Below are 56272 nucleotides of genomic sequence, written 5' to 3' on the forward strand. Positions count from 1 at the left end.
GACGCGGCACGTCCCGTCAATGCCGTTACGTGCCGCGGCCGGGCATCTCCGGCCCGAACCCGACAGCTCACCTCGCCGGCGTAGGAGAGGAACTCCCCCATGCCCGCAAAGGGAAAGCACCGTATTGCCCGTATGAGCCGGCTCACCAGGATCTGCGTCGCGGCCGGCACCGGTGGCGCCGCTCTCGCGCTGCCGCTGGCCATGTCATCGAACGCGTTCGCCGCCGACACCCACGCCGCCGCGAACGTCGCCCCCGCCGCGACGCACGCCGCACAGCCGGTCGCCAAGGCCGCTCCGGCGAAGAGCGCCGACACCTCCTACAAGGTGGTCGGCGGCGACAGCCTCTCCAAGATCGCCGACGTCCAGCACGTCGACGGTGGCTGGCAGAAGCTGTACTCCGACAACAAGCAGACCATCGGCGGCGACCCGGACCTGATCTACCCCGGCCAGACGCTGGCCCTCGGCACCAAGGCCGCGCCGAAGCACTCCGCGCCGGCCGCCGAAGCGGCGCCGAAGTCGTCCTCGAAGTCCTCCACCACCGAGACGAAGAAGGCGCCGGCCAAGAAGGCCCCGGCCGAGAAGGCCGAGGCGAAGAGCGACTCGTCCACGAAGTCCTCGACGGCCTCCTTGGCGAACTCCTCCGGCTACACCCTCCCGGTCGACGGTTCCGGCATCGGCACCCCGTACCACCAGTCGGGCTCCAGCTGGTCCAGCGGCTACCACACCGGCGTGGACTTCGTCGTCTCGACCGGCACCACGGTGAAGGCGATAGCCGCCGGCACCGTCGTGTCCGCGGGCGACGGCGGCGCCTACGGCAACGAGGTCATCATCCAGCACAGCGACGGCAAGTACTCGCAGTACGCGCACCTGTCCTCGCTGTCCGTCTCGGCCGGCGAGACCGTCACCGAGGGCCAGCAGATCGGCCTGTCCGGCGCGACCGGCAACGTGACCGGCCCGCACCTGCACTTCGAGATCCGCACCGGCCCCGACTACGGCTCGGACATCGACCCGGTCGCGTACCTGAGCGAGCACGGCGTCAGCGTCTGATCCGTCGGACCCGACCGACGGAAGTGCCCGCCCCGACCTGAACTGACCAGGTCCGGGCGGGCACTTCCGTGCTTCCGCGCTTCCGTGCTGTCAGGGGTTCAGGGCGCCGGCGGCCCGAGCGGCCGGCCCGCGGGGTGGTTGTAGCCGAACACCCGCGCCCCCGTCTCGGAGCGCGGCTGGTGGCTGGAGCCCTGTTCGAGCAGGACGTAGGTGCCGGGGCCGTGCCGCCGGTCGCCCTCGATGACCTCGCCCTCGGCCACGTAGTAGCCCTCGCCGACGGTCTCGTGCACATCGACGCCGGGCCATTGCGAGCCGGGTGCGAAGTCCACCACCCAGAAGCTGAGCGGGGCCGGGCCCGGCAGTTCGCGCAACAGGATGCCGGGGCCGATCTCGGTGGTCGGCACATCATCGACACGGAGGGCCAGCACACGGCCCGGTGCCCGCAGGGCCTGATCAGGTGCGTTCATCCGTTCAGCATCTCCCGGCAGGCCCTTCTCCGGGGGCGATCACCCGAAAAGGACGGCGAGTTCGCCGCGCGAGGCGATCCCGAGCTTCGGGTACGCCTTGTACAGGTGGTAGCCGACGGTGCGCGGGCTGAGGAACAGCCGGGCCGCGATGTCCCGGTTGGACATGCCCTGCGCCGCGAACCGTGCGATCTGCAGCTCCTGCGGGGTGAGCCCGGCGAGCACCCCGGGCTCGCGGCTCTGCGGGGCCACCTCGCCGGTCGCCCCGAGTTCGCTGCGCGCCCGGTCCGCCCAGGGGCGGGAGCCCAGCCGCTCGAACACGTCGAGCGCCGCCCGCAGCTGGCCGCGCGCCTCGCTCTTGCGGCGCGCGCGGCGCAGCCACTCGCCGTACAGCAGCGCGGTACGGGCGTGCTCCAGCGGCCGGCGGTGCTCGTCGTGGAGCTTCAGCGCGGCCGTGAAGTACGCCTCCGCCTCGGAGTCGGCGGCGAGCAGCGCCCGGCAGCGCAGCACCAGCGCGTCGGACCAGGACTGGCGGGCGCGGGCGGCCCACCGTTCGAAACGGGCCAACGGCTCGGCGGCGCGCGCGCCGAGTCCGAGCCGGACGGCCGCCTCGCCGAGGTCGGGGGTGCTGCGGGTGGCGCAGAAGTGGTGCCGCAGCGGCGCGTGCGTGAGCCGCTCCAGCCCGTCGAGCGCCGACTGCGCCCGGCCGAGGCCCAGATCGAGCATGCCCTGCGCCCAGTACGACCAGGGCGCGCCGGGCGGCATCGCGGCCCCGGCGACGACGGCGAGCGCGTCGTCCGTGTACTTCCGGCAGCGCTCCTCGTCACCCTCGACGGCCGCCAGATACGCCAGCACGCTGCTGAACTGGCTGGTCCACTGCTGCTGCCCGGTGTCCCCGGCGATCCGCAGCGCCTCCTCGGCGGTGGCCAGCGCGTCCCGGTGCCGGCCCGCGAACACCTCGGCCTCGGCCATGAAGAAGAGCACCGTCGGCAGCCGGCCGATGGCGCCGAGGTCGCGGCTCTCGGCGGCGAGCGCGGCGGCCAGTTCGTGCGCCTCGTCGTCCTGCCCGACGGCCAGCCCGGCGCCGCACAGCAGCATCAGGTCGCGCGGGTCGCGCGGCCCGGCGGCCCGGGCCGCGGACTCGGCGGCGGTCAGGTCCGGCGGCCCGCCGCCGGTGGGCGGCCCGAGCGCGGCGGTGACGAAACGGGCCACCGGCGTCACGGGGCTCGTCGCGGGCAGTTCCAGGGCGTCCAGCCGGGCCACCGTGTCCGCGACGTCCTGTTCGCCGAGGTACCAGGCCGTGTGCGCGGCCTGCATGAGCATCCGCGCGGCGCGCTCGGGGTCGGCGGCGGCCGCGTGTCCGGCGCCGTCGGTCAGCAGCCGGTGCGCGGTGGGGAACGAGCCGCTGAGGAAGTCCGACAGGGCCCGGACGTGGTGGAGCCGGGCCGTCAGCGCGGGATCACCGGTCCGGCGCGCGGCCTGTTCGGCGAAGTCGCGGGCCCGGTCGAGCTCACCGGCCTCGGAGGCGGCCTCGGCCGCCAGGGCGAGCCGCCGGGTTCCGGCCCCGGGGTCGGTGCTGAGACGGGCGGCCCGTTCGAAGGCGACGGACGCGGCCGCGTAGCCGCTGCGTTCCCTGGCCCGTCCGGCGGTGTCCTCCAGCGCGGTGGCCGTCGCCTCGTCGGGGCCGGGCGCGGCGGCCGCGAGGTGCCAGGCCCTGCGGTCCGCGTCCTGCGGGGCGTCCAGGATCCCGGCCAGTGCCCGGTGCGCGGTGAGCCGGTCGGCCAGCGGAGCGCGCTGGTAGACCGCGGCGCGGACCAGCGGATGGCGGAAGCGCAGCCGGTCGTCGTCCAGCCGGATCAGGCCGCCCTCCTGCGCGGGCGGCAGGTCCGCCGCTCCGGCGCCCAGCGCCTCCGCCGCCCGCAGGACGGCCCGCAGATCGCCGGTGTGGTCGGCGGCGGCGACGAGCAGCAGCAGTTGGGTGGCGGCCGGCAGATGGCTGACGCGGCCGTGGAACGCCATGTGCAGGCGGCTGGTGAGCGGCAGCGCGCCCGGCCGGAAGCGGCCATCGGGGCGCTCCGCCTGGAAGGCGACCGGCAGTTCCAGCAGCGCCAGCGGGTTGCCCTGGGCCTCGGTGAGGACGCGGTGGCGGACGGTGGGGGAGAGCTCGGCGCCGTGCACCGCGAGCAGGGCCGCCGCCGACACCGGGGTCAGCCCGCGCAACCGCAGTTCGGGAAGGCCGGGCGCGGGGAACGTGCCCTCGCCGTCGCGGGCCGCGAAGACCAGGGCGATGCCCTCGGCGTCCAGCCGCCGGGCGGCGAACATCAGCGCGTCGGTGGACACCCGGTCCAGCCACTGCGCGTCGTCCACGACGCACAGCAGCGGCCCGTCGCCCGCATGGGCGGAGAGCAGGGACAGCACGGCGAGCCCGACGAACATCGGGTCGGGTGCCGCGGCGACGGTCATCCCGAACGCGGCCTCCAGCGCCAGGCGTTGGGGCTCGGGCAGCGCGCCCAGCGAACCCATCGCGGGGCGCAGCAGCAACTGCAGCCCGGCGAAAGGCAGTTCGGCCTCGAACTCGGTGCCGGAGCCACGTACGACGGTCATCGCGCCGGCTGTGTCCGCTGTGGCCGCTGCGTCCACAGTGTCGTCGAGCAGCGCCGTCTTCCCGATGCCCGCCTCACCGCGCAGCACCAGCACTCCGCTGCGGCCCGCCCTGGCGCCGGACAGCAGCTCCCCGATCGCCGACCGCTCCTCGGTACGCCCGTGCAACATGCCCCGAACGCTACCCAACGGACCGGCCGCCGCCCCCGCCGCGGGGGCCTTCCAGGCCCCGGCGGATCGCGGTCTCCACGGGGCAGTAGGCGCCGTCGGACCGCTCCAGTTCGTAGTGGACCGCCGGATACAGCGGGGGCTGCGCCATGAACCGGGGGCGGCTGCCGTGGTGCGGCTGGGCGGCGTGCACCAGGAAGGGATGGCACAGATAGACGTCCCCGGGGCTGCCGGTGGCGAGCGCCACCGGCCGGTGCGCACTCGCCTCGTCGATCCGGGCGGCGATCTCCAGGATCGACGCCCCCTCCTCGCCGAACGGCCGCAGGACCGGAGGCACGTCCAGGTGCGAGCCGACCCGGATCCGGGTCGGCGCGTCCGCGGGGCCGGTCTCGGTGAAGAGGAAGAGCATCAGCAGCGCCCGGCCCGCGGAGCGGAGGTTGGCGAACGGCCACTTCGCGCCCTCGGGAAAGTAGCTGCCCTCGATGTGCCAGCCGGCGTCGTCGGGTTCGTCCGGGTGCGGGAAGCGGAGCGGGAAGGAGCCCAGCGAGGGCCGCGGCACCCAGCGGCCGGGGCCGACGAGATGATCGAACGCGTCGTGCAGCACCGGGGTGTTGGCGGCCTCGACGAAGGGCGCGTCCGGCATGTCGGACACCCAGTGCACCGGTTCTGTCCACGAGTCCGGGTCGTCGGGGTCGGTGCCGGTCTCCGCCCAGAGCAGTTCCGCGCAGGCCCGCACGGTCTCCTCGGAGAAGGCCCGTTCGATCCTGATGAAGCCGTTGTCGAGGAACTGCTCGATCGTCGTAGGGTCCACCCGGCCATCCTCACCGCTACCCGGCGGCGGGGGCCAACGGGTTTCCGGTCGGAGTGATGAGCTCCTGCAGCGCGGGAGCACACCGCTCGACGAGGGCGGGAACCGTCATCGCGCGGACCGCCTCGCCGCGCGCGATCCCGTAGACGGCGCCGAGGCCGAGCAGCATGCCCACGGCGAGTTCGGCGCGCAGCCCGGCCTCGGGACCGGTCAGCCGGCGGGTGAGGCCGGCGATGACCTGTTCGCGGAAGTTGGCGCGCAGGAGGTCGCCCTGCCCCTCGGCGGAGTGCAGCGGTGCGAAGACGATCCGCAGGATGGGATCGATGCCGCGCTCGTTCTGGCTGGTGAGGACCTGGGTGACCATGTGCCGGCCGAGCTCGCCCAGCGGGGCGTCCAGCAGTGCTGCCGCGTCGGACTCGAAGGAGATGACGCGGGCGAAGAGCTTCTCCTTGTTGCCGAAGTACTTGACGATCAGCGGCGCGCTCACCCCGGCCCGTTCCGCGATGGCCTTGAGGGTGATGTCGCCGTAGGAGCGTCGGCCCAGCATGGTGCGGGCGGCGCGCAGGATCGCGGCCTTGGAGGCGTCGGCGTCACGGCGCCGGCTGTCGGGAGCGGCTGTCGTCATGGCACTCATGCTCCCTCCAGCGCGGGGTCCGCGGCCGTTTCAGCGCGCGGCGCGGGCCGCTCCGGTGTGCCGCGCCGGCCGCCGGGTATCGACACCGCCGCGAGGAAGGCGAGGATCGCGACCCCGCCCGCCAGGGTGAAGGCGATCAGATAGCCGTGCAGCGTGGGGATCTCCATGCCGCCGACCGGCGCGGTGTGGTGGATCAGGATCGCCGCGACCGCGGCGCTGCAGGTGGCCTGGCCGACGGTGCGCATGAGGACGTTCACCCCGCTGGCGGACGCGGTCTGCCCGGCCGGGACGGCCCGCAGGATCAGCGTCGGGAGGGCGGAGTAGGCCAGCGTGGTCCCCGACGCGACGACCGAGGCGCCGACGATGATCGCCCACAGTTGCCGGCTGTCCGCGATGCGCAGCACATAGCCGAGGGTCAGCAGCACGGCGCCCGCGGCGAGGGTGAACTTCGGGCCGCGGGCCGCCGATATCCGGGCCGAGACGGGGGACAGCAGCAGCATGATGATGCCGCTGGGCAGCAGGCACAGCCCGCTCGCCACGATGGACAGCCCCAGCCCGTAGCCGGTCTCCTCGGGCGCCTGCACCAGTTGCGCCGTGACCAGGGAGTTGGCGTAGAAGGCGAAGCCGGCGAGAAGCGCCGCCAGGTGCGGCAGCGCGACGCGCGGGCTGGCGGCCAGCCGCAGGTCCACCAGCGGGCTGGTGGCGCGCAGTTGCTGCCACCGCCACCCGGTGAGGATCACGACGGCGGCCGCGGCCAGGCTCAGCACGGCCGGGCTGGTCCATCCCCACTGGCCGCCCTGGGAGACCGCCAGCAGCAGGCAGACCAGTCCGGCCGCCAGTCCGGCGGCGCCGGTGAAGTCGAAGCGGCCGGGGGAGCGGACGGGCGACTCGCGCACGACCCACCAGGCCAGCCCGAGGCCGAGCGCGCCCAGGGCGGTGGTGGCCCAGAACATGACGTGCCAGTCGGCGTACTGCACGATCAGGGCGGCCAGCGGCAGCCCGAAGGCGGCGCCGATGCCGACGGTGGAGCTCATCATCGCCACGGCGGAGCCGGTCCTGGACGGGGGCAGTTCGTCGCGCAGGATGCTGATGGACAGCGGGACGACGGCGGCGGCCGCGCCCTGGAGGGCACGGGCGGCGATCAGCAGCCGGATGTCGGAGGTCAGGGAGCACAGCAGGGACCCGAAGGTCATCAGCCCGAGTGCGATCAGCAGCACGCGGCGTTTGCCGTACATGTCGCCGGCCCGGCCCAGCACGGGGGTGAGGACGGCTCCGGCCAGCAGGGTCGCGGTGACCATCCAGGAGACGCCGGCGGGCGAGGCTCCGGTCAGGCGCGGCAGATCGGGGAGGAGCGGCACCACGACGGTCTGCATGATCGCCATGAGGATTCCGCCGAATGCCAGGACGGGGACCATGAGCCGTTTCCGGATGTCCACGGAGTGTGCTCCAAAAGCCGTGAAGGGAGGTGAATAGTCGTTCACCAGATTAGGTGAATGATTATTCACTGCCAAGCGACTTTCGGTCGAGAACGGCCGGAGGCTCAGGCGCCGGGGACCGTGCGGTGGATCTGCTGGAGGAACGTGGCGTTGTCGGGCGACTGCCGCATCCGGTCGAGCAGGACTTCGAGGGTCTGCTGGGTGTCCCTGGACTGCAGGGCCCGGCGCAGGCCGCGCACGGCCGCCAGTTCGGCGGCGGGCAGCAGCAGCTCCTCGCGCCGGGTGCCGGATGGGGTCACGTCGATGGCCGGAAAGATGCGCTTCTCGGCGAGCGAGCGGTCCAGCCGCAGTTCCATGTTGCCGGTGCCCTTCAACTCCTCGAAGAAGTAGTCGTCGGCACGGGAACCGGTGTCGACGAGGGCGGTCGCGAGGATGGTCAGAGAACCGCCCTCCTCGGCGCAGCGCGCGGCGCCGAAGAGCCGCTTGGGCGCCTGCACCGCGGCGGAGTCGACGCCGCCGCTCAGGGTGCGGCCGTTGCCGGGCGCCACGTTGTTGTGGGCGCGGCACAGCCGGGTGATGGAGTCGAGGAGTATCACCACGTCCTGGCCGAGCTCGACGAGGCGCTTGGCGCGCTCGACGGCCAGTTCGGCGAGGGCGATGTGCTCCTTGGCCGGGCGGTCGAACGTCGAGGCGAGCACCTCGCCGCGCACCGAGCGGCGCATGTCGGTGACCTCCTCGGGGCGTTCGTCCAGGAGGACGACCATGAGGTGGACATCGGGGTGGTTGACGGCGACGGCGTTGGCCAGGCTCTGCAGGAGCAGGGTCTTGCCGGTCTTGGGCGGAGCCACGATGAGTCCGCGCTGGCCCTTGCCGACCGGCGCGACGAGGTCGACGAGCCGGGTGGTGAGGGCGCCGGGCGAGGTCTCCAGCCGCAGTCGTGCCCGCGGGTGGACGGGGGTGAGGTCACCGAAGTGCGGGCGGACGCCCGGAGCGCCGGCCTCGCGGCCGTTGATCCGCTCGACACCGCCGAGGGCACGCGGCCGCTCGGTGGTGCCTTCGACGAGGTCGCCCTTGCGCAGGCCGTACTTGCGGATCTGAGCCGCTGTCACCTGCGGGTCGTCGGGCTTCGGGTGGTAGCCGCCGGTGCGCAGGAAGCCCTGGCCGCCGACGATGTCGAGGACGCCGGTGACCGGCGTGGGGACGGTGGAGCGGGTGGTTCTGACAGGGGGGTGTTCGAGTGTGGTGGTCATGCTGGGTCCTTTCACGGACATACCAGATAAGGTCCCGGCGGGGGCTTGGAGCAAGGGGCGGACGTGTCACGCACCACTGGCTTGCCGACCCGCGAGGGGAGGAAGGGGATTCACTGCCGGGCGGCCGGTCCCGAAGGACGGAATTACGCCACGGTGAGAGGTGGAACAAGCACCGGCGCCGAAAGCGGCGTACTCAAGTGCTGTTCGCACTGTAGCACGCCGCTTCGTGTGGTCGGGGAAATCCGGTGGAAAGGCCGTCGGGGAGATCGGGGCTCACAGGCCTTCCGGACGTGGTGAGCTCGAGCGGAGGTTGCGGCGGCGGGCGAAGGCGATGCCGGCGGCCGTCGCCAGGACGCCCGCCGCGCCCGACCAGACCCAGTTGCCCCCCGAGGTGGAGTGCGCGGCGGTCGCCGCCGTCCCCAGTGCCTCCGGCGCGGAGTCCGGCTGCCGGCGCGGCGCCGAGGCGGGCACGGCGCGGTTGCCGGCGTTCAGCGTGCCGACGGAGCCGTTCACCCCGGCGGCCTCGAAACCCCACTCCAGCAGGGCGCCGGCCTCCTTGTACACGGCCATGGGGGCGCCGGACCGCGGGTTCATCACCGTGACGATCAGGGTGCGGTCGCCCTGCTGGGCGGCGGCGATCAGCGTGTTGCCCGCATTGGTGGTGTAGCCGTTCTTCACCCCGATGAGCCCCGGGTACCTCCCCACGCCGTCGGCCCCGGTCAGCAGGCGGTTGGTGTTCTGGATCTGGTACGGCGGCACCTCCCGGCCCTTGGAGTCCCTGCCGCCGGGGAACAGCGCGGTGGCGGTGGAGGTGAAGCCGGTGAAGTACGGGGTGGCGAGCCCGGCGCGGGCGAAGAGCGCCAGGTCGTAGGCGGACGAGACCTGGCCGGGCGCGTCGTACCCGTCGGGTGAGACCACCTGGGTGTCGTCGGCGCCGAGCATCTCCGCCTTCGCCTGCATCTGCGAGACCGTCTGCTCCACCGAACCGTTCATCCGGGCGAGCACATGGACCGCGTCGTTGCCCGAGCTGAGGAACACCCCGCGCCACAGGTCGGCCACCGTGTACGGCTGGCCCGCCTGCACGCCGACCTTGCTGCTGCCCGCCCCGACACCGGACAGCTCCTCCTCGGTCACGGTGTGGACGGTCTCCTGCGCGAAGCGGGGCAGGACGGTGACGGCGAAAAGCGTCTTGAGGGTGCTGGCCGGCGGCAGCGGGCGGTGCGCGTTCTTGGCCGCGAGCACCTGACCCGTACGCGCGTCGGCGACGAGCCAGGACAGCGCCGACAGGCCCGCGGGCAGATCGGGCGAGCCGGACTTCGGCAGGACGAGCACTCCCGGCCGCCCCAGCGCCGCGCCGCCGACGGCGGTGCGGCCGGGCGCGTTGGCCGCGTCCCCGTCGGCGAACGCCGTGGCGCCCGCGCAGCTCACGGTCAGGCAGACGGCGGTGAGCACCGCCGCACGGGACCAGGGGGACGGGGTGCGGCCCGGGCCGAAAACAGTCATGGGATCACGGTAGGAACCCTTCCGCCCGTTCTGCGCGGTGACCTGCTCCATACGGTGGAGCGGGACGCCGGACGGAGGACCCCGTGCGGGTTACGCGCCCTCAGAAACCTGTGCCGGCGGCGGATCCGACCGGGGGCCGGCGACCGAGCGCGCGCTGCGCCCCTTGGCCAGTTCGGCGTTGAAATGCGCGCCGATGAGCAGCGCGATGTGGGACACCCACAGCCAGACCAGGAAGACGACGGTCCCGGCCAGCGAGCCGTACAGCCGGTTGTAGGTCCCGAAGACGGAGACGTAGAGGGCGAACCCCACCGACGAGAGCAGCCACAGCACGACGGCCAGCGCGCCGCCCGCCGCCATCGCGCGCACGGGGCGGAACCTGGCCGGTCCCGAGCGGAACAGGATCAGGACCAGAACTGTCGCCAGGCACAGCAGCAGCGGCCACTTCAGCGCGTTCCAGCTGGTCACCGCCGCCTCGTCCATACCCAGCACCTGCCCGGCACGCCGGGCCAGCTGACCCGTCACCATCAAGGTGACCGCGCTGGACACGAGGAGGGTGAGCAGTACGAGTGCGGTGATGACGATGCGGGGCGCTGTCCGCCACGCGGGGCGGTGGTCGCTCACGCCGTACATCGAGTGCAGCGCCCGCCGGAAGACGGCGAGGTAGCTGGTGGCGGACCACATCGCCCCCACCGTGCCGCTGACGGCCAGGAACCAGGCCGCCGAGTGCTCCTGGGACATGTCCTTCATGGTGCTCGCGACGAGCTGTCGCGACTCGGCCGGTACCACGGCCGTGACCTGCGCGATCAGATCGGCGGTCGACGAGCTTCCGGCCAGGCCGATCACCGAGACGGTCACCAGCAGGGTGGGGAACAGGGCGAGCATGGAGTAGTACGTGAGGGCCGCGGCCCGCTCGGAGGCGTCCTGGTCCCACGCCGCGACGAGCGCGCCGCGCAGCGCTGTCAGGATCCGCCGCCGGCGCCCGGCCGTGGCGGCCTGCGCCGCGGGCTCGCGGCCGGTGGGCCCCAGGGCCAGTACGGCCTGCTCGTCGATCATTCCGGCTCCTCGGTGGAACGTGCGCGGTGGAACCGTGTCCGCCGGGACGGTGCCCGGCGAACGGTACGGAGTCGGCGAGGCGCCGATCTGTCGGTCTGATACCCGGGAATGGCCGGTCCAGCCGGACTTCGGATCCCACCGTGCGCGCCGGACCCCCCGGGATTCGGGCGGTTGAAGCGCGCAAGGCGGGCAAGACGCAGGGATGACCGAACAGTTGTAGCCATCGTTCGAACCGCCGGAGTGCTCCGGAGGTTCGGAAGAAGCTTGGGAAAGGAAGTCCGGATGCTCGCCATCGCCGCGGCTGTCGTCTTTGCGGTCGCCTTCATCATCAACGCGACCGAAACCTCGACCGACATCGTATTCGCACCCGGCAGCCTGCAGCTCGTGGGGCTCGTCCTGGTCGCCCTCCACCTGGCGGGACTCGGCTCCGGCTGGTCCGTCCCCGCCCGCCGCCGGGGCCGCCGCTGACCGCGGACAGAAGTTCGACGAACCGCTGAGGCGGTCCCGGCCGGCGCAGCGGGTATCAGACATCACACCGCGCGCCCGCCGGGACAGCGCGTCGACTGGAGGACCGGATGAGCGATACCACCTTGCTGTGGACCCTGGCCGCACTGGCCGTCGTGGTCATGCTGGTCATCGCCGTACGGCTGGCCGTGCGGCTGGTCCGGGTGCGGCGGCTGCTGGTGGCCGCCCATGTGCCGCTGACCGGGAAGGCGATGTTCTGGGGCGCGATCGCCTATCTCGTCTGCCCGGTGGACCTGTTGCCCGACCCGATTCTCGTCGACGACATCGGTGTGCTGTGGCTGGCCGTGCGCGCCCTGGAGAGCGCGGCCCGCCGGGCGGGCATCGGGGTCGGCGACGCGGAAGCGGACCGCCCGCAGACGCCCGGCACGCATGGAACACCGCCGCTGGGGCAGAGGGCGAAGTGAACGAGCAGTGACCGCCGAGGCAGAAGGGGCATACCCGACATGCTGGACGTCCTCACCACAGTGACGGAGCCTCTGCGGAAGTCGATCCGTTACTCGGGCAGAGGCGGCACCATCGCCGCCGCCCGCGACGCGGCCGCTCTGTTTCTCGACAACCTCACCGCGGACCGCGCCGCCCCCGTACCGGAGGAGCGCGCGCAGGAGGTCCTGCTGGTCGTGAGCGAGCTGGTGACCAACGCGGGACGCTACGCCCCGGGGCCCTACGAGCTGGAGCTGACCTACTGCGGCGGCGCCGTCGAGGTGACCGTCCGGGACTCCAGCGCCGAGTTGCCCCGGCGGTTCGAGCCCGACCCCGCGCGGATCGGCGGCCACGGGATGGAGATCGTGGACCGGCTGTGCCGGAAGGTCACCGCCGAGCGTGTCGACGGCGGCAAGCGCGTCACCGCCCTCCTGGACGTGGAACGGCGTGACGTGAAGTGACCCGGAGCGGCCGCCCACCTGACGCGGGCGGGCCCGGCCGGCGAGATGCCGACCGGGCCCGTCACGCGTTGTGGGAGGTCAGGAGGCGTACACCTCGAATTCGGAGAGCTGGCCCGCGGGCCACCCCGTGTTCGCCGTGAACGTCAGCCGCAGGTAGCGGGTGGTGGTTCCGGCGGGCAGCGTGATGGACGCGCTGTTGCCGCTCGCCGGGTTGAAGGTGTAGCCCGCGGAGCCCTTCAGGGTGCTCCACGAGGAGTTGTCGGCGCTGCCGAGCACGCTCAGGGTCTGCGTGCGGGTGGCCCAGGCCGACGGCGGCGGGAGCTTGAGCACGATCCGGCCGGCCGCGGTCGCCGCGCCCAGGTCGACGGTCACCGACTGCGGGAAGGCGCTGCTCGCACTCTCCCAGTAGCTGGCGGAGTTGCCGTCGTTGGCGTTGCGGGCCACATAGACGTCACTGGTGCTGGTCGCGCTGATGTTCTTGCCCGCGGCCAGGTTGGTGTTGGCCGGCGGGGTGGTCGGGGGAGTGGTGGGCGGGGTCGTCGGCGGCGTCGTACCGGTGTGGCGGACCTCCAGCTCGGAGAGCTGGGCGGCCGGCCAGCCGGTGTTGGCCGAGACGGTCACCCGGACGTAGCGCACGTTCGCGGCGGTGAAGCCCGCCGTGACGGTGTTCCCGGAGCCCTGGTCGAAGGCGTACGCCTTCGGTGCGGCCAGCTGGCTGAAGTCCGTTCCGTTGGCGGAGCCGAGTACCGCGATGCTCTGCGAGCGCGACTCCCAGCCCGGCGGCAGTTTGAACGTCACGCTGTCGACGCCGGTGGCCGCGCAGAGGTCGACGGTCAGCGACTGCGGGAAGGAGCTGTTGTTGCTCTCCCAGTAGCTGCCCGCGTTGCCGTCGACGGCGTTGCCCGCGCTGTAGCCGGCGTTGGCGCTGGTGGCGGTGACGGGCTTGCCCTGGGCGAGGTTGCCGGTGCCGGGGACACAGGCCGGCGGGGTGGTCGGGGGAGTGGTCGGCGGCGTCGTGGGCGGGGTGGTCGGCGGGTTCGAGGGGTCCGACGGGATGCCGCCGTTGGTCCAGATCGGTGCGGGCCAGTTGCCGGTGCAGGTGGAACCGGTGTTCCAGCCGGAGTTCCCGCCGCCGTCGACGATCACGAAGCTCGTGCCGACGCAGTTGTGGATGGGGGTGGCGGCCTGGGCGATGTGCTTGGCCGTGACGTTGGTGAACTTCATGTTGGCCTGCACCTGGGCCTGGATGGCGTAGGTGCCGGCTCCGTCGATGTTGACGTTGGTGAAGTTGACCCCGGTGACGCCGCCCTCGATCGTCTGGATGGCCTCGTAGGAGCTGTCCAGGATGTCGGTGTCGGTGATGTTGATGACCGCGCCGGTGATGGCCTCGTTCAGCCCGTCGAACCAGATCGCGCCGACTCCGAAGTTCCAGTTGAAGTCGCTGTTGCCGGTCCTGATCAGGGTGTTGCGGGCCGCGGTGATGGTGCCCGCGACGGCGGTGCCGTTGCCCGAGGTGACCCCGGGGTAGCGGTTGGCGATGTGCAGGCCGCCGCCGTTGGAGATGGTGTCCGCCATCACGTTGTCGGAGATCGTGAAGTTCTTGCCGCCGTACGTGACGATGTTGTTCGCCAGGATCGGCAGGATCACCGTGTTGTGGGTGAAGGAGTCGCCGACGTTCGCGACCCGCTCCGGCCAGGATGCCAGCCCGTCGTCACCGAGGTTGCGCAGGAAGGTGTTGGTGACGGTCGAGTTGGTCACCCCGGTGTGGAAGTTCACGCCGTCCGCGGTCTGGTCCAGGATGCGGCTGTTCTTGATGGTGAAGTTGTCCATCGGGCCGTCCATCCAGGCACCGACCTTGGTGTGCTGGATCCACAGGTTGTCGACCACGGAGTTGGACATCGCGCCGCCGAGGGCGTTGACCTGGTCGTCGTCCGAGCGCTCGCGGATGTCGCCGATGATGGCGAAGTCCTTGAGGGTGACGTTGCGGCTCGGCCCGTTGGCCTCGTGCGGCCGCACCCCGCCGGTGTAGCCGCCACCGGGGACGTACTTGCCGTAGATGCCCGCGGCGCGGTTGCGGTTCACCGGGTCGCGCCCGCCGAGCACGCTGTACCAGGGTCCCGCGCCGGCCAGGGTGACCCCGTCGACGACGACATGGTCGAAGAGGGTGAAGTTGCCCTGCGGGATGTAGACGGTCTTGCCCTGCGCCTGGCCGGCGTTGACCGCGGCCTGGAACTTGGCCGTGGAGTCGGCGGCGCCGGTCGGGTCCGCGCCGAAGTCGGCGACCACGTCGAGCGCGCCGGCCGGCTTGGCTATCGGGGCCGCGACCTGCTCGAAGTCGGCCAGGTCGATGGTGAAGGTGGGGGAGGCGGCGGTCGAGGCCACCTGTAGCCGGATCTTCGTCCCGGCCGGCAGCGTCGAGCCGAGCAGGGTCCGGGTCTCGTCGTAGAAGTGGTGCGGGTTGGTGTCGCCGGGGTTGTTGTTGAACGGGTAGCCGCCGTAATACCAGCTGTACTTGGAGGTCACCGGCACGCTCTTCAGCGTGGAGCCGTTGACCTGCAGGTCGATGGACGCGTCACGTCCGGTGCCGTTCGACGTGTCCGGCAGGCTGTAGCGGAACGACATGGCGTTCGCCGGGGCGGTCAGCGTGAACTCGACGTACTGCCCGGCCGCGTTCAGCGTGACGGCCTGCCGGCCCTGCGCCTCGGACGGCAGCTTGCCGTAGAGCCGGTCCGGCCCGATCACCGTGCCGTTGGTGGCCGCGTACTCCGCCTCCTGCTCCTTGAACGGCACGACCGCGCCGCGGTTCGGAACGTTCAGGGGGGACAGTGCGGGGACGCCCGCCGCGTGCGCGGCGGGCGCGGTGGCGAGGCCCACCCCGGTCAGCGCGGCGGCCGCGCTGACGACGAGGGAGACGATCGCGGTGGTACTGCGCCGGAGGCGGGGACTTGGGGGTGCATGCATCACAGAGGCACGTCCTTGCAGGTCGAAGGTGGGGGGCGAGCGGCGCACGTTGCGGTCGCGCTGCGGGCGTGTGTCGTGGGGGTTTCGGCCGGGCGTGGGAGAGACTACGAGCACCCCTGCAGCAAGTCCATAAGTCTGCGCAATATTGCGACGATCAGATGCAAAGACGAGCTTGAGTCAGGGCACAAAGGGGCGTTGATGCCTGAGGCAAGGGAGAAGAGGGGTAACGGCCGGCGCTGCTCTACCGCGTGACGAAGACTTCGATCCCGTCGAGCATGCGGCGCAGCCCGAACTCGAAGATCGTGTCGAGATCGATCTCCAGGTCGTGCCGTCCGGCGAGGGAGGAGTACATGGGGAACCTGCCGGACGCCACGATGGCGCTCAGCGCCTCCTCGTTGGCGTCCAGGTACTGCGTGCTGGTGATGCCGGTGGAGTGCTCGGCCTCCGCCTCGGCCTCCAGGTTCACCGCGGTGCCCCGGGCGTAGTTCACCATCGTGACCGCGACGTGGATCATGTCGGTCGGGTCGAGGTGGTCCAGTGTGCGCATGGACCATTCGACGATCGCCATCGCGTTGGGCACCAGCGGCGGCCTGGTCATCGACATCACCTGCGCCAGCCACGGGTGGCGGCGGTACATCTCCCACTGCAGCCGGGTGCCCTGCTCCAGCCGCTCCCGCCAGTCGGACGGCCCCGGCTCGGGCAGCTCCCCCCGGCCGGCGGCCTCGTCGGCCATCAGCACCACGAGTTCGTCCTTGCCCGGCACGTGGCGGTAGAGCGCCATCGCGGCCACGCCGAGTTCGGCGGCGACCCGGCGCATGGACACCGCCGACAGCCCCTCCCCGTCGGCGATCCCGAGTGCGGCGAGCACGATCCGCTCGCGGGTCAGTTCCGGTGCCGGCTCGCCGAGTGGCGGACGGGCCGGGCGTGCCTGCCGTGCGGGCCCGGCGGTCCTGCCGCCGGAACCGGTGCCGGTGCGGGGTTGCGCGACCACGGTGCCGATGCCGGGCAGTACCTGCACCAGGCCCTGCTGACGGAGGGCGGTGAGGGCCTTGGTGGCGGTCGCCATCGCGACGCCGAACTCCCGGGTGATCCCCCGGGTCGAGGGCACCCGGTCGCCCGCGGCCAGTTCGCCCGCCGCGATACGGCGCCGGATCTCGTTGACGATCCGGACGTAGGGCGGTTCCGCGGAGGCGGCGGACCGGGTCACGGATGTCTCCCTCGTCGTCGTGTACTAGTGCACCGGCGGATCCCGAGGCTAGCAGGGATGTTCACCGGGAGGTTCCGGAGACCGGCCGCCCTAGGGCAGTGAACTAGTGCGGACTCCTGCCGAATCCCTGCCGCATAGGGGTTGCTGTGCCGCGCAATTCGGCGTGTACGGTGTTCTCATTACAGTGTACGCATCGAACGGGGAGGCACATCCGATGCCAGAATCGCTGCCGGAGACGACCCTTTCCGACCCGGGCGGCGGACCCCGGGCCGGCCGCCGTGAATGGATCGGCTTCGGCGTCCTGATCCTGCCGCTGCTCCTGGTCTCGATGGACGTCTCGGCGCTGTACTTCGCCGTTCCGTTCATCAGCCGTGAGCTGCAGCCGTCCGGCACCCAACAACTGTGGATCTTCGACATCTACGGCTTCGTCCTGGCCGGGCTGCTCATCACGATGGGTTCGCTCGGCGACCGGATCGGCCGCCGCAAGCTGCTGCTCATGGGCGCCGGCGCGTTCGGCGCGGCGTCCCTGCTCGCCGCGTACGCGCCCAGCGCGGAGGCGCTCATCGCGGCCCGCGCCCTGCTCGGCATCGGCGGCGCGACCCTGATGCCCTCGACCCTGGCGCTCATCCGCAACCTGTTCCAGGACGCGAAGCAGCGCGCCATGGCCGTCGGCATCTGGTCCGGGGCCATGGCGGGCGGCATCGCCATCGGACCGGTGCTCAGCGGCATGCTGCTGGAGCACTTCTGGTGGGGCTCGGTCTTCCTGATCAACATCCCGGCGATGGTCCTGCTGCTGATCCTGGCGCCACTTCTGCTGCCGGAGTTCAAGCACCCGCGCCCCGGCCGCTTCGACCTGCTGAGCGCGGTGCTGTCGATGGGCACCCTGCTACCGGTGATCTACGGCATCAAGGAGCTGGCCAGGGACGGTTACGCGCTCGTGCCGGTGCTGGCCGTCGTGGCGGGCCTGCTGCTCGGCTACGTCTTCGTCCGCCGTCAGCGCCGCGGGCCCGATCCGCTGATCGACCTGACGCTCTTCCGCAAGCGCGCCTTCAGCGGTTCCCTCGCGGTGAACGTCCTCGCCATGTTCGCCACCGTGGGCTTCGCCATCTTCCTGACCAGCCACCTGCAGTCGGTGCTCGGCATGAGTCCGCTGCGGGCCGCCCTGTGGGCGCTGGTGCCGTCCTTCGTGGTCGGCGTCACCGCCCCGCTGGCACCCGGGCTCGCCGGGCGCGGCATCAACCGGGCCTCCATCATGTGCGGCGGGTTCCTGCTGGCCGCCGCCGGGTTCTGCGCCCTGACCCTGGTGGGGGCGGACTCCCCGCTGTGGTGGCTGCTGGTGGCGTCGAGCGGCTACGCCGCCGGGCTCGTCATGGTGATGGCACTGGTCACCGAGATGGTGATCGGGGTCGCGCCGCCCGAGCGGGCGGGCGCCGCCTCGGCACTGCTGGAGTCGGCCACCGAACTCGGCGGCGCGCTCGGCATGGCGGTGCTGGGCAGCATCGGCAACGCCGTCTACCGGCGGGACGTCACGGACGCCCTGCCCGCGGGGCTGTCGCCCGACGACCTGCACGCCGTCCGCGAGACCCTGGGCAGCGCCCAGGCGGTGGCCGCGCGCCTGCCCGGCCGGGCAGGCGACGCCGTGCTGCACGCGGCGCGCGACGCGTTCGTCGGCGGGCTGCACGCGGCCGCCGTCGGCGCCGCGGTGGTGTGCGCCGCGGCGGCCGCCCTCGCGCTGTACGCGCTGCGGGACGTGCCGGCGGCACCGCCCACCGGCGCGGCGGAACCGGCCCCGCCGGTGGGCGGGCAGCGTCAGCCGCGCGGGTACACCGATGACAGCACGGAGGGCAGCGCGTACCAGTCGGCGGTCACCAGACTGCCGTGACGCGCGGCGGCCTGCGCGGCCTTGGCCCGCGCCTCGGCCTCCGTCGGATGCGTGCCGTCGATGGCGGGCGCGACCTTGTTCACGTCCGTCATCACCACGATGTAGTGCCGGCTGTCGTACCAGGCGGTGTCGATCCCGCCGTCCACGTAGGCGGCCGCGTCACCGTCGAAGAACACGAACCACGGCCGGAGCGTCGCGTCCGGGTACCGGGAGGTCCGGGGGTCGGCCGCCGCCGCGCCGTGCACGGCGGGGAAGGCGGCCGCCTGCGGCAGCGTTCCGGCGGCGGCGAGGTTGCGCAGCCGGGTCGCGTACTCCTTGTCGGTCCACAGGCTGTCGAAGGGGTTGCTCTCCTCCACGGTGCCGGGGATCAGCTCGACGAGGAACTTGCCCGCCAGCGCCGCCCGCGTCGGCCAGGCGTTCGCGAGCGCCGCCGCGTCGAGGGTGCCGCGGCCGCCCACCAGGTCCGCCGGGCGGTACAGGGCGCTGCCGAGCTTGTTGCCCACCAGGGCGTCGAACTCGTCGGGGCCCAGGCCGCCCTTGTCGTTGAAGCCGTCCTTCATCTCCACCTTGAGCAGCACGGGGGCGTGCCCGGGGTGCGCGTCGCTCCACGCCTTGATGTCGGCGAGGCAGCCTTCGAAGGTCTGGTTGACCGGCTTGACGCGCAACTGGGAGGCGTCGGCGGCGTTCTCGCAGTTGTTGTTGTTGCCGAAGGGGTTGTCGTGCGCGACACGGAACTTCGAGCCGCCCAGCCCGTTGGTCCAGACGTCCAGTTCCAGCAGCGCGGCGCCGGAGTCCAGCGCGTCGGCGAAATAGGGGTACTTGGCCTTGTCGTACGCGTTGTGCACCCCCACGCCGGTGCTCCCGGAGTAGGGGAGGGCGTCGGTGCCCGCCGCCTGCGATCCGGTCGGGACGAGAAGGGTCAGTGCCGCCGCCGCGGCGAGCGCCGCCGCTGCCGATGTGCGTCCGAACATGCGCATGAGCCGCCTCCCAGAGAGAGCAAGTGGGAAGCAGGTTAAGGGTGTTGCACTACCGCAGGGTGATCGCGGGACGACGGGACGTGAACTACTTGGTGCCGTCGGACAACGCGGACGCCGCTAACCCGCGATGTCCACGATGAAGTTGTCAGAAATGTGCGCACCCGGCCGGCCCCCGGTCTCGGTGAGCGCCTTCCGCAGCACCGCCAACCGGTCGACGCCCAACTGCAGCGGCGGCTCGTCGGGCTGGTACGTGGTGCCGCGCGGGTACGCCTCGCCGGGGGTGGTGGTCATCTCGATGTGGCATCCCAGGACGTGGGTCACCGGGCGGGTGGCGCAGAAGTCGAGCAGCCGGTCGACGGTGGCGGTGAACGCGGCGGCGTCCCGGACGTAGAGCATGCCCGGGTAGAAGGAGTCGCCGGTCAGCAGCAGACCGGTGGCCCGGTCGTAGAGGACCACGGCCGCCTCCTGGTGGCCGGGGCCCGGGATCACGTCCAGGATCCGCCCGCCGCCGAGGTCCAGCTCGGCCCGGGTGTCCGGCCAGCCCGTCAGGCCGAAGAAGTCGATCACGTCCGTCAGGCCGGGACCCACCACGGTGGTGTCCGGGCGGCCGGCGAACTGGCCGTCGGCCGCGATGTGGTCGCCGTGCCCGTGGGTGTGGGCGACCAGCAGCTCGTAGCCCGGCCGGGGGCGGCGTACGAGCCGGTCCGCGATCGCCGCGTCGACCGTGCGGCGCAGCGGGAAGTACCGCTCGTCCGCGGTGGCTCCGGTGTCCAGCAGCAGGGCCCGGTCAGCGCCGAGGAAGAGGAACACGAACGGCGCCTCGAAGTGCACCGACATGTTCTGCCGGAGGATCAGCGTGTTCTCGTCGTACGCGTGCACCTGGATCTCCGGTGCGGGGTCGTGCTTCGCCGACGGCCACCCGGCGTGCCACCGGACGTCGAGGTCTCCCGGCCCGGTCGGCGGCCCGCTGAACTCGTTCATGGGGGCGACGCTACAGGGCGCCCGCCGGTGCGCCGATGCCCGCGGCGGCGGCCAGCCGGCTGAAGGAGTCGAGCAGTTCCGCCCGGTCGAAGGTGCTGGTGGTCACCATGACCTCGTCGGCGCCGGTACGGCCCACGAGGGCGCCGAGCGCCGCGGCCACCTCGTCCCCGGTGCCGTGGATCTGTCCCTCCAGCGCCGCGTCGAAGTAGGCGCGCTCCCGCCCCGACATCTCCAGCGACTCCACCTCCGCCGTCGGCAGGAGCGGCGGGAAGGCCCCGTGGGTGCGGGAGTACGCGCTCGACCAGGCCTCGGACAGCAGCAGCCGGCGCGCACCGCCCGGCGTCGCGGCGGCCGCGGCGCCGGCGGAGACCACGACGTACGGCTCCGCCGACCAGGCCGAGGCCCGGAAACCGTCGCGGTACCGCTCGATGGCGCGCAGCATCGGGTCCTCGCCGCGGACGGCTCCGATCACCAGCGGCAGCCCCAGCGCCGCCGCGTGGTCGGCCCCCGAGCCGGTGGCCAGCACGAACGCGGGCGGGCGCAGGCCCTCGGCGGGCCAGGCGTGCACCTCGGGGTGCGCCCGCTGGTCACCGGTGAACCAGCCGAGCAGCTCCGTCAGCTGCGCGCCGAAGTCCTCGGCCGCCTCCTTGTCACGGCCCAGCGCCCGCCGGATGCCGTCGGTGAACCCGACCGACCGGCCCAGACCCATGTCGACCCGGCCGGGGAAGAGCGCCTCCAGGACCCCGAACTGCTCCGCCACCACCAGCGGCCGGTGATTGGGCAGCATCACCCCGCCCGTGCCGACCCGGATCCGCGAGGTGGCGGCAGCGACGGCGGCCGCCAGCACGGTGGGCGCCGACCCGGCCACTCCGGGCACGCTGTGGTGCTCCGAGACCCAGAAGCGGCGGTAGCCGAGCGTCTCGGCCTGCCGGGCGAAGCGGACCGTGTCCCGCAGTGCCTGGGCGTGGCTCTGGCCCTGGCGGGTGCGCGACCGGTCCAGGATGGACAGCGGGATCCCTCGGAGTGCTGATGTCACCTTCGCTTCAACACTGTGGATCACTGGGGATTCCCGGCCCGATCGCGCCGTCCGGACACCCGGGTGGCGTTCCGCGGGTGTCCGAATGCGGGTTCCTCCGCGAAAATGGGGCAAACGATCAGGACAGCCGAGCCCCAGGAGGCATTGCCGTGCCGATCGCGACCGTGAACCCGGCGACGGGCGAGACGCTCAGGACGTTCGAGGCCCTCGATGCCGCCGGGATCGAGGAGAAGCTCGCCCGCGCCGACGCGACCTTCCGTGAGTACCGCACCACCCCCTTCAGCGAGCGCGCCGACCTGATGCGCCGGGCGGCCGCGCTCCTGGAGGAGGAGGGCGAGGACATCGCCCGCACCATGACCGCCGAGATGGGCAAGACTCTCGTCGCCGCCCGCGCGGAGGCCGCGAAGTGCGCCAAGGCCATGCGCTGGTACGCGGAGCGCGCCGAGGGCCTGCTGGCCGACGAGCACCCGGAGCAGGCCGACGTCGAGGACTCCGGGGGCGCCCGCGCCTTCGTGCGCTACCGGCCGCTGGGCGTGGTGCTGGCCGTCATGCCGTGGAACTTCCCGCTCTGGCAGGTGGTCCGGTTCGCCGCGCCCGCCCTGATGGCGGGCAACACCGGCCTGCTGAAGCATGCCTCGAACGTTCCGCAGACCGCGCTCTACCTGGGCGATCTGTTCCACCGCGCGGGATTCCCCGAAGGGTGCTTCCAGACGTTGCTGGTCGGCTCCGGCGCCATCGAGGACATCCTGCGCGACGACCGGATCGTGGCGGCGACGCTGACCGGCAGCGAGCCGGCAGGGCGCTCGGTCGCCGCGATCGCCGGCGACGTCGTCAAGCACACGGTTCTCGAACTCGGCGGCAGCGACCCGTACGTGGTCATGCCGTCCGCCGACATCGCGCGGGCGGCGAGGACCGCGGTCACCGCCCGGGTGCAGAACAACGGGCAGTCCTGCATCGCGGCCAAGCGCTTCATCGTGCACGCCGACGTGTACGACGAGTTCGCCGCGCTCTTCACCGAGGCGATGGCGGCCCTGCGGGTCGGCGACCCGATGGACGAGTCCACCGACGTCGGGCCGCTCGCCACCGAGCAGGGCAGGGCCGACCTGGAGGAACTCGTCACCGACGCCGAGAAGCTCGGCGCGACGGCGCTGTGCGGCGGACAGCGCCCCGCGTCGCGGCAGGCGGGCTGGTTCTACGAGCCGACGGTGCTGGCGGGCATCACCGGGCGGATGCGGATCCACCACGAGGAGGCGTTCGGGCCGGTGGCCACCCTCTACAAGGCCGCGGACCTCGACGAGGCGGTGCGGCTCGCCAACGACTCGCCCTTCGGCCTCAGCTCCAATGTCTGGACCCGGGACGAAGCCGAACAGGAGCGCTTCGTACGCGATGTGGAGGCGGGCGGCGTCTTCTTCAACGGCATGACCGCCTCCCACCCGGCCATGCCGTTCGGCGGGGTGAAGCGCTCCGGCTACGGGCGCGAGCTGTCCGGGCACGGCATCCGCGAGTTCTGCAACACCACCACGGTCTGGCACAGCGCCGCCTCCTGACCGTATGCCGGTCCGTCCGTGACCCCCGGTGCCACTGTGGCGCCGGGGGTCACCGCTGCGCGGGTGCGGTCAGGACACCAGGGGCGGTGTCGGGACGCGGGAGGGTCGGGTGTAGGGTCCGCGTCTCGTACATGCGCGGCTGAACGGGGCTGCCGCAAAGCGTTGTTCATGGAGGATTCATGCAGATGAAGCACCGCGGCCGGGTTCGTACCGGTGCAATAGCCGTTGCCGCTTTCGCGGCACTTGCCGGAACGGGCGTTCTCGCCACTCCGGCATCGGCGCACACGCCGGTCTGGACGGTCACCTGCGACAAGGTCACCGTTGACCTGACGCAGTACAACAGCCGGGTCGAGAACACCGTCACGATCACCGTGGACGACAAGGACCTGCTGGCCACCACCAGCTTCAAGGCCAAGTTCCACAAGGTGCTGGACCTGCCGAAGCACGGCAAGGACGTGAAGGTGCACCTCGTCGTCAAGGCGGGCGACACCAGCGGCAAGCACAACTTCGACAAGGACGAGACCAAGACGGTCGCGCCCTGCCCGGGTGACGAGGACAAGCCGCCCACCACGACGCCGACCACTCCGGCGACCACGACGCCGACCACGACTCCGGGTACGCCGACCACCCCGGCCACCACGCCTTCGGCCTCGCCGACGTCGAGCGCCCCGGTCGTCTCGCCGAGCCAGTCCACCCCGCCGGCCAACCTGGCCGAGACCGGTGGCTCCAGCTCCACGCCGATCATCGGCGGCATCGCCGCGGCCGTCGTGGCCGCCGGTGCGGGTCTGATCCTCATGAACCGCAAGCGCCGCTCGTCGCACAGCTGATCCACCGGATCGCACCGCAAACGGAATCCCCGTAGCGCGTCGGAGGGCCCGTATCCCTGGAACGTTCAGGGGTACGGGCCCTTCTCGTGAACCGCTGCCTCAGTCCTTCGGCCGGCCGGGCGCGCTCGGCGCGAAGTGCATGTACGACTTCTCCTGGACGCGTTCGGCGATCCGCCAGGCGCCCGAGACCCGGACGAAAACGTCGATGTACCACATACCGCAGTGCAGCACCCCGCCGTCCGCCGCGCCCTGTTCGCCGGGCAGGACCAGCGGGTTGTGGCACATGGTGCGGCCGGTCGCGGTGTCGCCGTCGAGCCGGATCGAGGCGTTGCCCAGAAGATGCTGGTAAGCGGGGAACCGTCCCATCACGGAGCCGAGGAACTCCTTGACCTCCGGGAGGGTGCCGCGCGGGCCGCCGGTCGCCGTGTAGTCGATGACGGCGCCCGCGGCGAACACCTCGTCGAGCAGGTCCCATTGCCGGGTGTCGACGGCGTGGCAGTAGTCGACCATCAGGTCCTGTATCTCCAGCCGGTCGGAGATTTCGGTGAGCGTCAGCATGCGGCTCCCGGTACTTCGCGGCCCCCGAGGGGCCGTTGGGCGGTCGGAACCGCCATGGATCGCACGGGCCGCGAGAGAAGTCAAGGGCGGTGGCCGTGCGATGCCCTCGGGCCCGCTGTCTGTGAATACGCGGGGAATCCGGCGGCCCGTTCGAGGACGGCCACCGGGGCGACCGTAGGATCGGTTCATGGATCTTCGACTGCCGCGGCGCAAGCGGTTGCTCACCGGCGCGGTGGTGCTCGCCCTGCTCGCCGGCGCCGGGACCTGGGCGGTGGCGTCGTCGGCCGCCTCGTCCGGCGCCGCCGCCGTGCACCAGCAGGAGGCGATGCTCCCCGGGCAGGGAGAGCGGCTCGACACGTCGTTCTTCACCGCCGGCGGGACGCAGCGCCGGCCCGCCGTGCTGCTCGGACACGGCTTCGGCGGCAGCAAGGACGACGTGCGCGAGCAGGCCGAGGACCTGGCGCGGCACGGCTACGCCGTGCTCACCTGGTCGGCCCGCGGCTTCGGGAAGTCCACCGGCACCATCGGCCTGAACGCCTCGGACGGCGAGGTCGCCGACGTCAGCCGGCTCGTCGACTGGCTCGCCCAACGGCCCGAGGTGCGGCTCGACGCGGCGGGCGACCCCCGCGTCGGAGTCTCCGGGGCGTCGTACGGCGGCGCGGTCTCGCTGCTCGCCGCCGGGTACGACCGGCGGATCGACGCCATCGCCCCGGAGATCACCTACTGGAACCTCGCCGACTCGCTCTTCCCGGGCGACGTCTACAAGAAGCTCTGGGCCGGGATCTTCTTCTCCAGCGGCGCGCGGACCGGCGACGCGGCCTGCGGGCGCTTCACCCCGGCCGTCTGCGCGATGTACCAGCGGGTCGCCGTCGCCGGGAAGCCCGACGCCGAAGCCCGCGCCATGCTGGACAAGCTCAGCCCCTCCGCCGTCGCCGACCGCATCAAGGTGCCGACCCTGATCGTCCAGGGCCAGAGCGACTCGCTCTTCCCGCTCGGCCAGGCCGACGCCATGGCGAAGGCGATCGCGGCCAACGGCGCGCCCGTCGCCGTCGACTGGATCTCCGGGGGCCACGACGGCGGCGACCTGGAGACCGGCCGGGTACAGGGCCGCGTCACCGCCTGGTTCGACCACTACCTCAAGGGCGACACCTCGGCCGGCACCGGCCCGGCCTTCCGGGTGACCCGCACCGGCGGGGTGAACTCCACCGACGGCCGCGCCGTGTTGCGCGGCGCGAGCGCGGACCGCTACCCGGGACTGACCGGCACCTCGTCCCGCAGGGTCCCGCTCGCCGGCGGCGAGCAGACCGTCACCAACCCCGCGGGCGGCAGTCCGCCGGCCATCTCCTCGCTCCCGGGCATCGGCGGCCTCTCCCAGCTGTCCAGCCTCGGCGCCGGCGTCTCGCTGGACTTCCCCGGCCAGTCGGCGCGCTTCGACTCAGGTCCGCTCGGCTCCGGGATCCGCGTCACCGGCTCGCCCACCGTCAGCGTGCGCGTCAGGGCCTCCACGGACGACGCCGTGCTCTTCGCCAAGCTCTACGACGTCTCCGCGGACGGCCGCCAGTCGCTGCCCGCACAACTCGTCACCCCGGTACGCGTCGACGGCGCGGCCGGCGGGAAGACCGTGGAGCTGAGGCTGCCCGCCATCGACCACCAGTTCGCGGCCGGCCACCGGTTGCGGCTGGTCCTGGCCACCACCGACCTGGCCTACGCGTCACCGGCCCCGGCCGCCACGTACACCGTCTCGCTCGCCGCTCCCGCGCTGACGCTGCCGACCGACCCCGGGGTCGCCACCGCGGCCGCCGGACTGCCGTGGTGGACCTGGGGCATGCCGCTCGGCGCGGCCGTCGTCGCCGCGCTGCTGCTGCTCATCGGCCGCCGCCGGGTGCGGACGCCGGCCCCCGACCCGGCGCTGTCCGGGGTACCGCTGCAGATCACCGACCTGAGCAAGAAGTACGCCAAGTCCGCCGACCGGTACGCCGTCCGCGACCTGACGTTCCGGGTCGAACGCGGCCAGGTGCTCGGCCTGCTCGGCCCCAACGGCGCGGGCAAGACCACCACCCTGCGGATGCTGATGGGGCTGATCCAGCCCGACGGCGGCGAGGTCCGGGTCTTCGGCGAGGCCATCAGGCCCGGTGCGCCGGTGCTCTCCCGCGTCGGCTCGTTCGTCGAGGGCGCGGGCTTCCTGCCGCACCTGTCGGGGCGCGCCAACCTCGACCTGTACTGGCAGGCGACCGGACGGCCCGCGCAGGACGCGCACTTCGACGAGGCCCTGGAGATCGCCGGCCTCGGCGACGCGCTGCGCCGGGCGGTCCGCACCTACTCGCAGGGCATGCGCCAGCGGCTCGCCATCGCGCAGGCGATGCTCGGCATGCCGGACCTGCTGATCCTGGACGAGCCGACCAACGGCCTCGACCCGCCGCAGATCCGCGAGATGCGCGAGGTCCTCATCCGGTACGCGGCCGAGGGCCGGACCGTGATCGTCTCCAGCCATCTGCTCGCCGAGGTCGAGCAGAGCTGTACCCACCTCGTCGTGATGGACCGCGGACGGCTGATCACCGCCGGCCCGGTCGGCCAGATCACCGGTTCCGCCGACACCCTGCTCGTCGGCGTGGAGGGCGAACTGCCGGAAGGCGTCCTGGAGAAGGTCGCCGAGCTGCCCGGCCTGTCGGGAGCGGTCCGCGGTGACGACGGCCTGCTCATCGCGCTGGACGGTATGACCGTGCCGCAACTCCTCGTCGAACTCGTCCGGCTGGACGTCCCGGTCACCCGGGTCGGACCGCAGCGCCGCCTGGAGGACGCCTTCCTCACCCTCATCGGAGGCAACGCATGAGCGCCACCGCCCCGGCACCTTCCCCGGCCCCCGCCACCTCCACGGCCCCGGGCTACCACCCGCGCCGGACCCTGCCGCTGCGGGTGGAGGCCATGCGGCAGTTGCGGCGGCGGCGCACCCTCGTCGTCGGGGCCGTGCTGGCCGCACTGCCCTTCATCCTCATCGCGGCCTTCGCCATCGGCGGCGAGCCCGACGGCAGCGACAACCGCAACGGGCCCTCGCTCATCGACACCGCGACCTCCTCCGGCGCCAACTTCGCCGCCACCTGCCTCTTCGTCTCGGCGGGCTTCCTGCTGGTGGTGCCGGTGGCGCTGTTCTGCGGCGACACCATCGCCTCGGAGGCCAGCTGGTCCTCGCTGCGCTACCTGCTGGCCGCGCCGGTGCCCCGCACGCGGCTGCTGACCAGCAAGTTCCTGGTGGCGCTCGGCTTCAGCGCGGCGGCGATGCTCCTGCTGCCCGTCGTCGCGCTCGCGGCGGGCACCGTCGCCTACGGCTGGGGCGATCTGCAGATCCCCACCGGCGGGTCGCTGCCGTCCAGTACCGCGCTGGCGCGGCTGGGCATCGTCGTCGCGTTCATCTTCGTCAGCCAACTGGTCACCGCGGCGCTCGCCTTCTGGCTCTCGACGATCACCGACGCGCCGCTCGGAGCGGTCGGAGGGGCCGTCGGGCTCACCATCGTCGGCAACGTCCTGGACGCCGTCACCGCCCTGGGATCCTGGCGCGACCTGCTTCCCGCGCACTGGCAGTACTCCTGGGCCGACGCCCTCCAGCCGCACCTCGAGTGGTCCGGCATGATCCAGGGCGCGGCGGTCTCCGTCTCCTACGCCCTGGTGCTGACCGCCCTCGCCTTCCGCGGGTTCCGGACGAAGGACGTCGTCTCCTGAGCCCGGGGACGCCGGGAACCGGAAGGGCCTGCCAGGCGTTCTTCCTGACAAGCGCGGCAGGTGCCGCGGACGGAGGCGGAAGATGTCCAATCGTGCGAAACTCGCCGTCGGCGGCGTGGGCATAGGGATCGTCCTGATGATTCTGGGCGTCCCCTTCTGGCTCGCACTGCTGGTGATCATCGGTGTGCCGGTGGCCGCGTACCTGACACTCGATCCTTCCCAGCGGCGTCGCCTCAAGAGGATCTCCCGCCGGCAAATAGGCCGCTGACCTGCTACCCGCCGAGAGTAGGGTGATCGTGGAATCATCCACCGGCCGAGGGGGCAACAGGACATGGGCGGGACGGTCACGGCGGTCAGCCGCAGCTCGGAGCACCACTTCACCAAGGCGAACGAGGACAGCGTCAGGCTGCTCGCCGGTCTCGGTGTCGAAGGCGACGCCCACCTGGGAGTGACGGTCCAGCACCGTTCCCGCGTCGCCCAGGACCCGACGCAGCCCAACCTGCGCCAGGTCCACCTCATCCACGCGGAGCTCTTCGACGAGCTGCGGGCGGCCGGCTACGACGTCACCCCCGGTGACCTGGGCGAGAACGTCACCACCCGAGACGTGGACCTGCTCGGCCTGCCGGTCGGTGCCCGCGTGCGGCTCGGCGCGGAGGCGGTCGTCGAGATCACCGGCCTGCGCAATCCCTGCCTGCAGATCGACCGCTTCCGATCCGGCCTGCTCAAGGAGGTCGTCTCGCGTGACGCGGCCGGCAAACTGATCCGCAGGGCCGGGATCATGGGCGTCGTGCTGTCCGAGGGCGAGGTGCGCCCCGGCGACCCGATCGAGGTCGAACTGCCCGAGGGCCCGCACCGGCCGCTGGAGCGTGTCTGACATGGGTTCCGCCGAAACGGGCGCGGCGGCCACGACAGCCGCGGACGCCCGGTCCGTCGAGGACCTGATCGAGAACGCCCGGCGTGGCCGGCGGGTGAAGTACCTCCCCTTCTGGGGCCACCGGCCCCAGCACGACGGCAGGGTCGGCGCCGGCTGCCTCAGTCAGTGGTGGCCGTCGCCCTTCACGGTGGACGGCGTCGGGTACGCCACCGCGGAGCACTGGATGATGGCCGGCAAGGCCCGCCTCTTCGGCGACGCGGAGGCGGAGCGCGCCGCCGTGGCGGCCGTCCACCCCAAGGACGCCAAGTCGGTGGGGCGCACGGTGCGCGGCTTCGACGAGGAGACGTGGCGGCGGGAGCGCTTCGAGCTCGTCGTCGAGGGCAGCGTGGCCAAGTTCGGGCAGCACCCCGAGCTGTGCGCCTACCTGCTCGGCACGAGCGGTCGCGTGCTCGTCGAGGCCAGCCCGCTCGACCGGGTCTGGGGCATCGGCCTGGCCGCGGACGACGAGCGGGCCGGGGACCCGGCCCGCTGGCGCGGGCTCAACCTGCTCGGCTTCGCCCTCATGGAGGCCCGCGCCCGGCTCGCGGCAGATCCGGCGGGCGAGGGAACCTGACGGTCAGGAACCGGTGACGGCGGCGCGGTCGGCATCGGGGCCGGTCTCGCCGCCGGCGCCGGCAGCGGCGGGATCGAGCCGGCCGCCCTCCGACCGTTCGGCCGCGATGCGTACGTAGTCCTCGATGGCGGCGTCGAGGCCCACATCGTGCTGTGCCCGCTCGGACAGGAACCAGCGGTGCTCCAGCAGCTCGTGGAAGACCTGGGCCGTGTCGAGGGAGGCCCGCAGCTCCTGGGGGACCGCCCGGACGGTCGGACGGAACACGTCGCGGACCCAGCGGTGCGCGAGGACCTCGGGACGGGCACCGAGCGGGTCGCCGGGCGCGTAGTCGTCCTGCGAGGCCATCCACGTCTCCAGGTCGTTCAGGAGACTGCGCGCCTGGTTCTCCTCGGCGTCCATCCCGGTCAGCCGCAGCAACTGCCGCTGGTGGTGGCCCGCGTCGACGACCTTGGGGAGGAACGTGACCGCGTCGCCGTCCGGCGACTTCTGGATCTGCATCTCCGCCACGTCGAAGCCGAGGTCGTTCAGCCGCCGGATGCGCCGGTCGATGTAGTGCCGCTTGCCGACCGGATAGACCGACTCCCGGGTGAGCTCGTGCCACAGCTCCTCGTACCGGTCCGCGATCGCGTGGCCGAACAGGACCGGGTCGACCGACGGGTGCAGCGAGCCGCCCGCCTCCAGGTCCATCAGCTCGCCCGATATGTTCACGCGGGCGACCTCGATGTCGTACTCGCGCTGCCCGCGCGTCAGCTTCGGCTGGATCTGCCCGGTCTCGGCGTCCACCAGATAGGCGGCGTACGCTCCCGCGTCCCGCCGGAAGAGCGTGTTGGACAGGCTGCAGTCACCCCAGGCGAACCCCGTCAGATGCAGCCGGACCAGCAGGACGGCGAGGGCGTCGAGGAGCCTGCTGACGGTGCCCGGCCGCATCGTCGTCTCGAACATCGACCGGTAGGGCAGCGAGCCGTTGAGGTGCCGCGTGATCAGTACCGGCTCCAGCGGCTCCCCGTCCGCTCCGGTGCGGCCGGTCACCACCGCGACCGGGTCGACGGCGGGGATCGCCATCCGGTCGAGATCACGCAGCAGCCCGTACTCGCGCACGGCCGCCCACTCGCCCACCTCCTTCACCGCGACGACCTCGTCGCCGGCGCGGGCGAACCGCACCACGTGGCGCGAGATACCGCGCGGCAGGGCGACCAGGAATTCGTCGGGCCACTCCTCCAGCGGTATCCCCCAGGGCAGGTCGAGGAGGGCCGCCGGGTGTTCGGGCGCGGTCGCGGTGATCTGCAGCTCCATGACGGACAAGTGTGCGGCAGCCGTGGCACGCCAGGACAGGCGGGTCGGGAAACTCTCGAGGGGTGGACGCCGTTGAGTGATCATGCGGTGGTGCGGGCCGCGGGGATGCGGTCCGCGGTGGTAGCGGCGGTGGTCGCGGCGGTGGAGAAGGAGCGTGTGACACATGGCCGAACGACTGGTCGTCATCGGCGGGGACGCGACGGGGATGTCGGCCGCCTCGCAGGCCCGCCGGCGGCGGGGCCCGGACGACCTGGAGATCATCGCCTTCGAGCGCGGTCACCACACGTCCTACTCGGCCTGCGGCATCCCGTACTGGGTCGGTGGCGAGGTCGACGGCGCGGATGCGCTGGTCGCGCGGACCGCCGCCGAGCACCGCGAGCGTGGCATCGACCTGCGGCTCGGCACCGAGGCCGTCGAGATCGACCTCGACCGGCGGCGGGTGCGCACCCGGGAGGTGGCGGGAGGTGGCGAGTCCTGGACCGGGTTCGACCAGCTGGTGATCGCCACCGGCGCCGTCCCCACCCGCCCGGAGATCCCCGGGATCGACGCGGACGGGGTGCACGGCGTGCAGACCCTGGACGACGGCGAGGCCGTGCTGCGCACCCTGGAACGCGGCGGCGCCCGCCGTGCCGTGGTCGTCGGCGGCGGTTACATCGGCGTCGAGATGGCCGAGGCCATGATCCGCCGAGGCCTGGAGGTCACCCTCGTCGACCGCGGTGAGCAGCCGATGTCCACCCTCGACCCCGACATGGGCCGGCTGGTGCGCGACGCGATGGTGGGGATGGGCATCGTGGTGGTGACCGGCGCGGAGGCGCGCGAGGTGCTCACCGGGGACGACGGAAGGGTGCGGGCCGTCGCGACCGCGGACGCCGAGTACTCGGCCGACGTGGTGGTGCTCGGGCTGGGCGTCCAGCCCGACACCGCGCTCGCCCGGGACGCGGGACTCACCGTCGGGGAGCACGGCGGGCTGCTCACGGACCTGGCGATGCGGGTGCGCGGAGCGGAGGGGGTCTGGGCCGGCGGTGACTGCGTCGAGGTGTTCAACCTCGTCTCCGGCACCCACCAGCACATCGCGCTGGGCACGCACGCCAACAAGCACGGGCGGATCATCGGCATCAACATCGGCGGCGGCTACGCCACCTTCCCCGGCGTCGTCGGCACCGCCGTCAGCAAGGTCTGCGACGTCGAGATCGCCCGCACGGGTCTGAAGGAGTCGCAGGCGCGGGCCGCGGGGCTGCGTTTCGTCACCGCCGTCATCGAGTCCAGCAGCCGGGCCGGCTACTACCCGGGAGCCGCGACCATGACGGTCAAGATGCTCGCGGAACTGCGCACGGGGCGGCTGCTCGGTCTGCAGATCGTCGGACGGGAAGGCGCGGCCAAGCGCGTCGACATCGGCGCCGTCGCCCTCACCGCGGGCATGACGGTCGACGCGATGACGGCGCTCGACCTCGGCTACGCGCCGCCCTTCTCCCCGGTCTGGGACCCGGTGCTGGTCGCCGCGCGCAAGGCCGCCGACAAGGTGGAGGCCGAACGGCAGGGCCACTGACACACCGTGCCGGCCCGGGTGGACGGTGGGGGCCGGCTCCGCGCGCGTGCGCTCAGTCGACCCGGGCGGCCAGTGCGCCAAGTGCTTCCAGCAGGGCCGGCAGCGCCGGGCCGCGCCGGACCGGGTGGACCTCGCCCGGCTCGTCGTCGAGCAGCACGAACGCCATGTCGTCGGTCCGCGCCACCAGGCTCCAGCCGGGCCCGTCCGCGCGTACCGCCCCATGGGCCGACCGCACGCGCCCGGGGGGCGGCGGTGAGCTGAGGTACGCCTCCGCGCTCTCCAGCGCCCGGCGCACGCCCGCATGCCCCACGACGACGGGCTCGGGCGCCTCGTCCGCAGCGGTTTCGACGACAGCGGGGCCGTCCCCCTCGGACGCTTCCCCCTCGGGTGTCGCGTCGTCCTCGGGCACCGAGGCGGCGTCGGAGATGTCGGCGCCGTCGGCGCCGTCCGTGAGCTGTTCGCGCCAGGTCCACCACCGCAGGGCGATCTCGTCCGCGCCCAACCGTCGCTGCGCCCCGCCCCAGGTCTCCAGGTCGGGCGGCGCCAGCGGCGGCCGGCCACCCTCCTCCTCCGACGGATCGTGCGGATCGGGCACGCCCGGCGCGCAGACCGCCACCGGCAGCGGCCAGCCCGGCAGGGCCGCGGCCACATAGCGCTCGTCCGGCGAGAGGTCGTACTCCAGCCCGCAGTCCCAGGCCGCCAGCGCGCACGCGACCAGGGCCGTGTCGGTGATCGCGACGGTCCACCGGGCGCCCCCGCCGTCCTGTCCGAAGAGCAGACCGTAACCGTCCCTGGCCGGCTCCAGGCCGAGCACCTCGCAGGCCTGCGGGTAGTCGTCGGCGAGCACGCTCGGGAACTGCGCCGGCGTGAGCATCGCCGCCGTGAGCACGAACAACGCGTCGTCGTCCGCCTGCGTGTAGTCGTCCGTCTCGGTCACGGGGCTCCTCCCTCTCTTCGGTCCGCGCACCTTAACCAGCGGGTAACGTCCACGTCGATAGCGGGGCCCGCCCGGAGGAAAAACCGCTCGGAACGGGGGCGGGCCGACCCCTACCCTGCGGGGTATGGGTGTCCACCGCACGCACTACGTCTGCCTTCCGTGCCGCGCCTCCTACAAGCAGGGGTACTGGCCGGACCACGTCCGGCGCTGTCCGCGCTGCGCGGCCGAGCTGATCCACGCGGGCTCCGCGTTCGCGGCGCCCCGCCGGAGGGACGCCCGGGCCTGGCGGGTGCTCACCGTGCTCCTCACGGCAGGCGTCGGCTTCCACAAGTCCTGCTGCGGCGGTCCCGGCTTCCGCCCGCGCACTCCGCGTGAGGTGCGCGAGCGCCTGGCACACGCGGCCGCCACCGGCGAGCCCGTCGTACGCGCTCTGTCCCGGTATGACCTCTCCTTCGCCGACCGCCGTCCCGGCAAGCCGGGTTCCCGCCCGCTGTAGCGGAGATAACCCAGGGGAGAGCGCGAACCCGGCGACGGTGAGAGGTGATCGACATGCCCGGCCTGCTGCACAGGATCGGAGACGTGTTCAGACTGCCGGTGCGAACCCCCGACCCGGCGGGCCCCGGGGACCGGGCCCCGCTGGAGCACAATCTGTTCGACGCGGCGGCCACCTACGTGGTGGCGTGCATCGCCGACGACCAGGACCGTATCGACGAGGCGGCGGGCCGGGTCGCCCCCGACGCCCTGATGTTCGGTGTCAACGAGCTCGCGCAGCGCGCGGTGCTGACGCTGGCCCGTGAACACGGCACCGAACCGGAGGCCATGGCACGCGCGTTGCTCGGTCTGCCCGCGGCGTAGGGGTGTTCCGCGCTATGCCGGGTCCGGGTCGTCGCCGAGGTCCCGCAACGTGTCGCGCAGCCAGTCGAGTTCGGCGTGGCTGGTGGCGCGGGCGATGGTGAGGACGCCCCTGCGGTAGGGGTCGTCGAGCTCCTCGGCGCGCAGCGGGCGGTCGCCGTCGTAGAAGAAGCTGGCGGGCTGTTCCAGGAAGGCGAGCCGGCGACGGAGCACCGCGGCCTCCTGGCGGGCGTCGCCGAGGTGGCGCAGGAACGCGAGGAGGGTGAACCAGCGGTTCTCGTCGCTCAGATCGAGATCCGCGGGTTCGGCCAGCCGCCGCCGCAGCTCGGTGCGCCCCTCGGCGGTGAGGGTGAGGTCGTGGCGGGGGGCGGCGACCGCGCCGGGTTGCGTCTCGCGGCGCAGCCAGCCCGCCTTCTCCAGCCGCTTGATGGCGGGGTACAGGGTGCTCTCGGCGACGGGTTTGACGTGGCCGGTGAGGGCGCTGATGCGTTTGCGCAGCTCATAGCCGTGCAGTGAGGCGTCGTACAGAAAACCGAGGATCGCGAGCTCCAGCATGGGGGCATTCTCCCGCATCGCCATACGCGACGCTGTACATCGCTATCGCTATACATCGGTACCGATGTATAGTTCCCGTCGTCCGGTGAAACGCGTTGTCCGACGATGGGGAGACAGGTCATGCGGCAGACGGAATTCGGGCCGGCGGCCCCGGGGGCGGCCGGCCCGGCGCGGGGGCGGCGGCCGTTCATCCGCTGGACGGAGGCGGCCGGCACCGGCCCGGCGCGGGTGTACCTGCACGGGCTCGGCTCGGCCTCCGGGCCCTACTTCGCGCACGTCGCGGCGGATCCGGCGCTGGCCGGCCGGCGTTCGCTCTTCGTGGACCTGCCCGGCTTCGGGATCAGCGACCGGCCCGCGGACTTCGGTTACTCGCTGGAGGAGCACGCCGACGCGGTCGCCGCGGCCCTGGACGCGGCCGGCGTGCGCGGCGCCGAGGTCGTGGGGCACAGCATGGGCGGCGCGGTCGCGATCGTCCTGGCGCACCGCCGCCCGGACCTGGTGGCCGGGCTGGTGCTCGTCGAGGCCAACCTCGACCCGAATCCGCCGGTCGGGGCCGGCAGCAGTGGCATCGCGGCCTACGAGGAGCGGGAGTTCGTGGAGGGCGGCGGTTTCGCCGCCGTGCTGGAGCGGGTCGGCCCGCTGTGGGGGGCCACGATGCGGCTCGCCGACCCGGTGGCGCTGTACCGCAGCGCCGGCCGGCTGGCGCGGGGCAGCGAGCCCACGATGCGGACGATGCTGCTGGCCATGGACATTCCCCGCACCTTCCTGGTGGGGGAGTTGAGCACGGACGTCGTCGGCCGGGCGGAACTGGTGGCGGCGGGTGTCGGGGTCGAGACGGTGCCGGGCGCCGGCCACAACATCATGTTCGACAACCCCGGGGCGTTCGCCGCCCTGGTTGCGGCCGCCGGTCCGGTCAGGGCCGACTCTCCCGCGTAGCGACGGCCAGATACCGGTGCTCGGAATCGTCGTACACCGTCAGCTCCCAGCCCGTCCCGGTGAGCAGCGGGGCCAGGTTGGGCTCGGCGCGGACGTCGTCCTCGCGCAGCGCGTGCCCGCGCCGCGCGGCGAGCGCGGCGCGGCCGATCGGGTGGAAGAGCGCGAGCCGTCCGCCGGGCCGGGTGACACGGGCGAACTCGCGCAGCCCGGCCGCGGCGTCCGGCAGGTGGTGCACGAGTCCGGCGGCGAAGACGGCGTCCAGGCAGGCGTCGCGCAGGGGGAGACGGGCGCTGTCCGCCTCGATGAGCGAACCGGCGCGGTGGCGACCGAGCGCGGTGGCCTCGTGCAGCATCTCCGGCGTCAGATCGATACCGATGACGGTGCCCGCCGGGCCGACGGCGTCCCGCAACCGGGGCAGCGCGCGGCCGGTGCCGCAGCCCGCGTCGAGCGCCGACCGGCCGGGCCGCAGGCCCAGTTCCGCGACGGCCGCCGCGTAGGCGGGACCGTCGTCGGGGAAGCGCTTCTCCCACCCCACGGCCTTGGCGGCGAAGAACTCACGGAGTCGTTCATGTTCGGTCTCCATGCGTCATGTTCGCATGATCACGCCGCGCCGGCGTGACCATGCATGCCCCATGTATGCCCCATGCAATGGCCGAAAGGCGCCACCTGCGCGCATGTTCGAGCGTTGGGCGATCGTTCGGAGCCGAATCTGCGTACGGGGCTGTCAATATCCACCGGGTTCCGCAATGCCCAAAGGTCCGCGAACACCAGCGGGCTAGCGTCCCGGAGCCATGGGACACATGGACCAAGCCGGCTTCGGCTGGCTGACCCCGACGCTGTCGTACGTGATGGCCTGCGTGGGCTCGACCCTCGGCCTGCGCTGCACCGTGCGCGCGCTCGGCGCGACCGGCCGCTCCCGGCGCAACTGGCTGCTGACGGCGGCCAGCGCGCTCGGCACCGGCATCTGGACGATGCACTTCGTCGCCATGCTCGGCTTCCGCGTCTCCGGCACCGAGATCCGCTACAACGTGCCGCTGACCGTCCTGAGCCTGCTGATCGCCGTCGGCGTCGTGGGCGTCGGCGTGTTCCTCGTCGGCTACGGGCAGGGCCGGATCCGCTCCCTGCTGGCGGGGGGCCTGGCGACCGGCCTGGGCGTCGCCGCCATGCACTACGTGGGGATGGCGGCTCTGCGGCTGCACGGCACCATCGCCTACGACCCGGTGCGCGTCGTGCTCTCCGTGCTGATCGCGCTGGCCGCCGCCACCGCCGCACTGTGGGCGGCGCTGACGGTCCGTCGGCCGGTCGTGGTGGCCGGGGCGTCGCTGGTGATGGGCGCGGCGGTGAGCAGCATGCACTACACGGGGATGTTCGCCGTGCGGGTGACGGTCCTTCCGTCGTCCGAGGTGTTGCCGGGCGCGAGCGCCACCGCGTTCCTCTTCCCCCTGGTCGTCGGTCTGGGGTCGTACCTCTTCCTGACCTCGGCCTTCGTCGCGCTCTCCCCGAGCGCGCGGGAACGCGCCGCCTCCGCGTCCGCCCAGTCGCTGCGGGAGGGCGCGGCGTGAGCGCTCCGCGCGGTCGCCGCGCGCATGCCGGTCGGCCCGCCGACGAGCGGATGTCGCCGCTGGCGCTGGCGGCCTCGGAGTCCTCGGGGTTCTCGGGGTCGTCGGGGTCCTCGGGGTTGTCGAGCACAGGTCACGGCGGCGCGGACGCTGCGGTTGGTCCGGACGCGTCTGCCGATGCGGACCTCCCCGGCGGGAACGGTGGCCCCCGAGGACCGGGGTCAGGATCGGGATCGGGGTCAGGCTCGCTTTCCTGGTCGCGGTTGGCCCGGAGGCTCGTGCTGCGGCCGAGGACGGTACGGGCGAAGATCGTCTCCATCCTCATGGTGCCCGTCGTCTCCTTGATGGCGCTGTGGGCCTTCGCCGCCGTCAACGCCGCCCAGGACGTCTCCGGCCGGCTGCGGACGCAGCAGGTCGAACAGGAGCTCAGCGGTCCCGTCGCCGTCTCCGTCACCGCCCTGCAGGCCGAACGCCGCGCCGCCGCTCTGTACCTGGCCGCTCCGACCACGGCCCGCGCGGCGCAACTCGACAGCGCCGCCGCCGCCACCGACCGGGCGGCCGGCGCCCTGCGGCAGGGGAGTACCCACACGATCGCCGACGGCATCGGGCTGCCGCCGGACGTCGCACCCCGCCTGCGGACGTTCCTGGACGGCGTGACCGGGCTGCGCGCGCTGCGGGCGCGGGTCACGGCCCGCGGCGCCGGCTGGGACGAGACGTACCGCGGCTACTGCGACGCGGTCGAGAACGCCTTCTCCGCCATCGGCGTGCTGACCGCCGGTTCCGATCCGGTCCTGACCTCCGGCAGCCGCGTCGCCCTGGAGTTCGGCAGGGCGGGCGAGATGCTCGCCCGCGAGGACGCCCTGCTCTCCGTCGCACAGCTCACCGGAACCCTGGACGGTCCGCGCTACCGCGACTTCACCGGCGCCGTGCAGACCCGGCGGCTGCTGCTCGCCGCGTCCGCCCACGACCTGGAGGGTAGGAGTCGCGCGGCCTGGGAGAAACTCGCCGGCTCCGCACCGTACGGCACGGTGCTCGGCGTGGAGGACGGCGTGCTGCGCGCCGATCCCGGCCCGCGCGCGGCGGCCGCCGCGCCGGCGAGCACCTGGACGGCGGCCTCCGAAGCGGTCATCGGCGGACTGCACGCCATCGACATCCCGGCGGGCGGCTCGGCTGCCACCGGTTCGTCCGGCACCGACCCGGTGCTCGGCGGCCTGATGAGCACCTCCGGTGCGGCGGTCCTGCTCGGCCTGCTCGCCGTCGTCGTCTCCCTCATCGTCTCGGTGCGGATCGGGCGCGCCCTGGTCACCGAACTCGTCGAACTGCGCAACTCCGCGCTGGAACTCGCCCGCCGCAAGCTGCCATCCGCCATGCGCCGGCTGCGCGCGGGGGAGGAGATCGACCTGGACGCCGAGGCGCCGCAGGGCACCCACGGCGCGGACGAGATCGGCCAGGTCGGCGAGGCGCTGCGCACCGTCCACCGCGCGGCCCTCACCGCCGCCGTCGAACGCGCCGAGCTGCTGAGCGGCGTCACGGGGGTCTTCGTCAACCTCGCGCGCCGCAGCCAGGTCCTCGTCCACCGCCAACTCGCGCTGCTGGACAGCATGGAGCGGCGTACGGAGGACCCCGGCGAGCTGGAGGACCTGTTCCGGCTCGACCACCTCACCACCCGGATGCGCCGGCACGCCGAGGGCCTGATCATCCTGTCGGGCGCGGCCCCGGGCCGGGCCTGGCGCCGGCCGGTGCTGCTGCAGAACGTGGTGCGCGCCGCGGTCGCCGAGGTGGAGGACTACGCGCGCGTCGAGGTACGGGGCCTGCCGCAGGCCGCCGTCATCGGCGGCGCGGTCGCCGACCTCACCCACCTGATCGCCGAACTCGTGGAGAACGCCACCCAGTTCTCGCCACCGCACACCAAGGTGCGGATCAGTGGAGAACAGGTCGGCAACGGCTATGTGCTGGAGGTCGAGGACCGCGGTCTGGGCATGGGCGGCGGGGTGCTCGACGAGGCCAACCGGCGGATCGCGCGCGCCCAGGCGCTGGACCTGTTCGACAGCGACCGGCTCGGGCTGTTCGTGGTCAGCAGGCTCTCCGCCCGGCACGACGTCCGGGTCTCGCTGCGCCCGTCCCCGTACGGCGGGACGACGGCCGTGGTGCTGCTGCCCACCGCGCTGATGGAGCGCTACGTCCCCGACCCGGCTCCGGCCCGCAGGGCCGCCGAGCGCAACCGCGCCCAGCGTGCCCACCGCGAGGACCCGGTGGTCGTCCGGCCGCTCGCGGCGGCGGGCCGCGCGTCCGCCGCCTCGCCCGCCGGCCCCCCACGTCCGGGCCAGCCAGCCGCTGAGCCACCCGGCGCGGCGGGACCGGGGACGAACGGCACCGCGGGTCCACCGGCGAACGCCGCGCCGGATCCACGGACGAACGGCACCGCCGGTCCACGGGCGAACGGCGCGGGGGGTCCACGGGCGAGCGGCGCGTCCGGCCCGGCGGCGAACGCCACCCCGGGCGGCGGCGACGACCTGCCCCGCCGGGTGCGGAAGGCGCACCTCGCCCCGCAACTGCTGGAACGGCCGGCCCCGGATCGGAGCAGCCCGCTGCCGGGGAACGGACCGGACGATGAGTCGCAGGACGCGGGCGGGCGTACCCCTGAGCAGATCCGCGCCATCATGACCGCGTACCGCGGCGGTTGGGCGCGCGGCGGTGGCCGTCCGGCCGGCCGCCCGGCGTCGAACGAGGGAGACCCGGCATGATCGACGCGAACCGGTCCGGCCGGCTGGACTGGCTGCTGGACGAGCTGACGGACCGGGTGGTCGGGGTGCGGCACGCCGTGGTCCTGTCCAACGACGGCCTGGCGGTGGGCGCCTCACAGGCGCTGAGCCGGGAGGACGCCGAGCACCTGGCGGCGGTCGCGTCCGGCTTCCACAGCCTCGCCAAGGGCGCCGGCCGGCACTTCGCCGCCGGGGACGTACGGCAGACCATGGTCGAACTCGACGGCGGGTTCCTCTTCGTGGCTGCCGCAGGCGAGGGGTCCTGCCTGGCGGTCTTCGCGACCACCGCGGCCGATGTCGGGCTGGTCGCCTACGAGATGGCCCGGCTCGTCAAACAGGTCGGGGAGCATCTGCGGACGCCCGTCCGGCCGGACTCCGACACCACGGCAGGCGGATGAGACCGGATGGACGGCCGCTGGTACGACGACGAGGCGGGCCCGATGGTCCGCCCCTACGCCCTGACCGGCGGCCGCACCCGAGGAGACGGTGGCAGCGCGCATCTCGACCTGATAGCGCAGGTCGTCGCGGAACCGGGCGCGGAGCCCGGCGCCGCCGGCGACCCGGGTCTGACGCCGGAGCACGGGACGATCCTCGCCCTCTGCAAGGCCGATCCACTGTCCGTCGCGGAGATCGCGGCCGACTCCGACCTGCCCGTGGGCGTCGTACGCGTCCTGCTGGGCGACCTGCTGACGCTGGGGTGGGTCCGGGTGCGCCGGCCGGTGGCACCCGCCGAACTTCCCGGCGAGGACATTCTGCGAGAGGTGATCGATGGACTTCGTGCGCTCTGAGCAACCGGGCCGGCGTGATGAGCCCGCCCTGGCGTTGAAGATCTTGGTCGCGGGCGGCTTCGGGGTCGGCAAGACCACCATGGTGGGAGCCGTCAGCGAGATCCGGCCACTGCGTACCGAGGAGTCGCTCAGCGAGGCGGGCAGGGGAGTCGACGACACCGGAGGGGTGGAACGCAAGACCACCACCACGGTCGCCATGGACTTCGGACGGATCACGATCAGGGCCGGGCTGTCGCTCTACCTCTTCGGCACCCCCGGCCAGGACCGGTTCTGGTTCCTGTGGGACGAGCTGTCCCACGGCGCGCTGGGCGCCGTCGTGCTGGCCGACACACGCCGGCTGGAGGACTGCTTCCCCGCCGTCGACTTCTTCGAGCACCGCGGCATCCCCTTCGCGATCGGCGTCAACTGTTTCTCCGGCGCGCGCTCCTACCGGCCCGAGGACGTCTCACGGGCCCTGGACCTGACGGAGGGGACGCCGGTCGTGCTGTGCGACGCCCGGGACCGGGAATCCGGCAAGGACGTGCTCATCGCCCTGGTCGAGCACGCCCAGCGGATGCACGCGGAGCGGCAGCTGCGACGGGTCGGCTGACGGGGGCGCCGCCGGGTCCGGCCGCCCCTGGGGGACCGGCCCGTCCCCTGGGGGTCCTCGGGGTCCTCGCGCCGGGATCCGATACCGGTCGTGACCCGATGGGGACTTGCCGTAGCGCGCTGTTCAGGACAGTCTCGTACCGCAGTCGATACGGGGAGGCCGGGAATGACGGTGGGCAATGGACTCGCATGGCTGTTGGACGACCTGACGGAGCGGGTACCGCACGTGCAGCACGCGCTCGTGCTGTCCAACGACGGCCTGGTGACCGGGGCCAGCGGCAGTCTGGACCGCCCGACGGCCGAGCACCTGGCGGCCGTTTCGTCCGGGTTCCACAGCCTCGCGAAGGGCGCGGGCCGGCAGTTCGGGGTCGGCGCGGTACGGCAGACGATGGTGGAGTTCGACGAGGGCTACCTCTTTGTGACCGCGGCCGGTGACGGCAGTTGCCTGTCGGTGCTGAGCGGCATGGAGGCGGACGTCGGTCAGGTCGCCTACGAGATGACGCTGCTGGTGCACCGGGTCGGCGAGCATCTCGGGGTCGCGCCCCGGCAGCCCGGGACGACCTCTTCCTGAGGCTCGGTTGCGGTTGCCTTTGTAGTTGTCGTGGTGGCTGTGGTGGCTGCGGCAGGGTTATCCACAGGCTGGAGGGGAGGGGCACCGGGCTGCGCTAGATTCGTCACTGTCAGTAGTCGAGGCGGTGGGGGTAGTCATGGCGGTACGGGAGTCACTCGCGGTCGGTGTGGTCGACGCGGCCTGCGTCGAGAAGGAATCGGCCGCATCGGTCGCATCGGTCGGGGAGCCGGGTGAAGCGCTCGGGATGAACCGGGCCAGGGAAGAACTGGAACTGGAACCGGGCGAGTTCGAGCTGGCGATCCAGCTCGGAGAGGTCCGTGCCGTTCCGGCCGGGCACGGCCGAAGGCGTGTCCTGCGCGACGAAGTCGACCGGCTACGGGCGGCCGAGGGCTTCCCGCAGGCACTGCGGGACCGGCTGCGGGTGGTCGGCAGCGTCGATGGGGCGGAGCTCATCGGCATCAGCCGCGACCGCTTCGTGAAGCTGGCGAAAGGCGGCCTCATCCGGCCGGTCCGCTGGTACGTCAACCGCTACCGGGCCGTCGTCTGGATGTATCCGGCCGACGAGGTCGGGCAGTACGCCCGTGATCATCCCGAGGTGCTGCAGAGCAGGCTGCCCGTAACGCTGCGTGGCGCCCTGGACGACGGCGCGGACCACCGGGCGCGCAGCTGGCGGGCCCGCCGCGTTGGGCACCTGGTGCGGGACGCGGCCGACGCCTGGGAGGAGGCGGCGGTCTGGGCGGCGCTGCTCGGCACCGACGGCGCGGCCGAGGTGGTGCCGGATCTGTACGAAAGGGCCTACTTGCGCAGGTTGCGGGCGGGTCTGCCACCGGGCAGGCCCGGGGAGTTCGCCTCCCGTGAACTGATCGATCAGACGATCACCGCGGACCATCCGGACGAGATCGCCCTGGCCCGACTCTCCCTGGCCGAGGCCCTCGACCGCGCCCGCCGGAGCCGCCCGGCACCCCGCCCGGATCCCGCGGTTGAGCCGGAGCCGCGCTCGGCCCCCGTCGTGGAGCTGGAGCACGAACCGACGCCGCGCGTGGAGCCGGAGTCCGCGTCGCATCCGCGGCGGGGGTGGCGGCTGCGGCCGCCGGGGGACTGCGCGGGGACCCGCCGCCGCAAGAAGCTGTTCCGGCGTGAGTGAACAGGAGCGGGCGGCCGCCGGGCGGGGCGGCGGTCAGCCGCCGATCTTGCGGAAGAGCCCTTCCTGCATCACGGAGACCAGCAGCCGGCCCGAGCGGTCGTAGATCTGGCCGCGGGCCAGCCCGCGGGCGCCCGTCGCGATCGGGGACTCCTGCTCGTAGAGGAACCACTCGTCGGTGCGGAACGGGCGGTGGAACCACATGGCGTGGTCCAGCGAGGCCATGTCGAAGCCGCGCGGGCCCCACAGCGGTTCGATCGGTACCCGTACCGCGTCGAGCAGCATCATGTCGCTCGCGTAGGTGAGCGCGCAGGTGTGCACCAGCGGATCGTCACCCAGCGGTCCCACCGCGCGCATCCACACCGCGCTGCGCGGCTCGGCGCCCTCGATCTCCTCGGGCGTCCAGCGCAACCGCTCGACGTAGCGGATGTCGAACGGCTGGCGGCGGGCCATCCGCTCCAGCGACTCCGGCAGTACCCCCAGGTGTTCGCGCAGCTCGTCGCCCAGCTTCGGCAGGCTCTCGGGCTCGGGCACCTCCGGCATCGGGATCTGGTGCTCGAAACCCGGTTCCGACTGATGGAAGGAGGCGGTCAGATTGAAGATCGTGCGACCCTGCTGGATCGCCACCACCCGCCGGGTGGTGAACGACCGGCCGTCGCGGACCCGTTCGACCTGGTACACGATCGGCACGCCGGGGCGGCCGGGCCGCAGGAAGTACGCGTGCAGCGAGTGCACCGGCCGCTCGCCGTCCGTGGTGCGGCCGGCCGCGACGAGCGCCTGGCCCGCGACCTGCCCGCCGAACACGCGCTGCAGCCGCTCCTCGGGGCTGCGGCCGCGGAAGATGTTCTCCTCGATCCGTTCCAGGTCGAGCAGATCCACCAGCCGTTCGGCGGGGTTGGTCATCGGAACTCCTTCGTGTCGTGCCCGGTCACATTTCGCCGACGGTCGTCACGCGGATGACCGCCCGGCCCTCTTCGTCGGAGGCTGCCAGATCGACCTCGGCGGAGATACCCCAGCCATGGTCGCCGTTGGGGTCCGCGAAGGTCTGGCGGACCCGCCAGAGCGAGTGCTCCGGCTGCTCCTCGATCTGCAGCAGCTTCGGGCCGCGGGCGTCCGGGCCGGTGCCCAGGTCGTCGTACTCGTCCCAGTACGCGTCCATCGCCTCCGCCCACGCGTCGGCGTCCCAGCCGGACTCGGCGTCCAGCTCGGCCAGCGAGTTGTACTTCTCCAGCGCGGCCAGCTCCACCCTGCGGAACATGGCGTTGCGCACCAGCACCCGGAAGGCGCGGGCATTGGCGGTGACCGGCTTGACCTGGTCGGCCCGCTCGGCGGCCTGCTCGGCCGTCTCGACCTCGGGGTTGGCGAGCTGCTCCCACTCGTCCAGCAGGCTGGAGTCGACCTGGCGCACCAGTTCGCCGAGCCACGCGGTCAGGTCCTGGAGGTCCTCGGACTTGAGGTCGTCCGGGACGGTGTGCTCCAGGGCCTTGTACGCGCCGGCGAGGTAGCGCAGCACGATCCCCTCGGTGCGGGCCAGTTCATAGTGCGAGGTGAACTCGGAGAACGTCATGGCGCGCTCGTACATGTCGCGCACGATCGACTTGGGGGACAGCGGGTGGTCACCGACCCACGGGTGGCTCTGCCGGTAGACGTTGTAGGCGTGGGAGAGCAGTTCCTCCAGCGGCTTGGGGTAGCTGACGTCCTGCAGCCGCTCCATCCGCTCCTCGTACTCGACCCCGTCGGCCTTCATCAGCCCGATCGCCTCGCCGCGCGCCTTGTTCTGCTGCGCGGCCAGGATCTGCCGGGGGTCGTCGAGCGTGGACTCGACGACGGAGACCATGTCCAGGGCGTACGACGGCGACTCCTTGTCGAGCAGTTCGAAGGAGGCCAGCGCGAACGTGGACAGCGGCTGATTCAGCGCGAAGTCCGACTGGAGGTCGACGGTGAGCCGGACGATGCGGCCCTCCGCGTCCGGCTCCGCCAGCCGCTCCACGACGCCGCCCGCCTCGAGGGAACGGAAGATGGCGATGGCCCGCCGGATGTGCCGCAGCTGGTTGCGGCGCGACTCGTGGTTGTCCTCCAGCAGGTGCCGCATCGCTTCGAAGGCGTTGCCCGGCCGGGCGATCACCGAGAGCAGCATGGTGTGGGTGACCCGGAAACGCGAGGTGAGCGGCTCGGGGTCGGAGGCGATCAGCTTCTCGAAGGTCGCGTCGGACCAGTTGACGAAGCCCTCGGGGGCCTTCTTCCTGACCACCTTGCGGAGCTTCTTCGGGTCGTCCCCCGCCTTGGCGACGGCCTTCTTGTTCTCGATGACGTGCTCGGGGGCCTGCGCGACGACGAATCCGGCGGTGTCGAACCCGGCGCGGCCGGCCCGTCCGGCGATCTGGTGGAACTCCCTGGCCCGCAGGGTGCGGACCCGCGTGCCGTCGTACTTCGTCAGGGCGGTGAAGAGAACGGTCCTGATCGGCACGTTGACACCGACACCGAGCGTGTCCGTACCGCAGATGACCTTCAGCAGACCCGCCTGCGCGAGCTTCTCCACCAGGCGCCGGTACTTCGGCAGCATGCCGGCGTGGTGCACGCCGATGCCGTGCCGGACGAACCGGGAGAGGTTGCGGCCGAACGTGGTGGTGAAGCGGAAACTGCCGATCAGCTCGGCGATGGCGTCCTTCTCGGCGCGCGTGCACATGTTGATGCTCATCAGCGCCTGCGCCCGCTCGACGGCCGCCGCCTGGGTGAAGTGCACGATGTAGACGGGCGACTGCCGGGTCTCCAGCAGCTCCGTCAGCGTTTCCGTCAGCGGCGTCACCACGTACTCGTAGGAGAGCGGCACCGGCCGGGTCGCCGACCGCACGACGGTCGTCGGGCGTCCCGTGCGGCGGGTGAGGTCCTCCTCGAAGCGGGACATGTCGCCGAGGGTCGCGGACATCAGCACGAACTGGGCCTGCGGAAGCTCCAGCAGCGGGATCTGCCAGGCCCAGCCGCGGTCCGGTTCGGCGTAGAAGTGGAACTCGTCCATGACGACCTGGCCGACGTCGGCGTTCCGGCCGTCCCGCAGCGCTATCGAGGCGAGCACCTCGGCCGTGCAGCAGATGACCGGTGCGTCCGGGTTGACGGAGGCGTCGCCGGTCAGCATGCCGACGTTCTCGGTGCCGAAGAGCTTGCAGAGGTCGAAGAACTTTTCCGACACCAGGGCCTTGATGGGAGCGGTGTAGAAGGTGACCTGGTCCTTCGCCAGCGCGGCGAAGTGTGCCCCCGCCGCGACCAGGCTCTTGCCGGAGCCGGTCGGGGTCGACAGGATCACGTTCGCCCCGGAGACGACCTCGATCAGCGCTTCCTCCTGGGCGGGGTAGAGCGTGATGCCCTGGCTCTCCGTCCAGGTCGAGAAGGCTTCGTACAGGGCATCGGGGTCGGCCTCGGAAGGCAGCTGATCAATAAGGGTCACCCCACCATCTTGCCTGGCTTCGGGCCCTGCGGCGGAACCGGCGGAAATACCGAAGATCACCAAAGGTATGGTGTGCCGTCGACTGGGCGTCAACTCCGCCTGCGGGCGGGCAGAAAGGGGCGGGGCACCACACATGATGGGACCGGCACATTCACTTTCCGGAGCGGCGGCATGGCTGGGGGTGGGAGCGGGCGCGGCCGCGCTCGACCATCCCATGCCATGGCCGACGCTGGTCGTCGGCGCCCTGATCTGCGCCGGAGCCGCTCTCGCTCCGGACCTGGACCACAAGGCGGCGACCATATCGCGCGCTTTCGGGCCCATCTCCAGAGCCTTGTGCGAGATCATCGACAAGCTGTCGTACGCGACGTACAAGGCCACCCGTATGAAGGGCGACCCGCGCCGGACCGGTGGGCACCGCACGCTGACGCACACCTGGCTGTGGGCGGTCCTGATCGGCGGCGGGTGTTCGGCGGCCGCGCTGTTCGGCGGGCGCTGGGCGGTGCTCGGCATCCTCTTCGTCCACATGGTGCTGGCCGTCGAAGGGCTGCTGTGGCGCCAGGCCCGGGCCTCCAGCGATGTGCTGGTCTGGCTGCTCGGGGCGACGGCTGCCTGGATGCTGGCCGATGTCCTGGACGACCCGGGCAACGGCAAGGACTGGCTCTTCACCGAGCCCGGCCAGCACTACCTGTGGATCGGGATCCCGATCGTGCTGGGCTCGCTCGTGCACTGCATCGGCGACGCCCTGACCGTGTCCGGCTGCCCGGTGCTGTGGCCCATCCCGATCGGCCGCAAGCGCTGGTACCCGATGGGGCCGCCGAAGTTCATGCGGTTCCGGGCCGGCAGCTGGGTCGAGATCAAGGTGCTCACCCCGGCGTTCTTCATCCTGGGCGGCGTCGGGGCGCTGGGCGCCCTGGGCATCCTGGGCTGACGCCCCCCGTTCCGTGCCCGCCGCCGAAAGGGCGGCAGGCACGGCACGCGGGGACGGCAAGCCGCGGGCGGCGCGGGCTAGCCGTGCCAGGAGCGCCACAGGGCCGCGTACGCCCCGTCCGCCTCGACCAGCTGGTCGTGGCTGCCGAGCTCGCTGATCCGGCCCTCCTCGACGACCGCGATGACATCCGCGTCGTGCGCGGTGTGCAGCCGGTGCGCGATGGCGATCACGGTCCGGCCCTCCAGCACCCGCGCCAGCGAGCGCTCCAGATGCCGGGCGGCCCGCGGGTCGAGCAGCGAGGTCGCCTCGTCCAGTACGAGGGTGTGCGGATCGGCGAGCACCAGGCGCGCCAGGGCGACCTGCTGGGCCTGGGCCGGGGTGAGCGTGGAGCCGCCGGAGCCGACCTCGGTGCCCAGCCCGTCGTCCAGCGCCCGCGCCCAGCCGTCGGCGTCCACCGCGACCAGCGCGTCCCACAGCTCGGGATCGTCGGCCCCGGACCGGGCCAGCCGCAGGTTGTCCCGCAGCGAGCCGACGAAGACGTGGTGCTCCTGGTTGACCAGCGCCACATGCCGCCGTACCTGCTCGGCCGGCATCCGGGCCAGCTCCGCCCCGCCGAGGGTCACCTCACCGGTACGCGGTGCGTAGATCCCGGCGAGCAGCCGCCCGAGGGTGGACTTGCCCGCCCCCGAGGGCCCGACCAGCGCCAGCCGGGTGCCCGGCCGCAGCCGCAGCGACACCCCGTGCAGCACGTCGCTGCCCGCCCGGTAGCCGAAGCGCACCTCGTCTGCGTGCATGTCGCGGCCGTCCGGGACGATCCGCTCGTCCGACCGGTGCTCCTCGACCTCGCGGACCCCGACCAGCCGGGCCAGCGAGACCTGGGCCACCTGCAGCTCGTCGTACCAGCGCAGGATCAGGTTGACGGGATCGACGAGCATCTGCGCGTAGAGCGCCCCGGTGGTCAGTTCGCCGACCGATACCCAGCCGTGCAGCGCGAAGGTCCCGCCGATCATCAGCACCGACGCCAGGATCAGGGTGTGCGTCAGGTTGATCACCGGGAAGAGCACGCTGCGCAGCCACATCGTGTAGCGCTCCCAGCCGACCCAGGTCCTGATCCGCTCGTCGGACTCCTTGATCCGGCGGGCGCCCAGCCCGTGCGCCTCGATGGTCCGGCCGGCGTCGACCGACTCGGCGAGCGCGGCGGCGACGGCCGCGTAGCCGGCGGCCTCGGAGCGGTAGCCGGCGGGTGCGCGCCGGAAGTACCAGCGGCAGCCGACGAGCAGCAGCGGCAGTGCGACCAGTACCGACAGCGCCAGCGGGGGAGAGGTGACGGCGAGCGCGCCGAGCAGCAGCGCGGCCCACACCACGGCGATGGCCAGTTGCGGCACGGCCTCGCGCATGGCGTTCGAGAGCCGGTCGATGTCGGTGGTGATCCGGGACAGCAGATCGCCGGTGCCGGCCCGCTCCAGCACACCGGGCGGCAGCCCGACGGACCGGACGAGGAAGTCCTCGCGCAGGTCGGCGAGCATCCGCTCGCCGAGGATCGCACCGCGCAGCCGCACCAGCCGGACGAATCCGGCCTGTACGGCGAGCGCGGTGAGGAAGAGCCCGACCGTGAGCTCCAGATGCAGCTCCCGGCGTCCGGCCGACAGGTCCTCGACCAGCTGTCCCAGCAGGTACGGCCCGACCATGGAGGCGACCACGGCGACGGTGTTGACGGCGACGAGCAGGATGAAGGCGCCGCGGTGGCGCCGGGCCAGCTCGGTCACGTAGGTGCGTACGGTGGCCGGCGAACCGACCGGCAGCGTCGTCGTCTGCTGCGGCGCGTCCGGATCGTGCTCCGGCGGCTTCACGCCGATCATGCGGATTCCTCGATCCTGGTGTTTTCCCCGGCCCCGGCGGGGACCACGGACGGGCCTTCGGCCGAAAGGCCGGTCGTGACAGCGGCGATCACAGCGGCCGGTTCCTCGGTCTCGCGGGTGACCACCTCGCGGTACCGCTGGTCCGCGCGCAGCAGCTCGTGGTGGGTGCCGGTGGCTGCCACCGATCCGTCGGTGATGAAGACCACCAGGTCGCAGTGGTCGAGCAGCAGCGGGCTCGAGGTGAACACCACCGTGGTGCGGTCCGCCCTGATCCCCTTGAGGCCGCGGGCGATCCGGGCCTCGGTGTGCGAGTCGACGGCCGATGTCGGCTCGTCCAGTACCAGGACCTCCGGGTCCGCGACCAGGGATCTGGCCAGGGCCAGCCGCTGGCGCTGCCCGCCGGACAGCGAGCGTCCACGCTCGGTGATCCGGGTCTGCATCGGATCACCGGAGTCGTCCACCGAGGCCTGGGCGAGCGCCTGCAGGACGTCCCCGCACTGGGCGGCCGCCAGCGCGTCCGTGGCGGAAACGTTGCCGGAGGACGGTACGTCGAGCAGTTCGTGCAGCGTGCCGGAGAGCAGCACGGGGTCCTTGTCCTGCACCAGCACGGAGGCGCGCGCCGCCGCCAGCGGCAGCTCGTCGAGAGCCGTGCCGCCCAGCAGGACCGAGGACTGGCCGGCCACCCGGTCCGGGCTGTGCCCGCCGAGCCGGTCGGCGAGCCGCCCGGCCGCGTCCGGGTCCCCGCACACGACCGCGGTCAGCAGTCCGGCGGGAGCGAGCAGCCCGGTCTCCGGGTCGTACAGGTCACCGGAAGGAGCCGCAGCGGACGCGGGGGCCGGGCCCGGTTCCGCGCTCCGCACCAGCGCCAGCACCCGCGCCGCGCGCTTGGCCGAGGGGCGCGAGAAGGACCATGCCATCGCAATCTCCTCGAAGTGCCTCAAAGGGAACATCAGGAAGGCGACGGTTCCGTACACGGTGACCAGCTCGCCGACCGAGATCCGGCCGTCCAGTGCGAGGACGGCCCCGTACCAGGCCACGCCCACCAGCAGCAGCCCCGGCAGGACCACCTGCAGGGCGCTGATCAGCGCCCACATCCGGGCACTGTGCACCGCGGCCGTCCGGACCTCCTGCGAGGCCTTGCGGTACCGGTCGAGGAAGAGGTCCTCGCCGCCGATACCGCGCAGCACCCGAAGACCCGCGACGGTGTCGGACGCCAGCTCCGTGGCCTTGCCCGCCTTCTCCCGCTGCACGTCGGCGCGCTTGGTCGCCGCAGGCAGCAGCGGCAGCACCGCGAGTGCGAGGACGGGGATGGCGGCGGCCACCATGAGGCCGAGTTCCGGCTGGTAGAAGGCCAGTGCCACCGCGATGCCGATGGTGGCGAGGAAGGCGGACGTGAAGCGGGCGAACGCCTCCACGAACCAGCCGATCTTCTCGACGTCGCCCGCGCCGACGGTGACGATCTCGCCCGCCGCGACCTGCCGGGTGAGCACCGAGCCCAGCTCGACGGTCTTACGGCTCAGCAACTGCTGGACGCGGGCGGCGGCGGTGATCCAGTTGGCCACCGCCGTGCGGTGCAGCATGGTGTCGCCGAGCGCGCTGAGCCCGCCGAGCAGCAGCATCAGCCCGCCCGCCAGCGCCAGCCGGCGGCCCGAATGGTCGACGACCGCCTGTACGGCCAGGCCGACGGCAGCCGGGAACAGCGCGACGGACGCCATCAGCAAAGTGCCCCACGCGGCGGCGGTGAGCTGCCCGCGCAGCTGACGTCTCTCCAGCCAGAGCAGGAAGCGGAACCCCGATCTGACGTCGGGGACACCGGGGTCCTGAAAGGGGAGTTGGCGAAGCGACATGACGTCCCGAGAGGTTCTGGAATGGAGTGAGAAGACGTACAAGGTTCGCGGCCCGGCACGTGCCGGGTCAACCTGTTACTGCCGCTGCGCCCGGAATAGGGCGGTATTGCGCCAGGGTCGTCCGCCGGGCCGGCGGCGTGCGGACGCGGTCTGTCGCCCGGCGCGCGACCGGGCCAAGCTGTGCGCTGTCATTCAACGCCATCGCATGACGAGGAGGCACCACCGCGTGGGAAGACGGATACTCGCGGCGCTCGCCGCGGCAGTGGGGTTCGCGCTCTTCGCGGGCCCGGCCGCCGCGGCCACCACCGCACCACCGGCCGAGTTCGGCACCGACTGGCACGACCCCCTGACGGCCGCCCCGCCCATCGCCACCCCCGGCGGTCCTTCCTGCACCACGCAGATCGTGTCGGCGCAGTTCCGGGACTTCACGCCGTACACGAGCACGTACAGCCCGCCGCGCGGCTGCGGTGACCGCTGGAGCAAGGTCGTCCTGCGGCTGGACGGCAAGGTCGCCGGGCGGCAGTACGACCGGCTGGGATATCTGCGGATCGGCGGCGTGGAGGTACTGACCACCTCGACGCCCGAGCCGTCTCCCGAGGGGATCACCTGGAAGGTCGAGAAGGACGTCACGCGGTACGCGGCCACGCTGCGGGGCCGGCAGCCCGTCGAGATGCTCATCGGCAACGTCGTCAACGACACGTACACCGGCGTGATCGACGTCAGGGTCTCGCTGACCTTCTACCCGGCGCGCGGAGCCGGCGGCGGCGATCCGGCGGGAGCCGCGCCCGACCAGGTGCTCACCCTGGCCGGCTCGCACAGCGAGGGCACGGCGCTCGTCGGTGACCTCACCACACCGCGCAACAGCGAGCGGATCGTCGCCGAGGTGTACGCCACCGGGTCGGGCGGCGGCTGCGAGGAGTTCTGGTACCTGGCCGTGCCCGCCGAGGTGCCGTACTCCTGCCAGGCCGGCGGCCCCTACCGGGAGGTGCAGCTGCGTGTGGACGGTCAACTGGCCGGGATCGCCGCACCGTTCCCGACCGTGTGGACCGGCGGCTGGTCCAACCCCTTCCTCTGGTACGTGATCCCGGGCCCGCAGGCCTTCGACGTCAAGCCCGTCCAGTACGACCTGACGCCGTACGCCGGCCTGCTCAACGACGGGAAGGCGCACCGCGTCGAGGTCTCGGTGCTGGGCGTGCCCGAAGGGCAGAGCGGCTGGAACGTGCCGACGAACGTGCTGGTCTGGCAGGACAAGCACCGCTCGCAGGTCAAGGGCGCGCTGACCGCGCACCGGGAGGGCGACCCGGCCACCTCGACCTCCTACCGGCCCGGTGACGAACGCGCCCTGGACGCGACCGGCGGCCACGACCTGACGGTCGCCGGCTATGTCGACACGTCGCACGGCCGCGTCGCCACCACCGTCCGCCGCGCGCTGTCCGCCACCTCCACCCACCGGTGGAACGCCGACGAGAGCACCGACGCGCTCACCGCCCGGTGGACCGACGATGCGACAGTGACCACGGCCGGCCGCGGCCCGGCCACCGACACGACGGTGCGCCGCGCCTACACGATGGACGGCCGTACGTCGGTCGGCGCGGCCGACCGGCTGCGTACCGTGATGTCGCTCGGCGACAGCGCAGACACCGTCGTCGCCCGCGGTGGCCGGACGCTGAGCCGGTCGCTGGTGGACGACGTCTACCGGGGCGACGCGTCCTTCACCCTCAATGTGCCGCGCGAGCAGCGGCACGCCACCGGCACGTCGTCCGAGCGCTACCGAATTCTCGGTCCCGGCGTCCGCTACGACCGCCGGATCGCCACCGCGCAGGGGGCGCTGACGGAGGACCGCACGTTTGAAAGAGTTTTCAGCAAGTAGTTGAAATTATTTCTACTGATCTCTTGACGTGCTCACGGCCACGGCGGGAAGCTCCTGGCGGAACCCCGTGGGACGCGGGGTTCCGCACCCCCCACCCGGCGGCTTGGCGCGGGCTGCCTTCGAGGGCACAGCTGTGCCCGTACAACGGAGGAGCCGCTCATGCGATCCCGCACACCCCGGGCACCCCGAACATCGTGCAGCCCCCGAACACCCCGCGCCCCCCGGACCTTCCGCGGGTCCCGGGCCCTGCACGGCACACTTGCCGCGCTGCTCGCCGTCACCGGTCTCACCCTCGCCGTCCAGCAGCCGGCGCAGGCGTCACCGCCGGGCGGCAAGGACGTCACCGCCACCCTCTTCGAGTGGCGTTTCGACTCCGTCGCCAAGGCCTGTACCGACACGCTCGGTCCGGCCGGCTACGGCTTCGTGGAGGTCTCCCCGGCCCAGGAGCAGATCCAGGGGAGCCAGTGGTGGACCTCGTACCAGCCGGTCAGCTACAAGATCGCCGGACGGCTCGGTGACAGCACCGCGTTCAAGCACATGGCGGACACCTGCCACGCCGCGGGTGTCAAGGTGATCGCCGACGCGGTGATCAACCACATGGCGGCCGGCTCCGGCACCGGGACCGGGGGCACCAACTACTCGAAGTACAACTACCCCGGCTACTACCAGGACCAGGACTTCCACTCCTGCCGCAGCAACATCACCAACTACGCCGACCGGAGCAACGTCCAGAACTGCGAGCTCGTCGGGCTCTCGGACCTGAACACCGGCAGCGACTACGTCCGTTCCACGATCGCCGGCTACCTCAACAACCTGATCGCGCTGGGCGCCGACGGCTTCCGGATCGACGCGGCGAAGCACATCGCGGCGGGCGACCTCGCCGCCATCAAGTCCAAGCTCAGCAACCCCGGCATCTACTGGGCGCAGGAGGCCATCTACGGTGCGGGGGAGGCGGTGCAGCCGGGCGAGTACACCGGCACCGGGGACGTGGACGAGTTCCGCGCCGCCACCGACCTCAAGCGGATCTTCACCAGCGAGAAGCTGTCGTACCTGAGCAACTGGGGCGCCTCCTGGGGCTACCTGCCCAGCGCCAGTGCCCGGACCTTCACCGACAACTGGGACACCGAGCGCAACGGCTCGACCCTCAACTACAAGGCGGGCGCCACCTACACCCTCGCCAACGTCTACCTGCTGGCCTGGCCCTACGGATCGCCGAACGTCTACTCCGGCTACGAGTTCTCGGACAACGACTCCGGCCCGCCCAACAGCGGCACCGTCAACGCCTGCTACACCGACGGATGGAAGTGCCAGCACGCCTGGCCGCAGATCACCGGCATGGTCGGCTTCCGCAACGCCGTCTCCGGTACCGCGGTGACCAACTGGTGGTCCAACGGCAACAACGCCATCGCGTTCGGCCGCGGCGGCAAGGGCTTCGTCGCGATCAATCACGAGGGCGCCGCGCTCACGCAGACGTACACCACCTCCCTGCCGGCGGGCAGCTACTGCGACGTCCAGCACTCCGGCAGCCGCTACACCGTCGGCTCCGACGGCAGGTTCACGGCCACCATCGGCTCCAACGAAGCGGTGGCGCTCTACGTCGGGGCGAGCTGTGCCGACGGCGGGGGGACCACCCCGGCCTCCGGCGCGTCCTTCGCGGTGAACGCCACCACGACATCCGGCCAGAACATCTACGTCACCGGCAACAACGCCTCCCTCGGCAACTGGGACACCGGCAAGGCGCTGCTCCTGTCGTCGGCCGCCTACCCGGTGTGGAAGCTCGACCTCGCGCTGGGCGCGGGCACGTCCTTCGAGTACAAGTACGTACGCAAGGACGCCTCGGGGAACGCGACCTGGGAGACCGGGGCCAACCGCACCGCCACGGTGCCCGCGAGCGGAAAGGTGTCACTCAGCGACAACTGGCGCGGGTGATGGTGGGCGGGCGGCCCGGAGCAGGGGAGACTGGCACATTCCAGTTCGTGCTCACAGAGGGGATTTCCTGAGTTATGAAGGGCTTTCGCACGTTCCTGCTGCGTGGCAACGTCGTCGAACTCGCAGTCGGCATCGTGGTCGGTGCGGCGTTCACCGCGCTGGTCAGCGGCTTCGTCAAAGCGTTCCTGACCCCGATTGTCGGTCTCATGTCGGGTGCTTCGGGCGACTACACGCGCAAGGCGTTCACGGTCTCGGGAGTGACGTTCCCGTACGGTGCCTTCATCGACGCGGCGATCAGCTTCGTGATCGTCGCCTCGGTGATCTACTTCCTGGTCATCCTGCCGATGAACCGGATGCAGGAGCGGTTCTTCCCCAAGGCCGCGGCGGCTCCGATGCGTGAGTGCCCGGAGTGCCTGACGCCGATACCCCAGGCCGCCCGCCGGTGCAGCGCCTGCACCGCCCAGGTCCAGCAGGCGCCCTCCGAGAACGGCGCCGCGCACCACGTGACGACCTCGCAGTAACGTTCGCCACCCGGGTGCCCGGACGAGCCACCACGACGCCCCCTCGGGCGCGCTTCAGCAGCGCTGCCGAGGGGGCGCCGTCGCGTCCAGGGCGGCGAGCAGCGCGGTCAGCGCCTCGCGCTGCGCGGAGTCCAGCGGGGCGAGGAGATCCTCGGCGGCGGCCCGGCGGGCCAGCCGCAGGCGGTGCAGTGTCGCGCCGCCCGCCTCCGTCAGCTCGATACGGATCACCCGGCGGCTGGCCGGGTCGGGGACCCTGCGCACCAGGTCGTGCGCCTCCAGCGCGTCGACCAGCGTGGTCACCGCGCGTGGCACGACATCCAGGCGCTGCGCCAGGTCCGCCATCCGCGGCGGTTCCTCGCTGTGCGCCACGGTCCGCAGCAGCCGGGACTGGGCCGGGGTGATGCCGAGCGGTTCGAGGTGCCGGCGCTGGGCGCGGTGGAGCCGCTTGGTCAGCTGGAGCAGCTGGTCGGCGAGGCGGCCGGTGGTCTCGGCGGCGGCGAACTCCGCCGCGGACTCGGCAGCGGGTTCGGTCGCGGTGGTGGTGCGGGGATCCATGGCCCAAGGATATCAGGATGTAAGTCATTGTGAACATAGGTAACAATGACTTACACTCCTAAAGTCGGTCCGGCCCGGCGGTCCTGTGCGGGTACTGCTCCGACACCGCCGGCCCCGCCGGCGGCCAGAACCCCTCAGCAGCCTCCCAAGGAGCCCTTTGCACCCCGACAAGACCCGGTGGACGCCACCGCCCAAAGACCCGAACGCACCCACCGACGTACGCCGCATCGTGCGGCTCTTCCGTCC

At 72.3% G+C, this 56272-nt stretch carries 51 protein-coding genes and 1 riboswitch (2 of these 52 only partly in view); of the genes, 28 read left to right on the forward strand and 23 right to left on the reverse strand.

Going from position 1 to position 56272, the window contains the following annotated elements:
• A riboswitch (cyclic di-AMP (ydaO/yuaA leader) is annotated at positions 1–94 on the forward strand; it begins 121 nt to the left of the window's first position.
• 5 nt (positions 95–99) lie between these two features.
• On the forward strand, positions 100–1047 hold the full coding sequence (locus O3X23_RS13680; protein WP_269271597.1) for a M23 family metallopeptidase: 948 nt from the start codon (positions 100–102) through the stop codon (positions 1045–1047).
• 98 nt (positions 1048–1145) lie between these two features.
• Here O3X23_RS13680 and O3X23_RS13685 read toward each other — a convergent pair whose 3' ends face one another.
• The 8 genes from O3X23_RS13685 to O3X23_RS13720 form a co-directional block, all read right to left on the reverse strand.
• Entirely contained in the window at positions 1146–1514 is a 369-nt protein-coding gene (locus O3X23_RS13685; RefSeq protein WP_269271598.1) for a cupin domain-containing protein, read from the reverse strand.
• A 39-nt stretch (positions 1515–1553) separates the two neighbouring features.
• Positions 1554–4283: a helix-turn-helix transcriptional regulator gene (locus tag O3X23_RS13690; protein ID WP_269271599.1), complete on the reverse strand. Its 2730-nt coding sequence runs from the start codon at positions 4281–4283 to the stop codon at positions 1554–1556.
• A 10-nt stretch (positions 4284–4293) separates the two neighbouring features.
• Positions 4294–5091, reverse strand: a complete 798-nt coding sequence (locus O3X23_RS13695) for a phytanoyl-CoA dioxygenase family protein (protein WP_269271600.1) — start codon at positions 5089–5091, stop codon at positions 4294–4296.
• Positions 5092–5107: 16 nt separating this feature from the next.
• Positions 5108–5722 (reverse strand): TetR/AcrR family transcriptional regulator, encoded by a 615-nt coding sequence (locus O3X23_RS13700; protein ID WP_443047843.1) that lies wholly within the window; start codon positions 5720–5722, stop codon positions 5108–5110.
• The gene (locus tag O3X23_RS13705; RefSeq protein ID WP_269271734.1) at positions 5719–7137 is read right to left on the reverse strand and encodes an MFS transporter; all 1419 of its coding nucleotides are present in this window, start codon (positions 7135–7137) and stop codon (positions 5719–5721) included. Before O3X23_RS13705 ends, O3X23_RS13700 begins: the two co-directional genes overlap by 4 nt.
• Positions 7138–7262: 125 nt before the next feature.
• Positions 7263–8429: a transcription termination factor Rho gene (rho, locus tag O3X23_RS13710; RefSeq protein WP_269271602.1), complete on the reverse strand. Its 1167-nt coding sequence runs from the start codon at positions 8427–8429 to the stop codon at positions 7263–7265.
• Positions 8430–8681: 252 nt separating this feature from the next.
• Entirely contained in the window at positions 8682–9911 is a 1230-nt protein-coding gene (locus O3X23_RS13715; RefSeq protein WP_269271603.1) for a D-alanyl-D-alanine carboxypeptidase family protein, read from the reverse strand.
• A 90-nt stretch (positions 9912–10001) separates the two neighbouring features.
• Positions 10002–10964, reverse strand: coding sequence for a YihY/virulence factor BrkB family protein (locus O3X23_RS13720; protein ID WP_269271604.1), 963 nt, complete (start codon positions 10962–10964; stop codon positions 10002–10004).
• 282 nt (positions 10965–11246) lie between these two features.
• On the opposite strand from O3X23_RS13720, the gene O3X23_RS13725 reads away from it, so the two are divergent.
• The 3 genes from O3X23_RS13725 (at position 11247) to O3X23_RS13735 (ending at position 12370) form a co-directional block, all read left to right on the forward strand.
• Complete coding sequence (locus O3X23_RS13725; protein ID WP_269271605.1) at positions 11247–11432, forward strand: hypothetical protein; 186 nt, start codon at positions 11247–11249, stop codon at positions 11430–11432.
• Positions 11433–11539: 107 nt separating this feature from the next.
• Positions 11540–11893, forward strand: coding sequence for a DUF1232 domain-containing protein (locus O3X23_RS13730; RefSeq protein ID WP_269271606.1), 354 nt, complete (start codon positions 11540–11542; stop codon positions 11891–11893).
• A 39-nt stretch (positions 11894–11932) separates the two neighbouring features.
• Positions 11933–12370, forward strand: coding sequence for an ATP-binding protein (locus tag O3X23_RS13735; RefSeq protein ID WP_269271607.1), 438 nt, complete (start codon positions 11933–11935; stop codon positions 12368–12370).
• A gap of 78 nt (positions 12371–12448) precedes the next feature.
• Here O3X23_RS13735 and O3X23_RS13740 read toward each other — a convergent pair whose 3' ends face one another.
• The gene (locus O3X23_RS13740; RefSeq protein WP_269271608.1) at positions 12449–15331 is read right to left on the reverse strand and encodes a discoidin domain-containing protein; all 2883 of its coding nucleotides are present in this window, start codon (positions 15329–15331) and stop codon (positions 12449–12451) included.
• Between the two features lie 241 nt (positions 15332–15572).
• Entirely contained in the window at positions 15573–16538 is a 966-nt protein-coding gene (locus O3X23_RS13745; protein ID WP_269271609.1) for a TetR/AcrR family transcriptional regulator C-terminal domain-containing protein, read from the reverse strand.
• 214 nt (positions 16539–16752) lie between these two features.
• On the opposite strand from O3X23_RS13745, the gene O3X23_RS13750 reads away from it, so the two are divergent.
• Positions 16753–18420 (forward strand): MFS transporter, encoded by a 1668-nt coding sequence (locus O3X23_RS13750; RefSeq protein WP_269271610.1) that lies wholly within the window; start codon positions 16753–16755, stop codon positions 18418–18420.
• On the opposite strand, the gene O3X23_RS13755 is transcribed toward O3X23_RS13750, so the two are convergent.
• The 3 genes from O3X23_RS13755 to O3X23_RS13765 form a co-directional block, all read right to left on the reverse strand.
• Positions 18348–19397, reverse strand: coding sequence for a phosphatidylinositol-specific phospholipase C domain-containing protein (locus O3X23_RS13755; protein WP_443047844.1), 1050 nt, complete (start codon positions 19395–19397; stop codon positions 18348–18350). The two genes, O3X23_RS13750 and O3X23_RS13755, sit on opposite strands and share 73 nt — an antisense overlap.
• Before the next feature lie 117 nt (positions 19398–19514).
• Positions 19515–20378 (reverse strand): MBL fold metallo-hydrolase, encoded by an 864-nt coding sequence (locus O3X23_RS13760; RefSeq protein WP_269271612.1) that lies wholly within the window; start codon positions 20376–20378, stop codon positions 19515–19517.
• A gap of 10 nt (positions 20379–20388) precedes the next feature.
• The gene (locus O3X23_RS13765) at positions 20389–21414 is read right to left on the reverse strand and encodes an MsnO8 family LLM class oxidoreductase (RefSeq protein WP_269271613.1); all 1026 of its coding nucleotides are present in this window, start codon (positions 21412–21414) and stop codon (positions 20389–20391) included.
• 149 nt (positions 21415–21563) lie between these two features.
• On the opposite strand from O3X23_RS13765, the gene O3X23_RS13770 reads away from it, so the two are divergent.
• Positions 21564–22961 carry an NADP-dependent succinic semialdehyde dehydrogenase gene (locus O3X23_RS13770; protein ID WP_269271614.1) on the forward strand — a complete coding sequence of 466 codons (1398 nt, stop codon included), beginning with the start codon at positions 21564–21566 and terminating at the stop codon, positions 22959–22961.
• Positions 22962–23140: 179 nt separating this feature from the next.
• Complete coding sequence (locus O3X23_RS13775; RefSeq protein ID WP_269271615.1) at positions 23141–23788, forward strand: LAETG motif-containing sortase-dependent surface protein; 648 nt, start codon at positions 23141–23143, stop codon at positions 23786–23788.
• Positions 23789–23887: 99 nt separating this feature from the next.
• Here the strand turns inward: O3X23_RS13775 and O3X23_RS13780 are convergent, their stop codons facing one another.
• Positions 23888–24346, reverse strand: a complete 459-nt coding sequence (locus O3X23_RS13780; RefSeq protein ID WP_269271616.1) for a nuclear transport factor 2 family protein — start codon at positions 24344–24346, stop codon at positions 23888–23890.
• A 187-nt stretch (positions 24347–24533) separates the two neighbouring features.
• Here O3X23_RS13780 and O3X23_RS13785 point away from each other — a divergent pair, with 187 nt between their 5' ends.
• From O3X23_RS13785 to O3X23_RS13805, 5 genes are all read left to right on the forward strand, one after another.
• The gene (locus tag O3X23_RS13785; RefSeq protein ID WP_269271617.1) at positions 24534–27176 is read left to right on the forward strand and encodes an alpha/beta fold hydrolase; all 2643 of its coding nucleotides are present in this window, start codon (positions 24534–24536) and stop codon (positions 27174–27176) included.
• A complete protein-coding gene (locus O3X23_RS13790) occupies positions 27173–28060 on the forward strand; it encodes an ABC transporter permease (protein ID WP_269271618.1) in 888 nt (295 codons plus the stop codon). The genes O3X23_RS13785 and O3X23_RS13790 overlap by 4 nt, the downstream gene beginning before the upstream one ends.
• A gap of 82 nt (positions 28061–28142) precedes the next feature.
• Positions 28143–28328, forward strand: coding sequence for a hypothetical protein (locus O3X23_RS13795; RefSeq protein ID WP_269271619.1), 186 nt, complete (start codon positions 28143–28145; stop codon positions 28326–28328).
• 63 nt (positions 28329–28391) lie between these two features.
• Positions 28392–28934, forward strand: coding sequence for an MOSC domain-containing protein (locus O3X23_RS13800; RefSeq protein WP_269271620.1), 543 nt, complete (start codon positions 28392–28394; stop codon positions 28932–28934).
• Between the two features lies 1 nt (position 28935).
• The gene (locus O3X23_RS13805) at positions 28936–29547 is read left to right on the forward strand and encodes an NADAR family protein (RefSeq protein ID WP_269271622.1); all 612 of its coding nucleotides are present in this window, start codon (positions 28936–28938) and stop codon (positions 29545–29547) included.
• Positions 29548–29550: 3 nt separating this feature from the next.
• On the opposite strand, the gene O3X23_RS13810 is transcribed toward O3X23_RS13805, so the two are convergent.
• Positions 29551–30840, reverse strand: a complete 1290-nt coding sequence (locus O3X23_RS13810; protein ID WP_269271623.1) for a DUF4032 domain-containing protein — start codon at positions 30838–30840, stop codon at positions 29551–29553.
• A gap of 163 nt (positions 30841–31003) precedes the next feature.
• On the opposite strand from O3X23_RS13810, the gene O3X23_RS13815 reads away from it, so the two are divergent.
• Positions 31004–32386: an FAD-dependent oxidoreductase gene (locus tag O3X23_RS13815; protein WP_269271624.1), complete on the forward strand. Its 1383-nt coding sequence runs from the start codon at positions 31004–31006 to the stop codon at positions 32384–32386.
• A 52-nt stretch (positions 32387–32438) separates the two neighbouring features.
• On the opposite strand, the gene O3X23_RS13820 is transcribed toward O3X23_RS13815, so the two are convergent.
• Entirely contained in the window at positions 32439–33323 is an 885-nt protein-coding gene (locus O3X23_RS13820) for a hypothetical protein (RefSeq protein ID WP_269271625.1), read from the reverse strand.
• Between the two features lie 124 nt (positions 33324–33447).
• On the opposite strand from O3X23_RS13820, the gene O3X23_RS13825 reads away from it, so the two are divergent.
• Both O3X23_RS13825 and O3X23_RS13830 read left to right on the forward strand, forming a co-directional pair.
• Positions 33448–33819 (forward strand): deoxyxylulose-5-phosphate synthase, encoded by a 372-nt coding sequence (locus tag O3X23_RS13825; RefSeq protein WP_269271626.1) that lies wholly within the window; start codon positions 33448–33450, stop codon positions 33817–33819.
• 53 nt (positions 33820–33872) lie between these two features.
• Complete coding sequence (locus tag O3X23_RS13830) at positions 33873–34178, forward strand: hypothetical protein (protein ID WP_269271627.1); 306 nt, start codon at positions 33873–33875, stop codon at positions 34176–34178.
• 12 nt (positions 34179–34190) lie between these two features.
• Here O3X23_RS13830 and O3X23_RS13835 read toward each other — a convergent pair whose 3' ends face one another.
• Complete coding sequence (locus tag O3X23_RS13835) at positions 34191–34730, reverse strand: PadR family transcriptional regulator (protein ID WP_269271628.1); 540 nt, start codon at positions 34728–34730, stop codon at positions 34191–34193.
• Between the two features lie 120 nt (positions 34731–34850).
• Between O3X23_RS13835 and O3X23_RS13840 the strand changes: the two genes are divergently transcribed.
• Positions 34851–35666, forward strand: a complete 816-nt coding sequence (locus tag O3X23_RS13840; RefSeq protein ID WP_269271629.1) for an alpha/beta fold hydrolase — start codon at positions 34851–34853, stop codon at positions 35664–35666.
• Here O3X23_RS13840 and O3X23_RS13845 read toward each other — a convergent pair.
• Positions 35644–36249, reverse strand: a complete 606-nt coding sequence (locus tag O3X23_RS13845; RefSeq protein ID WP_269271630.1) for a class I SAM-dependent methyltransferase — start codon at positions 36247–36249, stop codon at positions 35644–35646. The genes O3X23_RS13840 and O3X23_RS13845 overlap by 23 nt on opposite strands.
• A gap of 208 nt (positions 36250–36457) precedes the next feature.
• On the opposite strand from O3X23_RS13845, the gene O3X23_RS13850 reads away from it, so the two are divergent.
• The 7 genes from O3X23_RS13850 to O3X23_RS13880 all read left to right on the forward strand — a co-directional run bounded on the left by O3X23_RS13850 (position 36458) and on the right by O3X23_RS13880 (position 43078).
• Entirely contained in the window at positions 36458–37228 is a 771-nt protein-coding gene (locus O3X23_RS13850; RefSeq protein WP_269271631.1) for an MHYT domain-containing protein, read from the forward strand.
• Positions 37229–37548: 320 nt separating this feature from the next.
• Positions 37549–39969 (forward strand): sensor histidine kinase, encoded by a 2421-nt coding sequence (locus O3X23_RS13855; protein WP_269271735.1) that lies wholly within the window; start codon positions 37549–37551, stop codon positions 39967–39969.
• Positions 39966–40385, forward strand: coding sequence for a roadblock/LC7 domain-containing protein (locus tag O3X23_RS13860; RefSeq protein ID WP_269271633.1), 420 nt, complete (start codon positions 39966–39968; stop codon positions 40383–40385). The genes O3X23_RS13855 and O3X23_RS13860 overlap by 4 nt, the downstream gene beginning before the upstream one ends.
• A gap of 6 nt (positions 40386–40391) precedes the next feature.
• Positions 40392–40775, forward strand: a complete 384-nt coding sequence (locus O3X23_RS13865) for a DUF742 domain-containing protein (RefSeq protein WP_269271634.1) — start codon at positions 40392–40394, stop codon at positions 40773–40775.
• Positions 40756–41364 (forward strand): GTP-binding protein, encoded by a 609-nt coding sequence (locus O3X23_RS13870; protein WP_269271635.1) that lies wholly within the window; start codon positions 40756–40758, stop codon positions 41362–41364. Before O3X23_RS13865 ends, O3X23_RS13870 begins: the two co-directional genes overlap by 20 nt.
• A 165-nt stretch (positions 41365–41529) precedes the next feature.
• Complete coding sequence (locus O3X23_RS13875; RefSeq protein ID WP_269271636.1) at positions 41530–41934, forward strand: roadblock/LC7 domain-containing protein; 405 nt, start codon at positions 41530–41532, stop codon at positions 41932–41934.
• 136 nt (positions 41935–42070) lie between these two features.
• The gene (locus O3X23_RS13880) at positions 42071–43078 is read left to right on the forward strand and encodes a DUF6397 family protein (RefSeq protein ID WP_269271637.1); all 1008 of its coding nucleotides are present in this window, start codon (positions 42071–42073) and stop codon (positions 43076–43078) included.
• A gap of 33 nt (positions 43079–43111) precedes the next feature.
• Here the strand turns inward: O3X23_RS13880 and tesB are convergent, their stop codons facing one another.
• Both tesB and O3X23_RS13890 read right to left on the reverse strand, forming a co-directional pair.
• A complete protein-coding gene (gene tesB / locus O3X23_RS13885; RefSeq protein ID WP_269271638.1) occupies positions 43112–43978 on the reverse strand; it encodes an acyl-CoA thioesterase II in 867 nt (288 codons plus the stop codon).
• A 25-nt stretch (positions 43979–44003) separates the two neighbouring features.
• Complete coding sequence (locus tag O3X23_RS13890; RefSeq protein WP_269271639.1) at positions 44004–46517, reverse strand: DEAD/DEAH box helicase; 2514 nt, start codon at positions 46515–46517, stop codon at positions 44004–44006.
• Between the two features lie 133 nt (positions 46518–46650).
• Between O3X23_RS13890 and O3X23_RS13895 the strand changes: the two genes are divergently transcribed.
• The gene (locus O3X23_RS13895) at positions 46651–47445 is read left to right on the forward strand and encodes a metal-dependent hydrolase (RefSeq protein WP_269271640.1); all 795 of its coding nucleotides are present in this window, start codon (positions 46651–46653) and stop codon (positions 47443–47445) included.
• 77 nt (positions 47446–47522) lie between these two features.
• On the opposite strand, the gene O3X23_RS13900 is transcribed toward O3X23_RS13895, so the two are convergent.
• Together O3X23_RS13900 and O3X23_RS13905 are read right to left on the reverse strand one after the other, a co-directional pair.
• Entirely contained in the window at positions 47523–49304 is a 1782-nt protein-coding gene (locus O3X23_RS13900; protein WP_269271641.1) for an ABC transporter ATP-binding protein, read from the reverse strand.
• On the reverse strand, positions 49301–51151 hold the full coding sequence (locus O3X23_RS13905) for an ABC transporter transmembrane domain-containing protein (protein WP_269271642.1): 1851 nt from the start codon (positions 51149–51151) through the stop codon (positions 49301–49303). Before O3X23_RS13905 ends, O3X23_RS13900 begins: the two co-directional genes overlap by 4 nt.
• 205 nt (positions 51152–51356) lie before the next feature.
• Between O3X23_RS13905 and O3X23_RS13910 the strand changes: the two genes are divergently transcribed.
• From O3X23_RS13910 to mscL, 3 genes are all read left to right on the forward strand, one after another.
• Entirely contained in the window at positions 51357–53021 is a 1665-nt protein-coding gene (locus O3X23_RS13910) for a peptide-N4-asparagine amidase (protein ID WP_443047845.1), read from the forward strand.
• Between the two features lie 159 nt (positions 53022–53180).
• On the forward strand, positions 53181–54950 hold the full coding sequence (locus tag O3X23_RS13915) for a carbohydrate-binding module family 20 domain-containing protein (RefSeq protein ID WP_269271643.1): 1770 nt from the start codon (positions 53181–53183) through the stop codon (positions 54948–54950).
• A 74-nt stretch (positions 54951–55024) separates the two neighbouring features.
• Complete coding sequence (mscL, locus tag O3X23_RS13920) at positions 55025–55471, forward strand: large conductance mechanosensitive channel protein MscL (protein WP_269271644.1); 447 nt, start codon at positions 55025–55027, stop codon at positions 55469–55471.
• 54 nt (positions 55472–55525) lie between these two features.
• On the opposite strand, the gene O3X23_RS13925 is transcribed toward mscL, so the two are convergent.
• Positions 55526–56026: a MarR family winged helix-turn-helix transcriptional regulator gene (locus O3X23_RS13925; RefSeq protein WP_269271645.1), complete on the reverse strand. Its 501-nt coding sequence runs from the start codon at positions 56024–56026 to the stop codon at positions 55526–55528.
• A 157-nt stretch (positions 56027–56183) separates the two neighbouring features.
• Here O3X23_RS13925 and O3X23_RS13930 point away from each other — a divergent pair, with 157 nt between their 5' ends.
• On the forward strand, positions 56184–56272 hold the beginning of the coding sequence (locus O3X23_RS13930; RefSeq protein ID WP_269271646.1) for an ABC transporter ATP-binding protein. The gene runs 1729 nt beyond the window's last position; the window shows 89 of its 1818 coding nt (coding positions 1–89); it begins with the start codon at positions 56184–56186; its stop codon lies beyond the right edge, outside the window.

It is taken from the genome of Streptomyces sp. H39-S7 (genome assembly GCF_027158205.1).
GTDB lineage: Bacteria > Actinomycetota > Actinomycetes > Streptomycetales > Streptomycetaceae > Actinacidiphila.

Excerpts from the sequence above, each read along its gene's own strand:
- O3X23_RS13680 (WP_269271597.1), top strand. The coding sequence starts at position 100 with ATGCCCGCAAAGGGAAAGCACCGTATTGCCCGTATGAGCCGGCTCACC.
- O3X23_RS13685 (WP_269271598.1), bottom strand. The coding sequence starts at position 1,514 with ATGAACGCACCTGATCAGGCCCTGCGGGCACCGGGCCGTGTGCTGGCC.
- O3X23_RS13690 (WP_269271599.1), bottom strand. The coding sequence starts at position 4,283 with ATGTTGCACGGGCGTACCGAGGAGCGGTCGGCGATCGGGGAGCTGCTG.
- O3X23_RS13700 (WP_443047843.1), bottom strand. The coding sequence starts at position 5,722 with ATGAGTGCCATGACGACAGCCGCTCCCGACAGCCGGCGCCGTGACGCC.
- O3X23_RS13705 (WP_269271734.1), bottom strand. The coding sequence starts at position 7,137 with ATGGTCCCCGTCCTGGCATTCGGCGGAATCCTCATGGCGATCATGCAG.
- rho (WP_269271602.1), bottom strand. The coding sequence starts at position 8,429 with ATGTCCGTGAAAGGACCCAGCATGACCACCACACTCGAACACCCCCCT.
- O3X23_RS13715 (WP_269271603.1), bottom strand. The coding sequence starts at position 9,911 with ATGACTGTTTTCGGCCCGGGCCGCACCCCGTCCCCCTGGTCCCGTGCG.
- O3X23_RS13720 (WP_269271604.1), bottom strand. The coding sequence starts at position 10,964 with ATGATCGACGAGCAGGCCGTACTGGCCCTGGGGCCCACCGGCCGCGAG.
- O3X23_RS13725 (WP_269271605.1), top strand. The coding sequence starts at position 11,247 with ATGCTCGCCATCGCCGCGGCTGTCGTCTTTGCGGTCGCCTTCATCATC.
- O3X23_RS13730 (WP_269271606.1), top strand. The coding sequence starts at position 11,540 with ATGAGCGATACCACCTTGCTGTGGACCCTGGCCGCACTGGCCGTCGTG.
- O3X23_RS13735 (WP_269271607.1), top strand. The coding sequence starts at position 11,933 with ATGCTGGACGTCCTCACCACAGTGACGGAGCCTCTGCGGAAGTCGATC.
- O3X23_RS13740 (WP_269271608.1), bottom strand. The coding sequence starts at position 15,331 with ATGCATGCACCCCCAAGTCCCCGCCTCCGGCGCAGTACCACCGCGATC.
- O3X23_RS13750 (WP_269271610.1), top strand. The coding sequence starts at position 16,753 with ATGCCAGAATCGCTGCCGGAGACGACCCTTTCCGACCCGGGCGGCGGA.
- O3X23_RS13755 (WP_443047844.1), bottom strand. The coding sequence starts at position 19,397 with ATGCGCATGTTCGGACGCACATCGGCAGCGGCGGCGCTCGCCGCGGCG.
- O3X23_RS13760 (WP_269271612.1), bottom strand. The coding sequence starts at position 20,378 with ATGAACGAGTTCAGCGGGCCGCCGACCGGGCCGGGAGACCTCGACGTC.
- O3X23_RS13775 (WP_269271615.1), top strand. The coding sequence starts at position 23,141 with ATGCAGATGAAGCACCGCGGCCGGGTTCGTACCGGTGCAATAGCCGTT.
- O3X23_RS13780 (WP_269271616.1), bottom strand. The coding sequence starts at position 24,346 with ATGCTGACGCTCACCGAAATCTCCGACCGGCTGGAGATACAGGACCTG.
- O3X23_RS13785 (WP_269271617.1), top strand. The coding sequence starts at position 24,534 with ATGGATCTTCGACTGCCGCGGCGCAAGCGGTTGCTCACCGGCGCGGTG.
- O3X23_RS13790 (WP_269271618.1), top strand. The coding sequence starts at position 27,173 with ATGAGCGCCACCGCCCCGGCACCTTCCCCGGCCCCCGCCACCTCCACG.
- O3X23_RS13795 (WP_269271619.1), top strand. The coding sequence starts at position 28,143 with ATGTCCAATCGTGCGAAACTCGCCGTCGGCGGCGTGGGCATAGGGATC.
- O3X23_RS13800 (WP_269271620.1), top strand. The coding sequence starts at position 28,392 with ATGGGCGGGACGGTCACGGCGGTCAGCCGCAGCTCGGAGCACCACTTC.
- O3X23_RS13805 (WP_269271622.1), top strand. The coding sequence starts at position 28,936 with ATGGGTTCCGCCGAAACGGGCGCGGCGGCCACGACAGCCGCGGACGCC.
- O3X23_RS13810 (WP_269271623.1), bottom strand. The coding sequence starts at position 30,840 with ATGGAGCTGCAGATCACCGCGACCGCGCCCGAACACCCGGCGGCCCTC.
- O3X23_RS13815 (WP_269271624.1), top strand. The coding sequence starts at position 31,004 with ATGGCCGAACGACTGGTCGTCATCGGCGGGGACGCGACGGGGATGTCG.
- O3X23_RS13825 (WP_269271626.1), top strand. The coding sequence starts at position 33,448 with ATGGGTGTCCACCGCACGCACTACGTCTGCCTTCCGTGCCGCGCCTCC.
- O3X23_RS13830 (WP_269271627.1), top strand. The coding sequence starts at position 33,873 with ATGCCCGGCCTGCTGCACAGGATCGGAGACGTGTTCAGACTGCCGGTG.
- O3X23_RS13835 (WP_269271628.1), bottom strand. The coding sequence starts at position 34,730 with ATGCTGGAGCTCGCGATCCTCGGTTTTCTGTACGACGCCTCACTGCAC.
- O3X23_RS13840 (WP_269271629.1), top strand. The coding sequence starts at position 34,851 with ATGCGGCAGACGGAATTCGGGCCGGCGGCCCCGGGGGCGGCCGGCCCG.
- O3X23_RS13845 (WP_269271630.1), bottom strand. The coding sequence starts at position 36,249 with ATGGAGACCGAACATGAACGACTCCGTGAGTTCTTCGCCGCCAAGGCC.
- O3X23_RS13850 (WP_269271631.1), top strand. The coding sequence starts at position 36,458 with ATGGGACACATGGACCAAGCCGGCTTCGGCTGGCTGACCCCGACGCTG.
- O3X23_RS13855 (WP_269271735.1), top strand. The coding sequence starts at position 37,549 with ATGGTGCCCGTCGTCTCCTTGATGGCGCTGTGGGCCTTCGCCGCCGTC.
- O3X23_RS13860 (WP_269271633.1), top strand. The coding sequence starts at position 39,966 with ATGATCGACGCGAACCGGTCCGGCCGGCTGGACTGGCTGCTGGACGAG.
- O3X23_RS13865 (WP_269271634.1), top strand. The coding sequence starts at position 40,392 with ATGGACGGCCGCTGGTACGACGACGAGGCGGGCCCGATGGTCCGCCCC.
- O3X23_RS13870 (WP_269271635.1), top strand. The coding sequence starts at position 40,756 with ATGGACTTCGTGCGCTCTGAGCAACCGGGCCGGCGTGATGAGCCCGCC.
- O3X23_RS13875 (WP_269271636.1), top strand. The coding sequence starts at position 41,530 with ATGACGGTGGGCAATGGACTCGCATGGCTGTTGGACGACCTGACGGAG.
- O3X23_RS13880 (WP_269271637.1), top strand. The coding sequence starts at position 42,071 with ATGGCGGTACGGGAGTCACTCGCGGTCGGTGTGGTCGACGCGGCCTGC.
- tesB (WP_269271638.1), bottom strand. The coding sequence starts at position 43,978 with ATGACCAACCCCGCCGAACGGCTGGTGGATCTGCTCGACCTGGAACGG.
- O3X23_RS13895 (WP_269271640.1), top strand. The coding sequence starts at position 46,651 with ATGATGGGACCGGCACATTCACTTTCCGGAGCGGCGGCATGGCTGGGG.
- O3X23_RS13900 (WP_269271641.1), bottom strand. The coding sequence starts at position 49,304 with ATGATCGGCGTGAAGCCGCCGGAGCACGATCCGGACGCGCCGCAGCAG.
- O3X23_RS13905 (WP_269271642.1), bottom strand. The coding sequence starts at position 51,151 with ATGTCGCTTCGCCAACTCCCCTTTCAGGACCCCGGTGTCCCCGACGTC.
- O3X23_RS13910 (WP_443047845.1), top strand. The coding sequence starts at position 51,357 with ATGACGAGGAGGCACCACCGCGTGGGAAGACGGATACTCGCGGCGCTC.
- O3X23_RS13915 (WP_269271643.1), top strand. The coding sequence starts at position 53,181 with ATGCGATCCCGCACACCCCGGGCACCCCGAACATCGTGCAGCCCCCGA.
- mscL (WP_269271644.1), top strand. The coding sequence starts at position 55,025 with ATGAAGGGCTTTCGCACGTTCCTGCTGCGTGGCAACGTCGTCGAACTC.
- O3X23_RS13925 (WP_269271645.1), bottom strand. The coding sequence starts at position 56,026 with ATGGATCCCCGCACCACCACCGCGACCGAACCCGCTGCCGAGTCCGCG.